Genomic DNA, 57,671 nt, shown 5'->3' with positions numbered 1-57,671 from the left:
CCGTTTCTTTATGATACCAAGCTGGAATTTGATGTCCCCACCAAAGTTGACGAGAAATGACCCAATCATGGACATTCTCCATCCAGGTTTTAAAGGTTTGGTTAAAGCGTGGTGGATAAAATTCAACCGCTTGCTCAGTCTCTTGATTGGCTAACGCTTGCTCAGCTAGCGGCTTCATCTTAACGAACCATTGAGTAGACAGGTAAGGCTCTACCACCGCTCCAGACCGCTCAGAATGCCCCACAGAGTGGGTATGGTCTTCAACCTTAACTAAATAGCCTTCTGTTTTTAAGTCTTCAACGATTTGTTTACGCGCATCAAAGCGATCCATACCTGCATATTTGCCGCCTAATTCATTTATGGTACCATCTTTTTCCATCACATTAATACGGGGTAGATTATGACGGTTTCCGACTTCAAAGTCGTTAGGGTCATGAGCCGGAGTGATTTTAACGACCCCTGTCCCAAATTCGCGATCGACATATGCGTCCGATACGACAGGAATTTCACGGTTCATTAAAGGTAAAAGAACCTTTTTACCAATGAGGTGCTGATAACGTTCATCATCTGGGTGAACTGCAATGGCTGTATCTCCCAACAACGTTTCAGGTCGGGTGGTAGCTATTTGAACTACCTCTTCACTGCCAACTATTGGATAATTCACGTGGTAGAAAGCACCTTGAACATCTTTGTGAATCACTTCTATATCAGATAAGGCTGTTCGAGCTTTCGGATCCCAGTTAATAATATATTCACCGCGATAGATTAAGCCCTTTTCATAAAGTTTAACAAAGACTTTATTCACCGCTTTGTTTAAGCCCTCATCCAATGTAAAGCGCTCACGTGAATAATCTACGGATACGCCCATTTTACCCCATTGTTGGCGAATAATAGCCGCGTATTCTTCTTTCCAAGACCAGGTTTTTTCTAGGAATTTTTCACGCCCTAAGTCATAGCGAGTCAACTTTTCATCCTCAGCTAAACGTGCTTCAACTTTAGCTTGGGTTGCAATACCAGCATGATCCATCCCTGGTAACCACAAGGTATCAAAACCTTGCATGCGTTTAGACCGGATAATCATATCTTGCAAAGTGACATCCCACGCGTGACCTAAATGTAATTTACCAGTTACATTAGGAGGTGGAATAACAATCGAGTAAGGTTTTGCTGATGGGTCCTGAGAGGGTTTGAAAACCCCTTGTTCTACCCATTTTTCATATTTTCCTGCTTCAACCGTCTGAGGTTGATATTTACTTGGCATTTGCTTTTTATCTTCTACCATACTTACACCTTCCTTAAATAGTATTCATAAAAAAAGTCCTATGCCATGCATAGGACGTCAAAAACGTGGTACCACCTAAATTTAACCAAGTTAACGTATTCTTACTTGATTTCTCAATCTTGTTAACGAAGTTTACTCCGTAAGACACTATTATTTATTTCTCATGTCTTATGACTCCAAGCTACCTTCATTCATCAAGAAACTTTCAGCGCAAGGTTTCCTCTCTGGAACGTGATGAATTACTCTTCTCTTCATAGTCAAATTAAAATTTAAGTTGCAAACATTTTACCATTCTTCGTTGATTTGAACAAGGGCCAAACCATTTAGTGAGGATTTTACAAAAGATCTTTAACCGACTGAAAGACTTGTTCAATCTTTTCTTGAAAGACTAAAGCATTGGGATGATTACTTATAATAGGGGTTTGGTTAATCACTACTTGATCGTTTCCCTTAAAATAATGGATGAATGAAGCGGCGGGATAAACATTTAAGGAAGTACCAGCAATAATCAAAAGATCCGCATGACTAATGGCTTGAATAGACTGCCTAATAGTTTCTTCATCCAACATTTCTCCATAGAGTACAACATCCGGCTTGATAATCGCTTGATCTTTAGGACAACGCGGAATGCCTTGAGCATCTCTTTCTAAATCCTTCAGACTATAATAAGTGCCACATTGGCTACAATAATTATCCAAAACAGATCCATGCAATTCTAAGACTTGGCTAGAACCCGCCTTTTGATGGAGACCATCAATATTTTGCGTAACAATCGTCACATTTTTACCCTTATCTTCTAAATCTTTTAAGAAGGTATGGGATAAATTAGGTTCAATTTCAGGGTATACGAGTTTATCGAAATAGAAATCAAAAAATATTTTTGGATGACTCTGGTAAAAGGGATGGGAAATAATTTCTTCTGCTGAAAATTCATAATTGCTATCCTGCATAAAGATTCCCTGCGCCGAACGGAAATCGGGAATACCAGAGCCAGTTGAAACACCCGCTCCACCAAAAAATACAATGTTTTGACTTTCTTGAATCATCTGAGCAAAATGTCTAATCTGATCTTCTGCCATTACTTTCAATCTCCTTTAAATATAGTCACTAATAATATGCGAAAGAGCTGCCAACGACTTCTTTCTTCAGTCGTCAAGCAGCTCAATTTAAAAACTTGATTATAAGCTAGCAATTACTTCTATTTCAACCAAAACATTCTTAGGTAAAGTCTTAACAGCAACTGCTGAACGAGCTGGTTTAGATGTGAAATATTCGGCGTAAACTTCGTTAAAAGCAGCAAAATCTCCCATATCTGCTAGGAAACATGTCGTCTTAATCACTTGATCAACTGAATAACCTGCTGCGTGTAACAAAGCATCAATATTCGCAATTACCTGCTTAGTCTGTCCGGTTACGTCACTCGCTTCCACTTCGCCAGAAGCTGGATTGATTGGAATTTGACCTGAACAGAATAATAATTCCCCTACCTGCTTGGCTTGAGAATAAGGTCCGATGGCTGCAGGCGCTTTTTCAGTGTTGATTGTTTTAATATCTGTCATAATATCTCCTCTTTCTTAATTGACATTTGCAAAACCTACTTACAATAACTCATTGAAAGCTGTAGTTGCTTCACTTTGGTAACTAGCAGAAATTTGGCTTGTCTTAACAGAGACCAATGCTTCTTTTACTAGTTCGTCAATGGGTAAGAGGGCTTCATACTCTTTAACAGTATGAAGTCGAGGCTTAGTCCACGGTGACTTTGGTGCAAAGACCGTACAGCAATCTTCGTAAGGCTCATTGGAAATATGATAAGTTCCAATCGTTTCAGCCATGGCTATTATATCATTTTTATCTACCGCAATTAAAGGTCTTAATATTAATGATTGGGTTACTTCGTTAATTACGGACATCGATTGAAGCGTTTGTGAAGCTACCTGACCTAAAGATTCTCCATTGACAATGGCACGTGCTTTGCGTTCTTTTAATAGTGCATCCATTACCCTTAACATGATACGACGCATGATAGTCATTGATAGATTATCAGGAACATGTTCACGGATCGCCAATTGAATGTTAGCAAAAGGAACCTCATGGAAAGTAATTTCTGTTGCATAGCGAGCTAAGACAGCCGTCAGTCGTTTTGCTTTTTCAAGTGCTTGCAACGAAGTATAGGGTGGACTAGCAAAATGAACCATCTCTAACTTCATTCCCCGCTTAATCATTTGGTACCCAGCAATTGGTGAATCAAAACCGCCTGAAAGCATTAATAATCCTTTTCCACTTGATCCATAAGGTAAACCACCCATGCCCGGGTAATTCTTTAAACTGAGATAGGCTTTATCTTGATGAATGGATACTACCAATTTATGCTTTGCCTGTCTTAAGTCAACGTTTAGATCTGGATACGCTTGGAGGATGACACCCCCTACTTCTCTTTGAATGGCGATACTATCATATTCAAAAGTTTTGTCAGATCGCTTAGCAATGACTTTGAAAGTTTCTCCTGGTTGAATTTCTACCTTAGTAAATAACTCGAGTGCTTTCTCTTTAATTGCTTGAAGATCCTTTTCGACCGGAAAAACGGGTTCAAAACGCTGGATTCCAGGAATATTTTTTATAATTTCAATTAAGTCATCATAGGTCATTTCTTGCCAATAAAGATGCATAAAATCATGGTGAGCGTGAATTTTTATTTTTTCCAGCTGTTTTGTTTGATATCGAATATGTTCGGCAATTTTATTTTGGAACATTTTACGGTTACGACCTTTGGTGGATAGCTCACCGTAGTGAATTAACATTTCTTTCAAAAATTAAACCCCTTTCAAATCTTGCATAAATTTCGCTGAGATCTCTTTTATTTTTGTAGTTAATAAATCAATTTCTATTTGATTTGTTTTTTGTGAAAAGGAAAAACGAACAGAAGATTGCGCTACGCGATCTTCAACTCCCATTGCTTTAAGGGTATGATGGTCATTTTTCTTTCGACTCGAACAAGCCGATGTCGTAGAGATCATGATTTCAGCGTTAGAAAAAGCTTGCAGTAAAACTTCCCCAGGCACTCCTGGAAAGGCTGCACATATGATGTGAGGACTGATCTGATCTTGTTTTCCGCCGAAAACGCGCCAATTATTTTCACTCAGGACCCGCGTGACTTGATCACGGTAGTGAGTTAAACGTTGCAAACTTTCTTCTTGCACTTCCCAAGCAAGCCTCAAGGCTTTAGCAGTTGCAACGATTGCTGGTAAATTTTCAGTAGAGGACCGCTGACCAAATTCCTGTCCTCCTCCGAATAGAAGAGGCGCCTTATTCACACGTTGACGGATAGCCATAAGGCCAACCCCTCTTACGGCATGGAACTTATGGCTGGAAAGGGTCAATAAATCAATCCTTGCTTGATGGATCCACTTCATTCGACAAGTTATCGCTTGAACTGCATCAATATGCCAAAGAATTTGTGGGTAGTCGCTTAAGCTTTCTGCCATTTGCTCAATGGGCAAAAGTGCTCCCATCTCATTATTAACTAGCATGGTAGAAACAAGCAAAACTTTATCATTCAACAATTCCTTAAAAGCTATCAGATCAATTTGTCCGTTTTGATCCACTGGAGCAAGTATGACTTCAAAGCCGCTTGTTTGTAGGTGGTCAATTTGAGAACGAATGGAAGGATGTTCAATAGCTGATAAAATGACCTGCTTCTTATCTGGATGTAAATCAGCATGAAGGCTTAAAAGGCTCTGTAAGACCCAATTATTTGACTCGGTTCCAGAAGAAGTAAAATAGATTTCATTCCTTTCAAAGTGGAGCAAATTGGCTATTTGTTGTCTAGCATTATTTAGTAAATGATGCGCTTCTTGACCAAGAAGATGCGCACTGGATGGATTGGCAAAGTATTGTTGAGCTACTTGTATATAGGTATCTAAAACTGCTGAGCTTGGTGGTGTGGTTGCGGCGTGGTCAAAATATAACATAATTTTCCCTTTCAATTTATCTGTAATTTATCATAGTTTATAACTCAAGAAAAAACCGAACAGATTCCAACAGGATGGAATCTATTCGGACTTTATTTTTAATAAAATCGGATTTGTTTTTCTTGATGGTACATTCTCCGTACCTGGGTCGGAGCGTCTGGGTCCACCCGACGTAAGGCCTTTTCAATGGTAGCAAGTGCTTCGCGATAACGAAACTCTTGATGGAAGTAATATTGCGCTTCCTTAATCGCTTGGTCCACATCCGGATAATCATATCGGAAACGATTAGAATGTTGAATCATGTATTCAGTAAGCATTGCGGAATCGATCGTCTCTTCCGTCATGGACTCTAATTCATCGAGCCCTTGTTCCAAATTACCTTCCATTTCATCAATTTGGCTCATATCTACGCGAACACGATTAAGCTGTTGCGATAGGTTTTCAATTTGATCAGTCACTTTATAGAATAATTGATAATAGCTGTCATGTAAGCCAGGTAAATGATTTTTTTCTAACTTGCGTTTCATATTTCTCAAGTCTAACTCATACAAATCTAAGTTTGATTTCGCTTCTTTTTCTCTACTGGTCAAACCTGATAGTGACTTCACTAATTGATTCTGTTTATCAGCTATCTCTTCAATTGAACGCTCAATTTTCCGCATCTTTGTTTCAATCTGTGTAAACACCGCATGACTTTGTTCGATGTCGGACTCAAGGTCTTTAAATTTTTGGTATTCCAAACGAATTTGTTCGGTTAAATCGTTCACTTGATCTAATTCGTTATTATGCAAGATATAAGATTGAGAAATCCGATCGACTTCAATACCTGCATAGCGATTATTTTCAGTAACAGTTTCAATTTGTGCTTTCAATTGATGAATATGACCATTTACATATTCCTTGGCAACAATTTCCGATTCTAACTGGTCATACAAAGAGTTGATCTCACGCTCTGCTTTGTCCATTAAAGTTTTTGCATCAGCCAAATCCGCATTTTTAATTTCGTTTTTAGCTTGATTTAACTGTTCTTGTATCTTATCAATTTCTTCTAAGACATTAATATTTTCAAAATTAAAGCGACTCGCTACCATTTTTTCATAGCCATCTCTAAGATCTTCAAGCGAATCTTCATATTCGCTTTGAATCTTATCGTACATGCTTGGAATCTTTTGTAAGATTTCTTCAAATGATAAGAGATCGGCATCCAAAGTGTCGAGCATATCTTGCGCATCTAAATGGTCCCCATTAGCGGTTAACTCATTATACTTGGTGAAGTTCAATTCTAAGTATTGAAGATTCTTCTCAAGCGTTTCAATAGCAGGTCCATAATCAAAGGAGTGGTTCATTACACTTTTTCTAGCTGTTTGATAGCGTTCAAGTAAGGATTCATAGCGGTCTTGGTTTTCCTCTTCAGTAGCCAATAATTCCGTTAATTCTTGGTGTAATTGATGAACTTGATCTTCCGTTTCATCTAAAATCTCGCGTGCTTGATTTAAAGCATTTTTGGCTCGAACCAAATTCATTTGCTCAACAAATTGTTCAGACCCGACTAATGCAGCTTCAATTTCAGTAAATTGAAAGTTAGTAATTGTTTGCCAAGTAGCCACTAGACTTTCGTATTTTCTTTTAGTTTGACCAGATAAATTCATGTTTTTCAAAGTAAAGAGCTGGTCAGCAATAGAAATGGACATCATTTCGTCTTTTCGCTGCTCTAAGTCCTTAATTTCTTTCTTTCTCTGTGTACGGAAATAATAAACTAATCCATATGCCAAGAGTATTGCTACGACGATCAAGAACAGGATGTCCGTGAATTTAATACTCATTCATTTTCGCTCCCCTACTTTTTTCTCTTATCTCATGCCTGATTGGCTTTTTGCATAAATAATCACCATACATTATAACATTATGGCCTCTTCTTTTAAAGTAAATGTCCAATAAAAATGCTGAAAGTCCACTATTCAGGAATGGAAAAAAATAAGATTGGGAAAGGTCCCAATCTTATCAAACAAAATATTTAAGATTTAGCCTAATTTATTGTAGTATTCTACGACTAGGGCTTCATCAATCTCAGCATTTAATTCACTACGTAATGGTAATCGAACTAAACTGCCTTCTAATTTATCAGCATCAAAATCTACAAACTCTAAACGAGTCACTGTTGATTCTAAAGCTTCTTTAATGATCGCTAGGTTACGTGAACGTTCACGTACGCTAATTACTTGACCAGGCTCTACAATGTAAGACGGGATGTCTACACGTTTACCATCAACTGTAATATGACCATGGTTCACTAATTGACGTGCTTGACGACGAGTAGTTGCTAGTCCTAAACGGTAAACCATGTTATCTAAACGACGCTCTAACATAATCATGAAGTTTTCACCATGTTTACCTTCAGAGATTTTACCTGCACGATTAAATAAAGTGCGGAATTGGCGTTCATTCATACCATACATAAAGCGTAATTTTTGCTTTTCATTTTTTTGCAATGCATATTCTGATAATTTTTTACGTTGGTTTCCGTGTTGTCCTGGTGGGAATGGACGTTTTGATAATTCCTTACCAGTTTCTGTTAATGAAATTCCTAAACGACGTGACTGTTTCCATGATGGTCCTGTATAACGTGACATTAAAATTCCTCCATAAAATATATTGGAGTAAAATAACTGGTTAGAAAATCGAATGCGTGCAGTTAGTTTTTCACCTTATGCAGCCGTGGTTACTCATTAACGATTCCGTTACTAACTGTTGACGCGCTTTCTTTTTCTATGCTGCATTATTTTACACTCTTTCTATTATACCGATCTTGAGCAGATAATCAAGCCTTTTTTAATCAAAATGAGCTAGTATATCCAGCACCAATTCTGCTGATTGACGTCCAGCTAAGAGGATAAATTCATCGAAACTCATACTCGCAGACTCATCAGCCTTGTCAGAAATCGAACGAATAATAATAAAGGGTGTGCTTAGCACATAAGCCGCTTGAGCAATCGCAGCCGATTCCATTTCGACCGCTTTAACTTCAGGAAATGCTTGAATAATTTTTTTAATCTGCTGGCTATCACTAATGAATTGATCGCCTGAAGCAATCAGACCAATCGTTACGGGTTGTCCTTTCTGATTTGCTAACTGATAGGCCAATTGACTTTTAGTTTCATCTGGTTGATAAATAGTCGGCATTCCGGCCATTTGACCCTTCTCATATCCAAAAGCTAATAAGTTCACGTCATGATGAATTAACCCATCAGCAATAACCAAATCGCCAACTTTTAATTCAGGTGCTAACCCACCAGCACTGCCCGTATTAATAATTAAGTCTACACTAAAGTGTTCAACTAGCAAGACGACGGAAACACTAGCATTCACTTTTCCAATCCCTGATTGAACGAGAACAACTTCTTGCTCGTTTAAAACCCCTTGGTAAAAAACGAATCCATGATATTCTATAGGTTCTGCATTAACCATCTCCGCCTTTAAAAGACGGATTTCTTCTTCCATGGCACCAATAATACCAATTTTTTTCATCCTATTATCCTCTCTATGCTAAAAATGCGATTAACAACACTAAAATCAAAAGAACCCCTACTATCAAAATCCCATTATTCAAAAAACGGTCAATTTTAGCCGAATACTTTGCCCTCTTTTTTATTTTAGAACTATCTTCATCGGTCAAGTTCTCTACTCCCAGATCAATTTGAGGCATATGATTCTGGTCCATTTCTTGATTAGAAAGCGAATGATCATAACCATCTACTTCTTGTACCTTGGAGACATTTGGATCGAAATACTGACCGTTGAATAGTTGTGTTTGATTTTCTTCAGTCAAAGAAGAGAAATCTTGCGCATCTGTTTCATTTCCTGTTCTAGCCATAAATTCGTGGTATAAATCATTATCTTCTTCAAACGGTAAGCGATTTATAGAGTCATCAAAATTTGCGGTCGAAAAATCTTCTTCAAGCTTTCCACCTTCTTCTTGCTCATAATTTAAATATTCCTGATAGTCTGCTTGTTTTTTCTTTTTACGCTTGAATAATCCCATATTCTAACCCTCCAAACTATTTAACCAAATCGTTAATGCGTATAAAGTTTTTAAGTCCATGATTTCGCCATTATCGATTAAAGCCTTTATTTGTTGGGCCGTAAATAATTGATGTGAAACTTCTTCATTATCATCTTGATCCAACTTCTCCTTAGCTTCTTCAATTGCTTTAGCAAAAAAAAGATAAATAGCCTCATCAATATAACCCGGTGAAATATAGACTTTAGAATTAAATTCCCAATCTGATGATGCATACCCTGTTTCTTCATTCAATTCACGTTGAGCAGCTAAGAGTGGATCTTCTAATTCATTACCTACTTGATCGATAATGCCAGCTGGGATTTCATAAATTGCACGCGCTATTGCCGGACGATACTGTTTAACTAAGACTATTTGCTTGTTTTTAGTTTCGGCTAATATACCGACTGCTGGCAAATGGTGAATCAACTCACGGTTAGCTTTTTGACCATTCGGTAAACGGATTTCATTTTGATAAAGTTGTAATATAGAGCCATCATATACTTGATTTATCGTTAAGGTTTCATTGTCTTTTATAAATGGAATGGAATGTGGATGATCTTTCATGATTTTCTCCTCATAGTATTTAATATCTGTAGTAACCGGTAATTCTTAATCAGTGTAGCGACAAGAAGTGTTTCTTTCAAGTCTTTTCCCCTTCTTAATTAAAGAATAGGCCTCAAGTCTGATAAGACTTTTTATTGCCTATGGTATTCTAAAATTAAGAAAAGGGAGGTTTCAATCATGTTTGAACTTTTAACAATTATATATATGTTGTTTTTAGCAGGTCCTCTGTTTGCCAACATGCAAACACTTAATCGATTTGCGAAAAAAGGAAGTCGCCTATCAGATATCTGGACGGCTGACTTGAAAAATAATACGATTAAATTAATTATTTTGATTCTTATTGGACAATTTTTTGGATTTTCCTATTACTTTACAACCATGATATTTACTACCTTATCCGTTTTATTTGCTTGGGCGATATTAGCTGTTATCTTCTATTATATACGCCACATTAATTCTTCGAAATGGATTTGGATATTTTATCATATTGGACAAGTTCTTTCAGTTTTATTCAGTTTAGTTCTCGCAGATTACATGGCAAATTATCAAGATCATGTTTCATATAATTGGTTCGACTATCTATCTCTATCAGGAGTGACCTTGTTTTATCTAACCATTGCTGTTCTATTTTGTTCTGCTGGTGTCGGTTTGCTCGCTTATCTATTAAGACCTAAATACATAAAGAAACAAAAAAAATCATTTTTCAAACATCTTAATAAAAAACCTAGTCGTAATATGTTAGAGCATTACCAAGCAGCAGGTTTAACTAAACAAGAAATTGAAGCCTTTAGAAGCCAAATGGCTGACTCGCGCAAACAAATTCTTAATATAGAAGCGAACTTTCAAGCAACTGCCAAAATGCGTGCCATCGAAATTCGTCACAATATTGTGAAAGTAGCAAAAAATTATTTTAAAGATATCGTTGAAGAACCGAATCGTCGCTTAGATGCTTCAGATTTTTTGATTAATTATTTACCACAACTTGAAGACTTGTTAGAAAAATATAATGAGATCAATTCACATGTAGCCAAAAATAAACAGACCTATTTAATCTTAGAAAAAAGTGCACAAACGATTGATCAATTAAGTCAAGAAATCGTTGAAGATTATTTGAGTTTTCACTCAGATACATATCAAGAATTGGAAGATGGCTTGAAATTAGCTGACCGAATGCTTCATAATGAAACTAAAGATCGTTCAGATCTCTTTGATAAACAATCAAAAGATAAAAATTTGAATGATTTTGATATGGATGATCCCTTTGGTGACTTTGACTAAAAACTAAGACAAAAAGGAGTATGCTACTATGACTGATACAGAAACTAATAACGAAGAATTCGCTCCAACTAACTCTTTTGATGAGATTGATGATCTTTTAACTGATCCCTTTGACCAAGAAGAAGATAAATTTGAACCGACTCAATCCCTGCAAAGTGAATTGTCCAAGGCGTCAATCCTCTCACGAAAAAAGATAACGAATGAAAAAACGATCGATCGCCTCAGTGAAAATCGTCAAGAACAAGCACGGAAACTCGCTCAGCAGATTGATGAAAAGAATCTTTCAGCCGTTATCACATATGGAGCAAAAGCTCAAAAAAGATTATCAGAATTCTCTCACTCCATGTTACATAATGTTCAACTCAAAGATACGGGCGAGGTGGGTGATGTTCTCACAGACCTGATGACAACCTTACAACAGTCCAATCCTAAAGAACTAACAAGCAAACCGAATTTATTTCAAAAACTTTTTGGCCAGATTCGTGCTTCTATTTCTGACACCCAAATGAAATACCAAAAAATTGGTAATCAATTGGATAAGGTTGTGATTCGTTTAGAAAGAGAAAAAAATGAATTACTAAATGATAATATGATGCTAGAAACTCTTTACCAAAAAAACAAAGATTATTTTGAAGCCTTGAATGTTTATATAGCAGCTGGTGAGGTGAAAATTGAAGAATTACAAACCAAAACCATTCCGCAAGCTATCCAAAAAGCACAAGAAAGCAATAGTCAAATGGATGTGCAAGAAGTCCACGATTTAAATCAATTCCTTGACCGTTTAGATAAACGAACTCATGACTTGCGTTTGACTCGACAAATGACTATTCAACAAGCCCCTCAAATTCGGATGATTCAAAATACCAACCAAGCCTTAGCTGAAAAAATTCAAGCCTCTGTCCATACTTCCATTCCTCTATGGGAAAACCAAATTACAATTGCCCTTGCCTTATTAAGACAACAAGATGCTGCCACCTCTCAACGAATGGTTTCGGAAACCACCAATGATTTACTTCGCCGCAATTCTGATATGCTAAAGCAATCTGCTATTGAAACAGCTAGAGAAACAGAACGAGGTATCATTGACATTGAAACTTTACAAAAGACTCAATCCGACTTAATCGAAACGATTGAAACCACTCTTCAAATCCAAGCAGAGGGCCGTCAGCAACGACAAGCTGCGCAATTGGAATTAGAATCAATGGAAAACCAGTTACAAGAACGTCTCCTAGCTATTTCTAATGAACAAAAACAACAAGCTATGAACCCTAAAGCTACTAAAGAAGACTATTTTGAAGACTTTTAAAAGACTCACCCATAAGCAGGAAATATACTTGCTTATGGGTTTTTTTGTCTTTTAATCCATATAAAAAGTGTCTGAACATTAGATGATCAGACACTTTTATTAAGCAACGACGTAACGATTTAGTCTTTATTTTCAAAATATTCTGGATACTCAGTTCTAACAATTTCATAGCAGCGATGACAAAGTTCTTCTGCCCCTTCAATTGTTCCTACTTCAGGACGAACAGCACGACAGCGATCACAAATTTGACCTTCAGCAAAGTCGACTTTTACTGCATAATCTTCAAATCTAAGAGCATCTGCAGGTGCTTGAGTATATGGCAAGACTGATAGTTGAGAAACGGTGAATAACTGTGCGGGTTGTTCGCTCAACAAATCAAACGCTTTTTTATCATTTTCGCTGATGTACAACGAAACTGCTGCTTCAAAGGATTTTTTAATTGGTGTTTCAGGATGATTTTTTGCTTCTTCTAAAGCCTTGTTGACTCCTGTTTGTAACTTAAAGAATACTTCCCATTTCGACGCAATCGCTTTAGATACTTCAAGCTTTTCTGCTTTTGGCATTTCGGCTAATTGAATAAAACCATCGACACCAGGTAAATCTTTCCAAGCTTCTTCTGTAGTATGCACAATTAAAGGTGTCATTAATAGTAATAAATCATGAACCATTCGATAAATAACTGTTTGCATAGAACGTCGAGCATAACTTTCTTTAGCTTCAATGTAAACAATGTCTTTCGCAATATTTAGGTAAAAAGCAGATAAATCGGATGAAACAAAATTCATAATCCGTTTATATAGTTCCGGAAATTGATAATGATCGTATGCATCGAGTACATCTGCTTTGAATAGATTGAAATTGGCAGCCATATACTGATCGAGACTGGTCAATTGGTCATTTGCCACCGCGTTTTCTTCTGGATTATAATCATTGACTAAACCTAACATAAAGCGAATTGTATTCCGTATCTTACGGTAGGATTCAGAGACTTGTTTTAAAATTTCATCTGAGACACGAACATCCGATTCATAGTCAACCGAAGCTACCCAAAGACGAATAATATCTGCTCCAAGATTATTCATAATATCAGCAGGATCTATCACATTCCCTAAAGATTTAGACATTTTTTGTCCCTTGCCATCATTGACAAATCCTTGGGATAAAACCGCTTTGTATGGCGGGAAGCCATTAACAGCCACTGAAGTCGTAAAAGAGGAGTTAAACCAACCACGATACTGGTCTGATCCTTCCAGATACAAGTCTGCTGGGAAAGTCAAATCTTCTCTAGCCTGCAAGACGCCAGCATAAGAAGTACCCGAATCAAACCAAACATCCATAATATCCATTTCTTTAGTGAATTTGCCATTTGGCGAAGCAGAATGTTGATACCCTTCTGGTAAGAGATCTTCAGCTTCCCATTCGAACCAGATGTTAGTTCCGTGTTTTTCTACTAGGTCTGCTACATGATTGACAAGATCTAATTCTAAAATTGCCTCACCATTCTCGGCATAGAATATTGGTAAAGGAACGCCCCAAACACGTTGTCGCGAAATCACCCAATCTCCACGGTCTCGGATCATATTATAAATACGACGTTTACCTGATGGATGGTGCCAAGTCACTGCGTTTTCAACATTTTCTAAAAGTTCAGACCGGAATTTTTCAATCGATGCAAACCATTGAGGGGTTGCACGATAGATAACAGGTTTTTTTGTACGCCAATCATGCGGATAGGAGTGAACGAACTCTGAATAATGTAATAGACTCTGGTTTTCTTTAAGTTTTTCCACAATTTGCTTTTGCCCTTTAAGATAGAAGACCCCTTCTAAACCAGGCGCTTCATCGGTAAAGTGCCCCTTTCCATCAACAGGAGATAAAATATCTAAGCCATACTCTAACCCAATCCAATAGTCATCTTCACCATGTCCTGGAGCGGTATGAACCAGTCCAGTACCCGTTTCTAAAGTTACGTGGTCACCAACCATTAGTAAGGACTCGCGGTCATAGAATGGATGTTGAGCTGTGAGACGATCAAAGTCTTGCCCTTTATAATGCGCTTCAACTTGGTAATCATTCCATTCTAAGGTAGAAGCTACCGATTCTAATAAATCTTCAGCGACAATAAAATGACGGTCTGCAACAGCTACTTGTACATAGCTCGCTTCACCCAAAACAGAAATACCTAAGTTGGCTGGTAATGTCCAAGGAGTAGTTGTCCAAATAACGAACTCAGCCTCTTGAGGCACTATATTTCCACCATTTTTCACCTTAAAGGCCACGTAAATGGATGGCGAAGTCACATCCTGATATTCAACTTCCGCTTCAGCAAGCGATGACTCTGAAGACCAAGACCAATACACTGGTTTAGCTCCCTTATAGATATAACCTTTATCAGCCATTTGGCCAAAAATTCTAAGTTGTTGTGCTTCATATTCAGGATTGAGCGTTAAATATGGGTTTTCCCAATCCCCATTGACACCTAATCGCATAAAGGTTTCTTTTTGACCTTCAACTTGCTTCAAAGCATAAGCTTCACATAATTTACGAAATTCAGCTGTTGAATGTTCTTTACGATTGACTCCTTCATTTTTTTGTAAAGCAGATTCAATCGGTAAACCATGAGTATCCCATCCTGGTACATAGGGTGAATAGTAGCCACTCATTGATTTATAACGAGTAATAAAATCTTTTGATATTTTGTTAAATGCATGTCCCATATGTACTCGACCATTGGCATAAGGAGGTCCATCATGTAGAATCCAGGGCTCACATTTAGCGTTCTTTTTTTGGATTTTATGGTATAGATCTGCCTCCTGCCACTCTTTTTGTAAACTTACCTCTTTACTCGGTAAATTAGCTCGCATATCAAAGGAAGTCTTTCCTAAATGTAATGTGTCCTTTAATTTCATTAATTATTCCCCTTTCTATAAAAAAAAGTCCCTTCCTTAGAAGGGACGTCAAACACGCGGTACCACCCAAATTAATAGTTAAACTATTCGCTCTTCATGATAACGCTCTTTAAGCGGATCCAGCTAATCGTTCAATTGATTCACCAGTCAGTCAATAGAGTGATAAAGAAAAGATACAGGGACTCTTGAGCTTGCACCATCCCCAAGTCGCTAATGTTTGATATCTCTCTTCGTGTTTCTATTTTATCTTTTTCTAATAATTTTCTTTATTATATTAGTCTTCCGTTGGAAGGTCAATACGAATTGTCTCTCCATGCAAATCTGTATGATCCGCTTCTATTTCATCAAAGCTCTCCACATTTCCAGAATGATTTTGTTCAAAGGCTTCAAGTTCTTCGCGGCTCAACGGCATTGAAGGAGACGGAAAATCTTCTTCCTCTTTAACTTCTGCTTTACTAATTTCTCTTAAGTCATTCAAATCAAATACTTGAGTTACAGACAAGTCTTCTTCGGCTTCGTGTTCTGATTGTTCTACCAGATGATCTAGACGGTTGCTCATAACGGGACGTTGTTCACGTGTTTGAGCAGGTGTTAATGCAGTGCCATCAAATAAATTTTCAAAAGAAGTATTATTGACAATTGCTAGTTGGCCTTCGATTAAGTTACGTAACTCTTGACGGTACTCTTTAGTAACTGTACGTAATCTTTCCGCTTCTTCGAATATTTCATTCGATTGGGCATTGGCTTGATCAATCACGCGACTGGCTTCACTTTCAGCTTCATATAGAATGAGTTCAGCTTCTTTTCGAGCGTTTTGCTTCAAACGCTCCGCTGCTTCTTGAGCAATAATTATGGAAGAATTCAATGATTCCTGTAATTGAGAAAAATAAGCTATTTTATCGTTTGCTTCTGTCAAATCACGCGATAGATTATGATTTTCTTCTAGTGTTTTTTCTAATTGTACGCGAACTATATCCAAAAAATCATTTACCTGTTCAGGATCATAACCACGAAATTTATTATTAAATTCTTTTTCTAAAATATCATTTGGTGTAATTGTCATAATATTCCTTCCTTTTCAATAGAATTTGCTCTCTTAAACCTGCAATAAATCAATTGTTAATCTGAAATTATCTTTTTTTGTTTTACCATCTACCGTTTGAATACGAAATCGACCAAACCGGCGTAAAGAAACAATATCAGAAATTCCTACCAACGTATCACTTCGATCAACCTCAGTAAAATTTATTTTTACTTGACCTGCCTGCACGGCATCTTTTGCTCGCTGACGAGAAATATTATATATCTTGGCTATTAAACTGTCCAATCTTAAAGAGGAAACAATTACGGTTGTTTCTTCCCACTCATCAATCGTTTGCAAAAGATCTTCTCGCGTGATCGGGGTTAGATGAACACCCACATTTGCTATCTTCTTAACTTCATCTATTAAATATTTTTGCATCTTCAAATCAACGATTATATGCCACGCTTGACCATCTGTAATAATATCGCCAATTCTGCCTCTTTCAATGCCTGTTCCCAAGATCGTTCCAAGTATTTTGCCATGAGTCAAGTCAGCAAATTTAGCGGGAAAATTTATTTCTAAGTAGCCTAATTCCAAATCTGCTCGTTGCAAAACATAGTATGAAGGATAGATTAAAGCTCTCTTTCGTTCGCTCTCTTCATACCCACCATCTAAATAATAAGCCATTTCATCTCGACTATTTAGAATATGTTTTAAAATTGTGGCTTGTCTTGGGGTTAAAAAAGAGGTTAAGACTGGCGTGTAAAGACGATCAACTTGATCAATCCAATCATAAACTTGGTCTACATAAGGAATTTCTTCCTTACGATAATGTTGATAAATATCTTCTTTCATGGCTTATCCGAACACCATCACTATTAACGAGATAACACCACGCTCGATTAAAGATAGCGTAAATAGAGCAATAATAACATTTATCGAGATTGGACCAATTGGTGGAATAAAGCGATCAAAAATATCGAGAAAAGGACTTGCTAATCGCGTGATCAAATGACCAATCGAACTTTCTCTAGCCCCAGGTAACCAAGAAAGTAACGCATAAAGAATTAAAACCCACTGGTAAACACGAAATAGAGTAGTGACAACTGAAATAATTCCAAGTAAATTCATAATACCTCCGACTTCATTCCTGAAAATTGGTGAAAAGAGGAAACACTGCTGCTTCCTCTAAACAATTAGTGACGATTTCTTTTACGGAAGAAAGGAGGTGTTTCGAGTTCATCCTGATCATCTGCTTCAGCTTGACGCACCTTACTTTCAGATTCCGGTCTTTCAAAAGTTCTTTCAATTTTTTTCTCTTTTGGTTCTACATCTGCCACATCACGAGTAATTTGTTCGCGTTTAATATCCCAATCACTGAATAGATCTTTTTCAGCTTCTTTAGGGTTAGTTTGACCTAAATTAATTGATCGTTCAGAACTGGTTGCCATTGGCTGATTGATAGAACTTGCTTTATTGTCTGTGGCAAAAGAATTGTTATGAGAAAAGTTAGGTCTAGATTGGCGCATATTTTGTTGTTTATTAATGGTATTCTTTTCTGCATCAATTCCTGTAGCTATAACAGTTACTACGACTTCATCTCCTAGACTTTCATTAATAGACGTTCCAAAAATAATGTTTACATCTTCACTAGAAGCAGAAGCAATAATATCACTTGCATCTTGCGCTTCAAATAAACTCAAGTCAGGACCCCCTGTTACATTCAATAGGATTTGTTGGGCTCCATCAATCGACACTTCCAATAATGGGGAAGAAATTGCTTTTTTGGTTGCTTCAGCAGTACGATTTTCACCAGCAGCCGTTCCAATTCCCATTAAAGCAGTACCCTGATCTTTCATGACTGTCTTCACATCTGCAAAGTCTAAGTTAATAAAACCAGGAGCAACAATTAAATCAGAAATTCCTTGAACCCCTTGACGTAATACGTTATCAGCTTCAGAGAAAGCTTCCATCATTGGTGTCTTACGATCCACTACTTCTAAGAGGCGGTTATTAGAAATGACAACTAAGGTATCGACAGCTTCTTTAAGGTTTTGTAACCCTTCGGCTGCAAAGCGGCCACGTTTAGGTCCTTCAAAAGTAAAAGGACGTGTTACTACTCCCACAGTCAGAGCACCTAATTCTTTAGCGATTCGGGCAACGACAGGAGCAGCTCCCGTTCCTGTTCCCCCACCCATACCAGCAGTAACAAAAACAAGATCTGATCCTTCTAAAACTTGACGTAATTGTTCCTCAGATTCTTCAGCGGCTCTTAATCCCACTTCTGGTAATGAACCAGCTCCTAGACCTTTTGTCACTTTTGGTCCTAATTGAATTTTAGTTTCTGCTTGAGAACTTTTTAAAGCTTGAGTGTCAGTGTTGGCCACAATAAATTCAACACCTTGTACATCTTCTGAGATCATACGATTAACCGCATTACCTCCCGCTCCACCAACACCAATAACTTTTATAACTGCTCCTTCAGGATTAACAGTTGGATCAAATGATAATTCCATTAAAAATTTCCTCCTCTTATGCTGTCTTAATTAGTCAAAGAATGTCTGAAAATATGCTCTTAATTTATTTACAAAACCACCTTCATTAGTTGTAGGATCTGTAACGGTTGCATTATGCCACTCTTCTTCAGAATATTGGTCATCCGATGGATAATCATTATACCTCGGATCTTGCGGTTCATTATAAGTATAATAACCCGTGTGGTTTGAATTATCTTGAAAAGCTTGTGCATTAGGATGGGGTTGTGATAGGGAAGGACTCTTCGGTCTTTGTCTTGCTTGTTCTGGTCCAGCAAAGCCACCTTGGGGACCGAATTGTTGCCCACCTCCGTCACGAGGCTGATAGTAGGTATTTTCGAAATCATCATAAGACTGACTTCTTCCACTATCATATTGACTAGATAATGTTGGATTGCCTTCTCTAGCTGCCGCATGTTGTGCTCTTTGAGCACGAAAAGTAGATTGAGCAATTTGATGAACTTCATCAAGTTTTGAAACATATTCAACCATTCCCACACTCGTAGTGTAGACTGGATTACGCATTCCCATTTGTTCTGGGATATAGATACGTACCTGTGAGCCAAAATATTTCTTAGCTAATTCTAAAACGCCAGGTAATGAAGAAGCCCCTCCTGTTAGAACAAAACCTCCAGGTAAATCTAACGCATCTACTGCTTCTAAGTCCTCTCTAATTGTTTCAAAAATTTGAACTAATCTTGCTTCAATAATTTCGGATAAGTAGCGTTCATCTACTCTTACTGGCTCCTTACGCCCCACCGTCTCAACTGGAAAATATTCTTCCGGTGAAGTTTGACTAGAAATTGCATAGCCATATTCGCGTTTAATACGTTCGGCAGAATCCAGTGAAGTATTAAGAATAACAGAGATATCCTTTGTTACATAATCTCCACCTTCTTGATCAACAAACGAATACTTCAGTTGATTATCATAGATAATAGAAGCCGACGTCTGTCCTCCACCCATATCAATAATTACTGTACCAAATTCACGTTCATCTTGATTTAAAGCAGTGGTTGCGATTGCTTGCGGTTGGATAACAAACTCGGAAATAGATAATCCTGCTTTTTCTACACAGCGTCTAATATTATGAATAATCGTCCGAGGTCCAGTCATCAAGCGAGCATACAATTCAAGTCGCACACCAATCATACCTCTCGGATCACGAATACCGTTAAAACCATCCACGATGAATTCTTCAGGTAAGATGGCAATGACTTCTCTTTCAGGTGGAACGGATCTTACTTTTGCTGCCGAAATGACATTATCCACATCTCTTGCGGTAATTTCACGGTTTTCGCTAGCAACAGCAATCATACCGTGGCAATCATCAATCGCTAATTTATTACTTGGTACACCGACTACTACTTCGTTAATTTTCACGTTTGCTTTACGCTCTGCTTGCTCGATCGCTTTTTGAATAGAGAGAACTGTCTCATCTATATCCACAATCACTCCTCGACTCAAACCGCGTGATTTTTCATTACCAACACCAATTATATTCACTTGTCCATTCATATATTCGGCAACAACAACCTTAATCGAAGTTGTTCCGATATCTAAACTAACAATTATTTCTTGATTTCTCATCCAGGTGATGAACCCCCTTCATTTACCCAAAACATGAGTATTTATCACGTTATATTACTTTTATATTAACATATCAATAATGTCAATGAAATTAAAAGAAGCCCTTGTTATCAATTCGTAATCATACTTATCTTAATTATTGTTAAGCTTGACCGAATTAGTTTCACTATTATCAGGCGTGAAGTAGGCTCCTACCTCAAGATCAATTATACCCTTTCGATCATTTAATTGATCTAATATTTTCGGATAATAATTCATTTTCTCTGCTACCGTTGTGCTGACTGCTTTAACTAGATTACCATCTTTCATTTTAATTTCAATATATCCCTCTTTACCTGGCTTTGAGGAGGGGTTGATTCTTGCTATTTTTTCAAGGACTAGTGGATCCATTTGTCTTAAAGCTGACGCTAGTTGTTTAAGCGCTAGTTCAGAGTAGTTTCCCTCAACCAAAGGTAGTCGATCAACTTGTGCTTCAATGAGTTGACTTTGGCTTAACACCTCATCAGAAGTCAATCCATTACTGAGTAGAGCATAAGTCTTATTATTTAATTGATAGATTCCTACAATCTGATGTTCCTTAACAATAATGTCTAATGCCCGCCAGTTTTCACGTGTAATGCGCACATCTTCTAGCAAAGGATTATTAGCCAAAATATGCTTTTCAATGTCCTTACGCCACTTTAAAATTTTATCCACTTTATCCATTGAATGAATAGACACACCTTTTAAGATAGCCTCAACTTGGACCATTTCATTTCCCGAGATACGCAAAGTATTCACGTTATCAAAGGGTAAAATTTGCCATCCAGACCAGATCATAATGGTGTAAATAAATATAAAGAGAATGAAAATTTTACTCTTCCCTTTTGGAAAATTACTCGTTAATGAAGTAGGAGTGGTATTTTTCCACCCGTTTAAAGTTTTTTTAATTTTTTGATTCCATCTTTGTCCAGATTGGTTAAACGTTTGATCAGAAGGGTGATTATACCTATTATCTGTCCGATAATTCATCGAAAGTGAGCTGTTGAAGGGTTGGTCTCTATTAGCTCTTGGTCGGACAACTTGCGTTTGGTCATTATTGCGATAATCATTTAATGAATAAATTTTTGATGAACGATTATTTTCTGGTTCTGATAATTGCTGGTTAAAAGCGGTAGGGAGAATAGGTTTGCCTTCAGAGTCTAAACGATAGTTTCCCATAGGAGCGGTAATCGGCTGATTTTGTCTATCTGAAATTGTTTTTCGATTTTGCTGATTAAGACGTTTATCTGGTAACCGATAATTAGCCATCCTATTCCTCCTTTCACTAAAAAGCTTTTAAATTATCTCATTCATCACTTGAATAATACGCTCACTTGCATCACCAATCCCTATTTTTGCAGCTGCTTTCCCCATTGCTTCTAGAGATTTAGGCTCTAGCATCTTGTTATTCACAGCTTCAAACAATGTCTGTCCATTGAGATCTTGTTCCTTTATCATCACGGCTGCATTTTGATTAACTAACGACAATGCATTGTGTTCTTGATGGTTATTGGTCACATACGGACTCGGTATTAAGATACTAGGTAATCCTAAAGCAGTTAACTCTGTCAAAGTCGTAGCTCCAGCACGACAAACAACAAGGTCAATGGCTTGAAAAACGCTTGGCATGTTATCGATATAAGGCACAATTCGTACATTAGTACTGTTATTAATTCGACCAAGTGCTTCGTGTTCTAGTTGTTGGAAATGGCTTTGGCCTGTAGCAATTATAACTTGATAATTGGCTGCTAACCAATTCTCTAAGGCTTTAATCCCTGCTTGGTTAATGGCTGGTGCTCCTCGTGAACCGCCAAATACTAATACGGTAGGTTGATCATCCCTCAATCCAAACTGTTCAGATAACCCATTTGGTATGCGAGGTGTAGCAATTACTTCCTGCCCTCTTGGGTTCCCAGTAAGCACTACTTTATTTTGATATTTACCAAATTGACTCTCCGCCTCTTCAAAACAAACAGCTATTCGATTAACGAAACGAGCCAAAAACTTATTCGTGATGCCAGCTACTGAATTTTGTTCATGAATCATCGTTGGAATTTTAAGTCTACTAGCAGCTAACAAAACGGGTCCGCATACATAGCCGCCCGTTCCCAATACGATATCAGGCTGAAAATCACGGATCAATTTCTTTGCCTTGCGTGTTGAGTTAAATAACTTATAGATCAGTTTCAGATTATCGATACTTAACGAACGTTTCAAACCGGTAATTTCAACGGCTTCAAATGGAATACCTTCTTGAGGAACTAACTTTGATTCTAATCCTTTATTCGTTCCGATATAAAGAACCTCAATATCTCCTTTGGTTTTTAAAGCACGATACAAGGCTAAAGCCGGATAGATATGTCCGCCCGTTCCCCCTCCAGAGAGAACAATTCGTTTCACTTTATTCATTAAATTCTCCTTCTTCTACTCGCCTTCGAAAAGATTCGACTTGGTCTATAAATCGATCACCTCTGATTTCGAAATTATCAAATTGATCCCACGAAGCACAAGCGGGTGAAAATAAGACAACCTGCCCTTCTCGTGCATAGTTAATTGCTTCTTGACTGGCTTGGTCTAAATTTTTTAATAAGAATATATTTTCTACTCCAGCCGTTGTAAAATCTATTTGCATTTTTTCTTTAGATTCCCCATATAAAAAAGCAGCTTTAATATTTTTTAAATAGGGAATCAAATCTGCAAAATCATTCCCGCGATCAAGGCCTCCACCGATATAGACTATTTCTTGAGCAAAACTTTTAAGCGCGGTAATTGTTGCGACCGTATTAGTCGCTTTAGAATCATTATAAAAGGCAATTCCGTTGATTGTTCCTAATGGTTGGATACGATGTCGAATGCCTTTAAAACTTGATAACCGCTCTCGAATCGTCTCATTCGAAACGCCTTTAATTTTAGCTACTGCAAGAGCCGCAAGAGCATTCTCAAGATTATGTTCTCCCGGTAATTTAAAGGTCTGGATGGGCGCCACTTCTTGATCTTGGTAATAAAAAGATTGTCCTTTGATATACGCGCCTGATGTCACAATCTTCTGACGTGAAAAAGGCACTTTAATTGCAGAGCAATCTTCTAACCAAGTTTCAAGTTCAACTTGATCTGCATTATATACTAAATAATCTTCTTTAGTCATTTGTTTTACTAAATTTAATTTAGCTGCGATATATTCTTCGCGCGTCCCGTGATAGTCTAAATGTGCTGAATAAATATTGGTGAAAACCGCTATCTGCGGGTGAAAAGTTTCAATCCCCATTAATTGAAAAGATGAAAGTTCCATCACAATCAGATCATCTTCACTAACTTTCTGAGCCACTTCAATTGCAGCCACGCCGACATTTCCCGCTAATTCAACCTTCCCTTTCCAAGCATCTTGTAAAAGATGGTGAGTTAAACAAGTAGTGGTTGTTTTCCCATTAGAACCAGTAATTCCAATAATTGGTGCTAAACTCTCCCGATATGCTAATTCAACATCCGTATATATCGGTATGTTCCTTCGAATGGCTTCTTGAATAATTTCGAGGTTATAAGGAATGCCTGGATTTTTTACAATCCAATCAATTTCTTCTAATAATTGAAGAGGATGTCCTCCGTCAACCACTCGAATTCCCGACTTTAATAGCAAATTAACCGACGGGTCCTTGGAAAGGTCCCCTCGGTCATTGAGCGTAATTTTAGCATTTTGTTTTCGTAAGTAATTTACAACACTTTTCCCAGTTAAGGCATACCCCATCACTAAGACCTGTTGTCCGGCATATTTATTTGTCATATACATTCACACTCTCTCACTTATTAAACCTATTATAAAATGAAATAGAGCAAGCTAGCAAGTAAACCCACTATCCAAAAAACAATCACTACTAGCTCTTCAGACCAACCGACCATTTCAAAATGGTGGTGAATCGGCGACATTTTGAAAATTCTTTTCCCTCTTGTTTTAAATGAGGCAACTTGTAAAATAACGGACAGTGTCTCAATAACAAAAACAAAACCAATGATTAATAGTGACCATGGATTGTTTAAGAGAATAGAAACGATTGCCAGACCCGCTCCTAGTGCTAAAGAGCCGACATCCCCCATAAATATCTGAGCAGGTTTACGGTTGAAAATTAAAAAGGATAAGAGACTTGCTACAATAACCAAACAAGCTAAGGCGATAGATCTTTGTTCTTCTTGTACAGCTAACATAAAATAAGCTCCATAGGCAATAATGTTTAACCCAGTTGCCAACCCATCTAACCCATCCGTTAAGTTTACAGCATTCGAAAAACCTGTGATCCAAAAGAAAGCAAAAGCAATTACGACAATTAAATGGCTTATTTTCAATGAAAATAGCGGAAGGACAAATGCTTTACCTAAAAGGAACCCAGCAATAATCACTATTCCTGAAAAAAGTAATTGGAGTAAAAACTTTTGTTTAGCTGTCAATCCCTCATTTTTGCCGGTAAAAATTGAAATAAAATCATCCGCAAAACCAATCCCACCAAAAAATAACCACGTTAAACCAATCATCCAAAGATTAGGATCTAAAAGATTAAATAACCAACCGAATAAAAAAGTTATTACAATCGACACAGAAATAAAAACGGTACCACCCATAGTAGGGGTGCCTGTTTTCACTTGATGCCAAGAAGGTCCTTCTTCACGAATGGCTTGACCCATTTTCTTATTAATAAATAAGCGAATAAATAAAGGAACTAAAGCTAAAGTTAAAAGACTCGAACCTACAAAAGCCATCAATAATTGCATCATATTTTCCATTTGTTTTCTAACTCCTCTTCTACAATTGCGATTTCATTGTAAGGTAAGTACTCATCTCCAATCACTTGGTAAGCCTCTCCACCTTTGCCAGCAAAAAGAAGTGTGTCTCCTTCTTCGGCTTGATTTATCATATATCGAATTGCTTCTTTGCGATCCTCTATTAAAATGTAGGGGATCTCTTCATGGTCTCTCACCATTTCAGAAACAATCTTTCTAACCGGTTCATGTCTTGGATTATCTGCAGTAAAAACTAACTCATCCGACCAGTTAAATAGTATATCTCCCAAATCAGGCCTTGCAGCAGAATCTCGATTACCACCTGAATGGCCAAATAATACACGTAATTTCCCCTGTGAATCTTCTTTTAATTCACTTAAAACATTTTCTAAAGCATCAGGAGTGTGTGCGAAATCAATGACTACACGGTAATTTTGTCCTTTATCAATAACTTGCATTCTACCTGGTATACCCTGAAGTTTATGGGTTAAATTAACAATTTGATCTGCTGAGTAACCATAATACATGGTTAAACATAGAAAAGCTGCCATAAAGTTCATCACATTATAAGCACCAATCATAGACAACGAGACTTGAAATGTTTTATTTTTAAAATGTAAATTAAACCTTTGGATAGCTCCTTCTAAATGAACGTGATCAGCATATACGGTCGCATTTTTATCTTTCATACTATAGGTAACCAGCTCTGCGCTTGTTGCTTTTGCCATTACATTCGCATAGGGATCATCCTGGTTAACTATCGCGAGACGTGGTTTACCTTGATGAAAATTTTGCCCCAATTGAGCGAACAGCAAACTTTTTGCATAAGCGTATTGATCCATCGTTTTATGGAAGTCCAAATGTTCGCGCGTGAGGTTCGTAAATATTGCACAATCAACATCCGTATACCACAATCGTCCTAAGGCCAGTGCGTGAGAGGAAGCCTCAATGATTATATCACTACATTTCTCATCAACCATCTCTTTATAATACCTTTGTAAGCTAACTGCTTCTGGAGTAGTATTGATAGAGGGTATTTCTCGTTTGCCTATTTTATAATGTAAAGTTCCAATCACACCTGTTTGATGTCCTAGTAATTCTAATAATTGAGAGATCAAATGCGTGGTTGTTGTTTTTCCATTCGTTCCAGTAACAGCTACAAGCGGAAGTTGGCTAGATGGTCGACCAAAAAACTGATGAGACAAGATTGCTTGCGCTCGATAGGTAGAAGGAACTTTAACGAGCGTTACCTTTAGTTTTTCTGCTAATTGAAGTTGCTCAGAAGAAAAAAACTCAGCCACAATAAGTGATAATTTCTGCTTGATAAGTTGGCTAATAATCGAATGTCCATCAAAACGCTCTCCCTTAATTGCAATAAAAGCTCCTTGTTCAACAACCTTCCGACTATCATTAGTTATATCCACCACCGCTTTATCTAAATTAAGATCGCCTGCTGTTTGGTAATTAATTAAGACGGATATTAACTCTTTGACTTGCATCTTGTACCCTTCTTTCTATTGGTTGATTAGTATTGATTCTAACATTGGATGGAATACCTCCGATAGCATTTGCGTCCCATATATACCATGATCATTTTGTGGTCGCTTAATAAATAAATAGAGCATGTATTTCGGTTTTTCAGCTGGGAAAAAGCTGATCACAGAGTAAAAATAATTATTTCGACCCGTTAGATAGCCCAAACCTTCTGCACTTCCAATTTCAGCAGTACCTGTTTTAGCCGCTACTTTAACTAGATCCGATTTAAAGGGCCTTGAAGTTCCCTCTGGATCTTCAACTGCTCTTACCATCAAATCAAGTATATAAGGGGTGACTTGGGGATCAACTACCTGGCCCAAACTTTGCTTTTGATAGCCATTTTGAGAACCAGCAATGTGATCAATGTATTGAATTTTCATCATTTCTCCATGATTAGCAATTGAACTATAAGCTTGCATAAGTTGAATAGGAGTTGCTGAAAATGCTTGACCAAATCCCGACATAATACGTGAAATGGGATAGGTGAAATCTAAACTACCAGGGTTCTCGTTAGCTAATCTACTATTTGTACTTACACCAAAACCGAATTTTTTTAATTCCTCAACCCAGACCTGATCTCCCATTCGATTAACTAAGTCAACCATCGCCACGTTGGAAGAACGAATAAAACCATCTTCAAAAGATATTTGTCCCCAACCATATTGATTATGATCACGCACTTCACGATCATATACATTTACCTTCCCGGATAGGAACGTTTCACCGGGTTGAAAGACGCCTTTTTCTTTAGCTTTAGCCATGGTTAAAATTTTAATTGTTGATCCAGGTTCATTGGCTGTTTCAACCAATAAATTTTGCCAGAGATCATCAATACCCTCTCTAGTGTTTAAATTAAATGAAGGGCGTTGAGCAGAAGTTAATAGTTTTCCAGACTCAAGATCGACCAGATAAGCCCCCATCGACTCTGGTGAATACTTCTTAAAAGTCTTATCTAAAACCGTTTCTGTTTGATTTTGAATACGACTATCAAGAGTTAAATAAATATCGCTACCTAAAAGATCTTTTCCTGTTTTTGCTGATCCTTCTTTTTCTCTTTCGCCGGATAAAACATCATTGTATGCCGCTTCTACTCCCATCGCGCCCTCAAGTATAGAATTTGAAGCATCTGAACTATTGATATTTTCAGCGTAGCCTACCAAATGTGAAGCAAAATAATCATTAAAATAATAGCGACTAACTTGACCCGTAAAGAAAATACCAGGCAAGTTTTCAGCTTCTATTGCTAATTTAGTTTGGGCTGACAAATTTTTAGAAGCTGAACCGAACTCAATTTGGTTGACATCCTTTTTATTTAACAAAGTCCAAATCGTTTCACGCGGTAGATCAATATATTTTGAAAGAATGCTTGCTGTATAATCAATATCTTTTACTGTTTCACCATCTGCCCAGTCCGCATTTAAAACAGCATACATAGAATAAGAAGTAGTATCCATCGCAATCGGCTGACCAAATTGGTCATAAATTGTGCCTCTTTTTGCTTTGGCAATACTACTTCCATTATCTGTTTGAATTTTTTGATCCATCAAATTGACACCATTAACCTGTTTGAAAAGCCCAATTTGTGTCATTCGTCCAATCAATATTAACCCTGTGCATATAACAACAATAGATAAAAAGAATAAATTATAACCCTGATTTGATTCTACTTGATTATTATTTTTCATTGTTGATCGATATCCTTTACACGATCCCGCTCAGCTTTCATACCATTTGCTTCCGCAACTGCCTTAATATTTTCAAACTTCAAATTTTCTGCTTTCTCAATCATTAACATTTCCGTTTCTTTAATTAAATCTGCTTCTACGCTTTGGATTTTTTGAATTTCTTGGTTGGCCTGATTTACCTGCCAACGAAGATATAAATTCGCAAAAGAACAACCGATTATAATAAAAAGAGAAAAAACAATTAATATACGGTTCAATGATAATACTTGCTTAGAGGTACTTATCTGATTAGGTTCGTCATTTTGATTGTTTTTAGGTAAAGGAGCCCATTCTTCTATTTTCCGAACGGCGGAGCCCTCATATATATTTAGTGAATTAATTGTTAGCGATTGAGCTTCAATAGGTTCTTGATAATAATTCTTTTTTTGATAATTTTTAACCACATTCGCTAACCCCCTTACCCAAGTTTACATGCTTACTCGTTCAATAATTCTTAATTTTGCTGATCTAGACCGGTTATTTTCTGCTAATTCTTCTGGTGAAGGAAGAATTGGTTTTCGATTGACTAATTGAAATTCTGGCTGTTGATTAGTAAATACCGGTAAATTGCGAGGCGTTTCTGGTAAAGCTGAAACTTGTTTAAACATTTGTTTCACTAAACGATCTTCTAAAGAATGGAAAGTGATGACCGCCATCCTACCACCTATTTTTAATAATTTTAGTCCTTGCTCAATCGAAGTTTCAACCGCCCCTAATTCATCATTTACAGCAATACGAATCGCTTGAAATGTACGCTTAGCTGGATGTCCACCCGTACGTCGTGTCGCGGCAGGGATAGCTTCTTTAATTATTTCAGCCAAACCTGTTGTCGTTTCAATAGGTGCTTTTTCTCGTTCCTGTTCGATTTTTCTTGCAATTCGTTTAGCAAATTTTTCTTCACCATAACGGAAAATAATCCGGACCAAGTCATTATAATCCCAATGATTAACTATTTCATAAGCATCTAAAGACTGTCTTTGATCCATCCGCATATCTAATCTAGCAGTTTGATGATATGAAAACCCTCTTTCAGCAATATCTAATTGTGGCGAGGACACACCTAGGTCATAGTAAATCCCATCCACTAAAAGAATTGATTTTTCTGCTAGCGCTGACTCTAATTCACGAAAATTTCTTTCAAAAAATGTGACTTTACCTTGTAAAACCTCTTCTTCCAAAGTTTTCTTAGCATTTTTAATAGCTAATTGGTCTTGATCGAACGCTAATAAATGACCGCGTTCAGAAAGAAGACTCAAAAGATAGTGAGCATGACCTGCTCCTCCTAGTGTACAGTCAACATAGGTACCATTCGGATTGACATCTAATCCATCAATTGTTTCTTTCAACAAAACTGTTTCGTGTTTAAACGTCATTCAGTCACCCCATTTACACTTTAAAATCCAAAATCAATCATTTCTTCTGCAATCGTTTCAAAATTTTCCTCAGCATCGATTGCAAAATCTTCCCAAAGTTCACTGCTCCAAATTTCGATACGGTCTGATACGCCAATCACACGACATTCCTTATCAATCTTAGCAAACTCCAGTAGATTTTTAGGTAAGTTAATTCGTCCTTGTTTATCAATTTCTACTTCAGTGGCAGCTGAATAGAAAAAACGAGCAAACTTACGTGCATCTTTTTTTGCAAGAGGTAATTGCTTTAATTTTTCTTCAATAGAATCCCAAGAACTTCTGGGATAACCAAATAAACATCCATCCAGTCCTCTCGTAACAATAAAACTCGTTCCGAGATCCGGACGAAACTTAGCAGGCATGATCAAGCGGCCTTTGGTATCGATATTATGTTGATATTCTCCAATTAGCACGACTTTTTCACACTCCTCTCCTAAGTTAATTTTATTCTACCACATACTCCCACTTTTCACCACATTATTCCAAAAAATACACAAAAAAAGACTTTACTAAAAAGTAAAGTCAAGTAAACCTTATTAAAAAGGGATTCTTAGCAATGGGGCAATGTGGTGATTAATTTAGAAAAAGATTGTCCGCCATCGTAATAAAACCATACCCACCAAATGAAAGACTAGTATATAAAAAAGAAGTTCACTTGCCGGCATATAAAAAGCTTTAAAGTAAAAATGATCCACTGATCGCATATAGTCATGCAAGTAGACACCTATTGCAAATGATGCAAACAAGAAAATAAAAGGTAATGTATTAAATCCGAAAATTAACCACCCAAAATCATAGATTAAAACAAATAAAGTTGGTAATAAGCAAATAGCTAGATTTAAGGGCCAGTCTGCAAAATAGGTAAAGTAAGGTTTGCCATATTTTTTCATTAATATAATCATCATAATAGGGATGATATATAGCACGAACTCAAATACAGAAAAATGACTCGTGTGCAAAGTATCCCTTCTTTCCTCTAAACAGATGATTTAGTTTTATGGTGAGTTTACTCAATAAATGTCAGCAAGTGCAACCAAGTATCCTGATTAAAAACTTCCCAATAATTCCCATCTCCTAAAACTGCATAGCCAATAATTAAACCTACAATAAAAATAATAACTAGGAGGATGATAAAAAGAAGGAGTTTAAAAATCCCTTTCATAATTTGTTTCAAAAGCGGATATCTCAAATAATTTAACTTCTCAGCCATGGTTTCACCCCTTAACTATTTCCAGATTGATCGCCAAATTTTTATAAACAGATTATTCTGTCTAGTTTTTTTGTTGTTCTTGTTTGGATCAACTAAACCCGAATCAATCCAATCCATCATCATACCAGTCCCTAATGCAACAGCATTCATTGGTTGGTCAGATGGAATTGCCGACACCTTAATTTGCTCAGTTATTAATAAATCAAGATCTTGAATCATGGCGCCTCCTCCTGTAATAACAAGACCCCGATCGTGGATATCTGCTATTATTTCTGGAGAAGCTTGTTCAATTACTCTTCTAATCGCTCTTACTATTTGTTCTAAAAGATCTTTTAAAGCGCGATATAAGTCATTTGAATCCACATTAATAGCTTTTGGTAAGCCAGTAACAAGATCACGGCCCTTTAATTCTTGATTATGGACATCTCTACCTTCGACCATTTGTGCACAAGCTAACTGGATTTTAATTCTTTCAGCCGATTGTATTCCGATTAAAAGTTGATATTGATCTTTAAAATATTGAATAATCGCTTCATCAAAATCATCCCCTGCTATTTTTATCGATTCTGCATGAAGAATTTCTCCCGAAGCAATAATAGCAATATCAGTTGTTCCACCACCTATATCTACAATCATACAACCTTTGGCAGAAAGAACATCTAACCCTGAACCAACCGCTGCAACCATTGGTTCAGCTTCTATTCTTACCCGTCCTGAAGTAACCTTTTGAACAGCTTCATATAAAGAAAGCTGTTCAATCTCACTTACATTCGTAGGAGTAGAAATTAAAACATTTGCTTTTCGAATTCCTCTACGAATATGGGCACGTCTGAAAAAGTGTAAAAGCATAGCTTCAGTTAAATCATAATCAGAAACAACCCCACCTTTTAAAGGCTGAATAACTTCTAAGGTTTCCGGTACTCTGCCACGCATTTCGTAAGCCTCACGGCCTACAGCTATAACTTCTTGACTTGATCGATCCACAGCAATTACGGCTGGTTCATTTAAAATAATGCCGCGGCCTTGTAAGTGAATTAAAACATTTGTTGTTCCTAAGTCAATACCTATATCTCTCGCCATTTTGATCATCCTTTCTGGATGAAATTTTAAGCAAACACAGCTGTGATAGCTGGTTTATTTTGAATAGATGGAATAGGTTGAATATTGACACGTTCAATGTTTGCTCCCAAGCGCGCGAGCTTTTCATGAAAAAGATAATAGCCGCGGTCAAGATACTTTAATTCTGAGACTCTTGTTAAACCTTTTGCTGTAAGACCTGCAATAATTAAAGCCGCCGCTGCGCGAAGGTCAGTTGCTTTAACTTGAGCGCCTGATAATTCAGAGGGTCCATACATGACTACTGTTTGTCGCTCAATTTTGAATTTTGCACTCATACGACGCAATTCTTCAAAATGCATAAAACGATTTTCAAAAACAGTTTCAGAAAGCGCAGAATCACCATTTGCTAGTAATTGTGCGATTGACATCTGAGCTTGCATATCTGTTGGAAACCCTGGATAAGGCAGCGTTTTAACATCTGTTGGCTTTAAAATTTTAGGGCCTATAACACGTACAGAAGATTCAAAAATATCAAATTTAACGCCCATTTCTTGTAATTTGCTAATGAGTGGCTTATTATGTTGAGCCACTGCCCCTTCAATTAAAACGTTACCATTTGTCACAGCCGCTGCAATCATAAAGGTGCCTGCTTCTATTCGGTCAGGCATAATTTCATAGTCTGTCCCAAAAAGCTTATCAACACCTTGAATACGAATCGTTTCACTACCCGCACCAAAAACTTTAGCACCCATTTTATTTAAAAAATTTGCTAAATCCACAATTTCTGGTTCTCTAGCGACATTTTCAATCACCGTTTCGCCTTTAGCCAATACAGCTGCCATCATAATGTTTTCAGTTGCTCCTACACTCGGGAAATCTAAGTAAATATTTGTCCCTACTAACTGATCCGCTCTCGCTTCAACATAACCAGCAGCGTTATTGATGCTAGCGCCTAAAGCCTCAAAGCCTTTTAAATGAAGATCAATTGGTCGTGTTCCAATCGCACAACCTCCCGGCATAGCTACACGAGCATGTCCAAACCGGGCTAACATGGGCCCCATCACCACAATCGAAGCACGCATTTTACTTACAAAATCATAATCAGCCATTGTCTTAACTTGACCCGTTGCATCTAAAGTCATTAGGTTTCTTGCCTGGTTAAACTTAGTTTTAAGATCAATATTCTTTAATAACTCATTCATGGTTATAACATCTGATAAGACAGGTACATTGCTCAGTCGAGTATTTCCTTCCGACGCCAAAATAGAAGCTGCTAGAATTGGTAAAACAGCATTCTTAGCACCTTCAACCTTGACTGTACCCTCCAAACGGTTGCCACCTTGTACAATTATTTCTTCCATTTTAAATAAATCCCCTTTTAAAGTCTATCGCTTTGGAGTAGGCGACAAACTCTACCACATGATTAGAGAAATATTGACAACAGGGTTTGTTGCAATATTTCAATGATTGTTATGAAGAATGAACTTGTCAGGTATCCCAAGCCGATACTACACATGATGCACAGATATCGATCCATTGCTTGATATTGGGGTTGTAAAAATTTCCGCCAATTTACCTTTGACAGGGCCATATAGGCCAGGATGACAAAAAGAATGTGAAAAAACAGTACTGCCATACCATTTACTATTGCGTACATTCAAACCAACCTTTCATGTTCGACATTATGATAGCATAAATACTCATTAAGTAAAATGTAAAAAAGACAAAAAATACTGTCAAAAAGATTTTATTACAGCATTTAACAATGAAAATGCCACTCCAATCCTATTTGACAGCATTGATTAATTATATTAATTTTTCAAGTCAAAATTATAACTAATTATTTTGTTGATAATACCGTCGGTGATGATCAATTTTTGCTAAATAGAATTCTCCTTCATGAACACTTGGCTCAAAATCAAATATACCATCATTTGATTCTAGGGTTTCCATATAGAGTGACTCATATTGATCGACACTTAACTTACGACGGCTCTCAAACATTTTTTCCAATTCTTTAGTCAAAATCACTTTACGAAAGCCTGCTTGCAATTCACCAAAGAAACATTCAGCTACCGCGCCTGAGCCATAAGAAAATAGAGATATTTTATCTCCTTCATGTAATGTTTGATCATAAATTAACGATGATAGTAAGCCTAAATATAGTGAGCCTGTATAGATATTACCTACATTTCTAGATAGTTGAATGGCATCATCATAATGAGCTTCCCAACGATCTAAAGCCTTTAATTTGATATTCACATTATCAATAAGTTGGGTATTCTCATTTAAAAATTGACGATATTGTTTGATAGCTTTTCGTCCCATCTTAGTAAAGGGTAGGTGAAACAATTGCACTTGATAATCTGTCCAAAATCTTGGTTTTCTTTTACCGACCTCTTCCATCACATTAACGAATGTTTGCGTATATAAGTCGGTCGAGAACTTACCGTCAACACGTGGGTAATTATCATATTGAGGGCGCCAAAAATCAAATTGATTGTCCGTGTATGCAATACTTTCTTCTTCGATTGCTAAAATTGCGGGATTAGCACTGATAAGCATAGCTATTGCTCCTGCTCCTTGAGTTGCTTCTCCAGATGAAGCTAGGCCATAACGAGCAATATCGGTTGTTACTACTAGAACCTTTCTTGAAGGCCTTAGACGAACATAGTCCACTGCCGCTTGTAAACCTGCTGTACCTGCGTAACAGGCCTCTTTTATTTCATAAGATCTTGCAAATCGATTAATTTTTAAGGCTTCATGCAAATAAATAGAAGCTGCTTTTGAATAGTCGAAAGCCGATTCAGTGGCCACAATTACTTGGTCAATTCGTTCACGATCCTCATTAGAAACAATCGGCAAAGCTGCATTAATTGCTAATGTAACTATGTCTTGCTTGTGATTTGTAACTGCCATCTGACTTTGACCGATGCCAATTGTAAATTTTGCTGGATCAACATTCCTTGCTAGGGCTAATTCCTCCATATCTACATATTGGGGTGGTATATACAAATGAATACGGTCGATTCCAACTTTGGTTTTCATCAATTTCCTCCTCAGTTTTTTCACTCATAGTAGATATTATCTTATGAATTTCTGATTTTGTCTAGCAAGTTCTTTGCAGTCTGAGAATTGAAATGATCGAGCCCTCTTAAATCATTTACTAACTTTTCAATCTCTTCACCTTCTGCTCCCACTTGAATAGCTAGACTACGAGCTTGTAAGCCCATATGACCTTTTTGAATTCCTTCAGAAACTAAGGCTTTTAAAGCCGCGAAATTCTGTGCTAATCCTACGGAAGCAATTATTTTTGCAAGTTCATTAGCTGTTGGTCGACCCAATAAGTCTAGCGACCATTGAGCCATTGGATGTATAGAAAGCGTCCCTCCCACGGTAGCAACAGGAAGCGGAAGATCCAAATATCCTTTTAAGCTTTGCTTCTTTTGATCATATATCCACCGACTCAATCCTTGATACATCCCCAGTCTACTCGCAAATGCGTGAATGCTAGCTTCAGCAGCTCGCCAGTCGTTTCCAGTAGCGAGCAAGACTGCGTCTACTCCATTCATAATCCCTTTATTATGAGTTGTTGCCCGATAAGGATCTAACTGGGCGTATTCACTAGCCATAGCGATTTTATGGGCAAGATGATGTGCTTTTTCGCAATTTTGGTGGAGGCTATTTATTGGAATTACTGCTTCAACTGTAACAAAACTTTGCGGGTTATAATTGGAAAGAATAGCCATGAGTAATTCTGCACCCGTATCTTTTATAATTTCTGCAGAAAGCTCCTCTAAAACAGTATTTAACGCATTAGCTCCCATTGCCTCGCATGGGTCAAACAAGAGGTAATAAGAATGGTATTGAATATTGTCGCCAAAAAAATTAGCATAATCAATTGAAAGGGGTCCCCCACCTCTTTCCACCATTCGATAAGCCACATTTTTGGCAAAGGCTAACCACTTATTTGAGTTTTTTGCTAAAGATAACTTAAGCGCTTCTTCAGATAGACCTGTTAATATAATTTGTCCTCTGATCGTTTTACGATTAGTTTTCGCTTGTATATTGCCTAAGTATTTGGCTCCATTAGAAGCAGCCGCTATCACTGAAGGTTCTTCGGTAACCATAGGTACCACATATTTTTTCCCATTCACTTGGATATTGGGCAAAATTCCCATCGGAAGATTAAAATTATAGAGATAATTTTCAATCATTTGATCGGCTCTAGCTTCCTCTAGAATAGGAAATTCAGCACAACTGCCTAAAAATCGATTGATATTTAAACGCCGTTGATGAATGGATTGGCGGTAAAACTTATTAAATGTCATCACTGTCTCCTTATAAAAAAACACAGGTAGAAAAATCTACCTGTGCAAGTTATTAAAACCTATTTAGTCCCGAAGATACGGTCACCAGCATCACCAAGTCCTGGTAGAATATATGAATTCTCATTTAAACATTCGTCCAAGGCAGCGGTGAAAATGTTGACAGTTGGAAAAGCTTCTTGAAGAGCCTTTACTCCTTCTGGAGCCGCCACCAAACACACAAAAGTGATGTTTTCTTTATCGACACCATACTTCTCGGTTAACTGTTTAAGAGCCGAAATAGCTGATCCTCCCGTAGCAAGCATAGGATCCACTACGAATACTTGGCGATCTTTAATATCAAGAGGAAGTTTAGCAAAATATTCCACAATTTCTAAAGTATCATGCTCACGATACAATCCAATATGTCCTACACGCGCTGCAGGAACCAAGGATAAAATACCATCTACCATACCTAAACCTGCACGAAGAATTGGAACGATTGCCATTTTTTTACCAGCAATTTGTTTTTGCTTAGTAACTGCTAATGGTGTTTCAATCTCAACTTCTTCTAGCGGCAAGTCACGAGTGACTTCATATGCCATTAACATCGCAATTTCATTGGTTACTTCACGAAAAACTTTTGTTGAAGCGTTTTTATCGCGAATAATCGTTAATTTATGCTGAATTAAAGGATGGTCGACTACCGTAAATTTTGCCATTCATTTTCCTCCTCAATCAATTGAATCTTAGTGATATGCGTTTAAAGGTTTATCAGCAACGATTGCTTCTGATTGCTTACGTAATTCAGCCAACTCAGATTCGTCTGCTTTAAGAGCTTTAACAATGATCTCCGCAATTTCACGTGCTTGATCTTCTTTAACACCTCTTGAAGTAATTGCAGGTGTTCCAACACGAATACCAGATGTTTCAACGAATGAACGTTGGTCATTTGGAATAGAGTTTTTATTAACTGTAATTGCAACTTCTTCAAGACGATTTTGTGCCCATTTACCTGAAATATCGAAGCCTGTTAAGTCTAACAACATTAAGTGGTTATCAGTTCCACCTGAGATTACACGTAGCCCTTTTTCATTAAACACTTCTGCCATCGCAGCAGCATTTTTAATAACTTGTTGAGCATACTCTTTAAACTCTGGTTGTAATGCTTCACCAAACGCCACAGCTTTAGCTGCGATAACGTGCTCTAATGGTCCACCTTGGATGCCTGGGAAAATAGCAGAATTTAGTTTCTTAGCATATTCTTCTTTGGCGGTTAAGATCATACCACCACGAGGTCCTCTTAGTGTTTTATGAGTAGTTGTAGTAACAACGTCAGCATATGGCAGTGGATTTGGATGCAGACCAGCTGCTACTAATCCAGCAATATGAGCCATATCTACCATTAAAATAGCGCCTACTTCTTTAGCAATATTGGCAAATCTTTCGAAATCAATAATACGTGAATAAGCAGAAGCACCTGCAATAATCATTTTTGGTTTTTCTTCACGAGCAATCTTTTCTAAAGTTTCATAGTCTAATTGCTCATTTTCATCAAGTCCGTAAGCTAGCATATGGTATGACTGGCCTGAGAAGTTTACAGGTGATCCGTGAGTCAAGTGACCTCCTTGAGATAAGTCCATACCTAATACTTTGTCTCCTGGTTGTAAGAAAGCACGGTAAACAGCTAAGTTGGCTGAAGAACCAGAGTGAGGTTGTACGTTAACATAAGTTGCTCCAAATAATTCTTTAGCCCGATCAATTGCTAATTGCTCTAATACGTCTACATATTCACAACCACCATAATAACGGCGTCCTGGATAACCTTCCGCATATTTATTTGTGAGAACTGATCCTTGAACCTTCATAACATCTTCAGAAACAAAGTTTTCTGAAGCGATTAATTCAATACCATGTGTTTGACGTTGGCGTTCTTTTTCAATCACTTCAAAAATTTCCGCATTAATACTTGACATATATAAAACCTCCATAAAAATAGTATACAACATATAGTTGTGGGTTAATTATAACACATATGATGACGCTTTCGTAACCCTATTCATAAAAGCAAGTGTTTTCTCATCATATTCTAACCCTTGGATATAAATTCTGTCACAGTTCGCTTTTTCCAAGGTTCGTAACCCTGAGAATAAGCGCTGAGTAGCACAGCTCCAATCATTAACTGGACCTAAAGAATAAACTTCTTTGACTTGTGGTAAATCTCTGAGTGCGAATATAATTTGGTCATCCGCCAATAATCCTACTGAAGCATCCGTTTCATTTATTAAGGTATACCACTCTTCGACACTTCTAGGGTATTTAACGAGATAGACGGGTTGCTTCGGACTATAGTGTCGATATTTGACACCCGGAGAAGCAACGGCCAAGTTACTTAGCTGCTTTTCTTCTGAAAGGATATTTACTTCACAAAAAAGTTCTTCTCGAAGCTGACTAGGTGTAATGTATCCCGGCCGTAAAACATCTACTTTGCCGTCATGAGGATAAACTACCGTTGATTCAACACCTACATCTGTGAGGTCTTGGCCATTATCAACGATACCAGCAATCACTCCATCAAAATCATTTAAAACATGTTCTACGCTTGTTGGACTAGGTTTTCCAGATAAGTTAGCGGAAGGCCCTACTAATGGAAGACCGACTAAACGAATTAGTTCGAGTGTCATTGCTTGATCTGGCATTCTGATCGCTACACTGTCTTTACCTCCGGTAACATTCGAAGCAACACGCCCTTGAGTTAACGGAAAAACAATAGTTAACGGCCCAGGCCAAAACGTATCCATTAACTTTTGTGCAAGTGGTGAAATTTCCTCTGTAAGATCCTGAACTTGGTTTTGGCTTGCCACATGGACAATGAGGGGGTTATCACTCGGTCTCCCTTTTGCTTGAAAGACCTTGGCCACTGCTTCTTCATTATTTGAAATCGCTCCTAAACCATAAACCGTTTCAGTTGGAAACGCCACTAACTCTCCTGCTTTTAAAAGATCAGCTGCTTTATGTAAATGATTGTGGTCAAATATGACTGTCTTCATTCTATTTACCCCTCTTTCATCATCGAGATATAACGTTCTTTATCTGCAAAATCACGACCGATTTGAATGTCACTTGCAGGAAAAGCAGCTTGAAAAATATTTTTAACGGCTTGACCTTGGGAAAAACCGATTTCAAAAAAAGCTGCACCCTTCTTCATTAAGCGTTGCGGCAAATGATTTGCAATTTGCTTATAAATAGCTAATCCTTCTTCTTTAGCATACAGGGCCAATTGAGGCTCATATTTTTTGACTGAAGCATCCATTAGTTCGACTTCATTTTTACCAATATATGGTGGATTCGATACCAACACATCAAAACACAGATCTTGATCAAGAGCTGAAAAAAGATCGGATTGGATAAAATTTATTTTTACTTGGTGATCAGCCGCATTTCTTGAAGCGATCTTTAAAGCTGCGCTAGAAAGATCGCTAGCATAAACTTCCCAATCCGGTAAAGCCTTCTTTAGTTCAATCGCTATGATCCCTGAGCCAGTTCCAAGATCTAAGACTTTTCCAGGAGGTAATGGAGCCATATATTTTACAGCCTTGTCGACTAAGCCAGCTGTTTCTTCACGCGGAATTAAGCAAGCTGGACTGACATGATATATATGGTCCATAAAATAAGCATATCCGCGAATATATTGAATCGGTTCATCCTCTACAATACGAGATAGGGCTTTCTCAAATTTAAGCACTTGTGCATTGGAGATTGGTTGATTTAGGGATTGAATGATTCGTGTTAAATCCCAGTCAAACAGTTCCATCCAATAATGTCTTGCTAAACTGGGGTCAAACCCCTGTTGGTTCAAAAAAAATGAAGCCTTTTGGAGGGCTTCATTTAATGTTATCCGCTTATGATCCTTGACCATTAAGTTCCTCCAACTTCTGGGTTTGGTCGTAAACAACCAGGGCATCAATAATTTCATCGATATTTCCTTGCATAATCGAATCTAATTGCTGAATCGTTAGACCGATTCGATGATCTGTTACACGATTTTGCGGATAGTTGTAGGTTCGAATGCGCTCTGAACGATCGCCGGTTCCTACTGCTAATTTTCTTTCCGAATCAAAAGCTTCTTGTTTTTCAGATTGAAGCATATCATAAACACGTGTTCTTAAAACTTTCATGGCTTTTTCTCTATTTTTTAATTGCGAGCGCTCATCCTGCATAGCAACCACTACCCCAGTTGGTATATGTGTCATGCGAACAGCTGAAGCTGTTTTGTTGACGTGCTGCCCGCCAGCACCTGAAGCATGATAAATGTCTACTCGAATATCATTTTCATCGATATTAAAATCGATTTCTTCTTGTTCAGGCATAACCACTACCGTAGCAGTCGAAGTATGGACGCGGCCTTGCGATTCAGTTTCCGGTACTCGCTGTACTCTGTGAGCACCATTTTCAAATTTTAGTTTGGAGTAAACTTTTTCGCCAGTGATCATTAAAGTTACTTCTTTATAACCACCAATACCGGTGATATTGGCTGACATTAACTCCACTTTCCACCCTTGGGCTTCTGCAAATTTAGTGTACATGGTTAAAAGATCGCCTGCAAATAGCTGGGCTTCATCTCCACCAGCAGCCCCTCTGATTTCCATGATAATATTTTTACCATCATTTGGATCGGCTGGAAGCATCATTAATTTTATTTCTTCTTCTAATTGGTCTTTTTCTTCTTTTAAGTCAGAAAGTTCAAGTTTGGCTAGTTCTACCATTTCTGCTTCTAAATTCCCAGCTAACATTTCTTCTGTATCTGTAATTTCATCTACAACCTGTTTATAACGCCTAATTTTAGCCACCTTTGGTCGCAAATCGGACTCTTCAATTGATAAATCTCTTAAACGATCTGAATCAGAAATAATCTCAGGATCACTCATCATTTCTATGACTTCCTCAAAGCGGAAGATTAATTGATCTAATTGTTCAAACATGACATTCTCCTCAATCTCATTATCTATTTATATTATAGCATCGTTTATAAAAATTTAAATTTTACCCGGGTTTTTATAGCATTTGCGGCAGACAGGTAAATAGGCTTCATTGCCACCAATTTGAATTTGGTCACCTTCATAAACAGGCTTCCCATCGAAAAAACGCAAATTCATAATCGCTTTCTTGTGACAGAACCAACAGATTGTCTTAATTTCTTCAATTTTATCTGCATATAAGAGCAAATATTTTGACCCTTCAAACAACTCATTGGTAAAATCATTTTTTAAACCAAAAGCCATCACTGGAATATCTAATTCATCAACTACCCTTGACAGCTCAATAATATGGTGTTTTTTCAAAAACTGCGCTTCGTCCACCAAAATACAATAAAGGCGTTCTTTTTCATGAGAGGCTTTGATCATTTCAAAAAAATCATCTTCATCAGAAACAGGGATTGCCTCACGATTGAAACCGGTTCGAGAAGATACTATCCCAACACCGTCACGATTATCAAGTGCTGATGTATAGATTTGGACAGCTTTATTTTGTTCCTCATAATTATGAGCAACTTTTATGATTTCGATCGATTTGCCCGAATTCATTGCTCCGTATTTGAAATAAAACTTAGCCATAGCCATACCCCTCTTATTTGTATTTTTATTCAACCTATTAATAATAGGTCATCTTGCATTTGAAAGTCAATCCTTTGCATATGATTCTATTTTATCATATCCAAGCTCCAGTCAAAAGAGATTCTTTCTTTCCAAATGACTTAAGGACTGATAGAATTAAACTACTTGTAATTAATTAAAAATGAGGTGGAACTATGCCATTACGTAATCAGATTGCCCGTATAATTGGCAAAACAAGCCGTTATTTGCTCACTAAATATACCCATGGTGGATCTTCGCTACCCGGTAAATTAGCTTTATCCATTGATCCCAACATTCTCGAAAATTTAAGTAAAAATTACCAGGTAATTGTAGTCACCGGTACGAACGGCAAGACCTTAACCACTTCGTTAATAGTCGAAATTCTAAAAGAAGCATTTCCTTTCGTGTTAACAAATCCGACAGGCTCAAATATGCAACAAGGAATTATAACTACTTTTCTAGATGCACCCCTTTTAAAAGAAGATCAAAAAGGGATGGCTGTTTTAGAAGTGGATGAAGGGTCTCTTAGTCATGTCGTCAAAGCATTGAAACCCGATTACTTTGTTTTTACTAACATTTTTAGAGACCAGTTAGATCGCTTTGGCGAGTTACATACGATTTTCCAGTTATTAAAAAATGCTGCTGAAAGTGCGCCATCTGCTAAAATTATTGCTAATGGCGACTTGCCAATGTTTAACTCATCAGAAATTAAAAATCAAAAAATCTTCTTTGGTTTTAATCATCAAAAGGATGAACCCGTCACTCCAAATCATAATACTGATGGCTTGCTTTGTCCTGAATGTGATCATATTCTTTCCTATAATATGTTAACCTACGCCAATCTAGGTAATTATTATTGTCAGAATTGTGGTTTTCGTCGGCCAGAGTTAAGCTATCAAGTTGATCAAATCAATGAACTAACACTTAGTCACTCACAATTTACTATCAATTCCGAACGCTTTGATCTTCCTGTAGCAGGAAAATATAATATTTATAATGCTTTAGCTGCTTATTCGGTGGCTAAAGAATTAGGTCTCGATACTGGTACTATTCGCCAAGGTTTCGAAAATGCTAAAAAAGTTTTTGGCCGTCAAGAAAGTATTCAAATAAAAAATAAAAAGGTTTTACTAAATTTAGTCAAAAACCCAGTTGGCCTAGACCAAGTGCTCGAGTTAATCGCTTATGATCAACATCCCTTTACTTTAGTCAATATTTTGAATAACCAATACGCTGACGGTACTGATGTTTCTTGGATTTGGGATGGTAATTATGAATGTTTAAACACGATGCCAGTTAAAGAGGTTATCACAGCTGGTGATAAAATTGATGATATGACCAAACGCCTAATCGTAGCTGGTCTTGATCAAACTTTAATCAAAAAAGCTGATTCCACTGAACAACTAATACACTTAATCGAAAATGCTAAGACAGAGAATATTCATATCTTGGCAACTTATACAGCCATGCTGAAATTAAGAGAAGAACTGAAAAAGTTAGGTTATATTGGTCAATGAGAGGAGGATAATAATGAAATCATTTAAAATCTGTCATTTATATGGTAATTTACTCAATACCTATGGAGACAATGGTAATCTGCTAATGTTACAATACTTGGCTAAGCAAAAAGACTTAGATGTTTCTACTGAAGTTGTTTCGATTGGAGATCAATTTGATCCTAAAGTGTATGACATTGTATTCTTTGGTGGTGGACAGGATTATGAGCAAAAGGTCATCGCAAAGCAGATCCAGTCCATTCGACCAAGTCTCAAAGAATATATTGAAAATGATGGAGTTGTCTTAGCAATCTGCGGAGGCTATCAATTATTGGGTCACTATTACGTCAATGCAAAAGGTGAAAAATTACCTGGACTGGGTATACTGGACCACTATACAGAAAGACAAATTAATAGCCGCTTTACTGGTGATACTAAGATTTATTCCGAATTATTCCAGCGTGATTTAATTGGCTTTGAGAATCATAACGGTGTCACATATTTAGGTGAAGGTGTTCATGCTTTTGGAAAAGTAAAAGAAGGATATGGTAATAATGGTCAAGACCAAACGGAAGGTGCCCATTATAAAAACACCTTCTGCACCTATTTCCATGGACCACTCCTCGTCAAAAATACTTGGCTGGGTGAAGAACTGATTGATCTGGCTTTAAAAAATAAAGATAGCTAATTCTAAAACTTGTTATGCCTTTTTTACTAAGGGACATAACAAGTTTTTTAATTGCAAACGGTTTGAAATTTACCTTTTACATGATACACTAATCTATAATGATTCTAAAAAGGAGAATAGCATGTCAACCATACTTGAAGTTAAAAATTTGACGATTCAAAGCCCGAAAAAGAAAATTATTTCTGACTTATCGTTCCAAATAAAAGCCGGTGATTTTGTATCCGTTAAGGGGCCATCGGGCTCTGGAAAATCTACTTTATTAAAGGAACTCGTCTATCTTAATGCGCCTAATCTTAGCCGATCAGGAAAAATTTATTTTAATGACAAAGAAATTTCTGACTATCCGCCGATTGAATTACGCCAAAACATTGCCTATTGCTTTCAAACAGCTCAACTCTTTGGTAGAACGGTTGAGGATAATCTCTCCTTTCCTTATGAAATTCGTGATTTGTCTGTTGATAAAGAAAAAATAAATTACCTGTTGGATGAAGTTCGATTATCAAACGACTACTATAAAACTGAAATCCAAAACCTTTCGGGTGGAGAAAAACAACGCATCGCTCTCATTCGCAATTTAATATTTCCGCCTAAAATTTTACTCTTGGATGAAGTCACTTCAGCCTTAGATCAGGAAACACGTGAAATTCTATGGTCTTGGTTACTTAAATATATTGAGAAAGAAGATATAACCACCTTAATGATCAGTCACTTAAGTAAGGATCATCAATATGCTAATAAAGAAATTATGATTTCAAATAATCATCAAGAAAGCGAGGAAGACTAATGACTCAAAATCTTCAAGTTAGCCCTCTTTCGTTAGCTCTAACATTTTCTCTTGTATTAATCACTTTTTTTATTTCCTATAGAGAAAAATTAGACCTTTGGAAAGATCTTTTAATTGCCATTGTGCGAGTAATTGTTCAACTTTTATTGGTAGGCTATGTCTTGGAACAAATCTTTGCGATCAATAACACTTGGATAACTTTAGCCATGGTGGCCGTTATTATTTTTAATGCCTCATGGAATGCCTCAAAACATGGTAGTAGCATAAAAAATGCTTTTGCGATCTCTCTTATTGCCATAGGCGCGGGGTCAATTGTTAGTTTAGGTATTCTAGTTTTTTCTGGCTCTTTAAAATTTACCCCTTCACAAATTGTGCCAATTACAGGAATGATAAGTGGGACAGCAATGGCCGCCCTGGGACTGACTTTTCGTAACCTTAAACAATTATTCGAAGACCACCGCCAAGCTTTCCTGGAAATGTTAGCCTTAGGCGCTACCCCACAACAGGCTACTACCCACGTTAAAAAGTTGGCCGTTAAATCAGGTATCCAGCCGACTATTGATAATATTAAAACCACCGGTGTAGTTACCTTGCCAGGGATGATGTCGGGATTAATTTTTGCAGGTGTTGATCCTACCAAAGCAATCATGTATCAGATTATGATTTCCTTTACCATACTAGGAACGACTGCACTTGTAGCTGCAACTGCTGCTCACCTATCGATCCGCACTTTCTTTAATGACCAGTATCAATTAATTTTTATGTCAGATAATAATTAATATAAGCATACAAAAACTCCCATGAAAGAAACCTCTATGAAAAGAAGTTTCATCCTCGGGAGCCTTTTTAATATCTAGGCTTGATACCTTAATTGACCGTCTAAGAATGTTGCCTTTAGTCCACCCTCTTCATCTATTACAATAAAATCTGCTGCTAAGTCTGATCGAATCGAACCACATTCTGCTTGGATACCTATTGATCGGGCGGGATTGAGACTAGCCATCCGTATAGCTTGGTCAATAGTCACTAAATCCCATTTTATAAGATTTTGTACGGCTTGTATCAACTCGAGAATTGACCCTGCTAAATTTCCTCCATTAACTAATCGGGCCGCACCTTCACTGACTTTCACTTCAAATTCACCTAAGCGTGAGATGCCCTCTTCCATTCCACCAGCCCGCATACAATCCGTGATTAAAACCATCTCCTCAAGTCCTCTAGCTTTTAAAGCAACTTTGATAGCTGCAGGATGCACATGATGTCCATCTGCAATTAATTCAGCAAAGACATTTTTTAGACTGAGGGCTGCACCAACCATTCCAGGATTGCGATGATGTAAGCCTGACATGCCATTATATAAATGAATAAAGATATTTGCTCCAGCCTCCACTGCAGCTTTCGCTTGCTCAAAGCTCGCATCGGAATGGGCTAAGGCCGTATGTACCCCATGATTTTTCGCATACTCGATAAAAGGGATCACTCCTTCTCTTTCAGGTGCGATAGCAATTTTATTCACCAAGCCACCTGATAAATTGATCCACTCATTTAATACGTCAATTGATGGATCGCTCATGTATTTCGGATTTTGTGCGCCTTTATATTTCTCGGTAAAGAAAGGACCTTCCAAAAAAATCCCTCGAACCTTCGCACCTTGACAAGATTGATAGTGCTCTTTGATCATCGAGCATACTGCATTCAGTTTTTCAACTGAATCCGTTAAAGTAGTAGGTAACCACGAAGTTACTCCACATGTCAATAATTTTTCAGAAATATAGCGTAAACCATCCGGGTCATTGTCCATGATATCATATCCTTTAAAACCATGAATATGAGTATCCACTAAACCGGGTGCAATAATTAAATGTTGATAATCTGTGATTGCTTCGGATCCACTGGGTAAAGTATCGACAATTTTACCAAAGCTACCATTATCTCTCACTTCAAGATAAGCTGCTTCTGCAACAGAACCCTCTAGTATAATCTGCTTAGCTTTATAATATTTACTCATAAAACCACTCCTTTTCTCTATTATTATACTGGTTTTAATCATTTTTTAGAATGATTTCCTCTGAAGTCTATACTATGTTTTTATCACTATTAAAATTTGAAGGAGCTAAAAATTGATTAAAACAATAGGATTTGACTTAGGAGATACGTTATATGATCGTAATGCTATTTACTGTGAAGTTTCTAAAAAATGCAGACTGAAAATCCTTACGAAGCCTCATTTAAGACTTTTAATGTAGTCTATCAAGATTATTCAAAAAATAGGATCAAGCATTTATTGCTGGTGAGTGTAGTAACAGTCATTATCAATTACAAAGAACAATTGATACCTTCAAACATTTCCAAATAATTCACCATAAAGCAAGCCCAAAAAATTTTAACCCTTTATAATACATTAAAAAAACAATTAACACTTCGACCGGAACTTCACAACTGTTTAACTTTTCTTAAGCCAAGTTCGATTGAACATTTTTTGTTTACTTATGGCACTCAATGTGGTCAATCCAAAAAAATGAATCACTCGCTCTCGCTCAACACTTTGACGATAATCGTATGTTTATTTCAGAATATTCAGTATTTTCTAAACCTGATGATGAAATTTTCTCTCAAATAACCTGTACTCTTGGTTATAAAAAAACGAAATTATTTATGTCAGTGATGACTGGAATAGCGATATCGAAGGCTCACTTAGAAGTGGTTGGTATGCATTTTATTTTATTGTTCCTAATCAACCTAGTTCTTTTTAACATTCGCGTTTAAATGAAATTTAAGTATAAAAAGATCTGTGCTAGCTATTATACAATTTATAAAAAGACGTCCATGCTGTTAGCACGGACGTCTTTTCATTTACCTATACCTAGATTAACTACTTTGACTTATTTTTCAGTAGAAGTTGTTAATTCGCCTGGTTCTTTAGCAGAGTCTTCTTTTGTTGTTTCTTCTGCTTTTTCTTTTGTTGTTTCCTCTGCTTTTTCTTCTGTAGTTTCTTTTTCTTCGCCTTCTTTAGTGGTTTCTTTACTTTCCTCAGAAGTTGATTCTTCAGATTTTTCTTCTGTAGAAGTTTCTTGGTTTTCACCATTTCCTTCTTTTGGAGCAGCTACTTCATTTCCTTCGCTATCAGTAGCTTCTTCATCTTCGCTACCTTCCACTTTTAAAACTTCTAAAGTTGTAGCGTCTAATGTAATAGTTTTCATTTTCCCTTCAGTTGGTTCCTCAGTATTTTCATAAACAAAGACCGCAACTTCGGTAACATTTGTTTCTTCATTGACTGAGTACACGAATTCTAACGCTTCTCCCATGCCTGCTTCTTCTTCAGCTGCAGCTTTAATCTCATCAAAGCTTGCCAATTGATCAAATTCAATAGTGGCCATTGGTTCTTGAGACATTGCGTCTTCAGTAGTTGTTTCTCCATCACTTTCTTCAGACATCATGTCATCCATACCTTCTTCGACTTCAGAGCTCATGTCATCCATGCCCTCTTCAGCTTCAGACATCATGTCATCCATGCCTTCTTCAGCTTCAGACATCATGTCATCTTCTTCAGGAATTTCTTCCCCTGTACGCGCATCATAAGAAACAGTTACTTCTTCAGAAGCTTTTTCATCTGTACCTTCAATGGTGATTTCAAAAGGATCAACTTCGACCATTTCTTCATCAGACATTGCTTCATTAGTCATTTCTTCATCAGATGTTTCATCAGTTTCTTCTGACATATCCATTTCAGATTCTAATGTAACAGATAAATCTTCGGATTCTTCCTTATCTTCATCTTCTTCCAATGGTTGAATAGTAATGCGATTAATTCCTACTTCAGGATATTCTTCTTCGTATTTTTTGACGATATCTTCTAGAGCTTTTTGCAATGGACTTGCATCTGCTTCCTCTTCTTCAATTGTAGTTTCTTCAGACATAGTATCATCCGCCATGGTTTCTACTGTTGTTTCACTCTCTTCTTGAGCAAAAATAGAAATTGATGGAGCCACAGCTCCTAGTGTGATAGCACTCATTGATACTAAAGCTAATTTCTTTAAAGATTTTTTCATTATAAATCTCTCCTTTATTAAGTATGTGTCCATCTTACAATCAAAAGAAAATTTAATCCAGTAATTTGCTCAGAAATTAAATTGAATTTTTTTCGAATATTGAAAAGAAGATGCTTTAAAATACTACTAAAATAAGATTTTTATTTTATAAAATTTAACTTAAAGAGTATTTATCTTCTAATTTTGTTCACAATTTATTCATATTTTGAGGCCTTTGAATTCATATCTTACTCTCTTGTAACGAGGCCTCGATAGAATTAAAAGACAAAAATAGTGTTAGCGATAAGCGCTAACACTATTTACTTACAATTATTTTTTGGCTTCTAATTTTTCTAACATATCAACAGTCATCTTGTCTAAATCATATTCTGCTTTGAAGTTCCATTCTTCTTTAGCTGCCGAAATATCCATTTCATCTGGCCAAGATTTTGCAATACGTTCCAATGTAGGATTAACATCGTAAGTCATTTCAAATTCTGGCATTACCTTACGGATGGATGCAGCAATTTCTTCAGGTTCAAATGACATTCCTGAAATGTTGAAAGCATTTCGATGAACAAGCTTACTAGCATCTGCTTCCATTAAATCAATAATAGCTTGAATGGCATCAGGCATATACATCATATCCATCTTAACACCTTGAGGGATATTACAAACATACTTACCATACTTGATTGCATCATAATAAATTTGAACAGCATAGTCAGTTGTTCCACCACCTGGAGGTGTAACATATGATATTAAACCTGGGAAGCGAACACCTCGTGTATCTACTCCAAAACGGGTATGATAGTAATCACATAACAATTCTCCGGCAACTTTTGTGATTCCATACATAGTTGTTGGACGTTGGATAGTATCTTGCGGAGTTCCCACTTTTGGAGTGTCTGGACCAAATGCTCCAATAGAGGAAGGTGTAAAGAATTGTAACTCTAATGCACGTGCAACTTCCAACCCATTAATTAAACCTTGCATGTTAATATCCCATGCAACTAAAGGCTTCTCTTCAGCAACAGCTGATAATAAGGCAGCCATATGAATTAATGTGTCTACTTCATGCTTTTTAGCAACTGCCATAAAAGCATCCATATCTAAAACATCTAAAATAGCAAAATTTGGATGATTACAAACTTCATTACCTTCTACGACACGGATATCTGTAGGCACAACATTTTCTTTACCATAAATCTCATTTAACTTTACAACTAATTCTGAACCAATTTGGCCTAAAGCTCCGGTAATTAAGATTTTTTTCATTTTATCCTCCTAGATAACGCCTAATTCTTTTCCAACTTTTTCATAGATAGCAATTGCTTTGTCTAACATTTCTTTTGTATGAGCTGCTGTTGGCATATTTCTTACACGCCCAGTTCCTAAAGGTACAGTTGGAAAGACGATTGATTTAGCATAAACGCCTTCTTCTCTCAAACGTTTAGAGAACTCTTGTGCTAATTTCTCTTCACCTAAAATTACTGGTGTAATTGGTGTTTCAGAGTTACCAATATTAAAACCTAGAGCTTTTAATTCAGCTTTTAGATAGTTACCATTTTCCCAGAGACGGTCATGAAGCTCTGTTGATTCCATTAAGATATTAATCGCTTCCGTAGCTGCTGCTGCATCTCCCGGAGTTAATGAAGTTGAGAATAAGAATGGACGTCCGGCTACTTTTAACCAATCAATTAATTCTTGAGAACCAGCAACATATCCTCCAACTACTCCTAAAGCTTTAGAAAGAGTACCAATCTGCAAGTCAATCTTATCAGAAAGACCGAAGTGCTTAACCGTACCCGCACCTTTGCCCATTACTCCAGATCCATGAGCATCGTCAATATAAGTAATTAAATTAAATTCCTCAGCAATTTCAACGATTTCAGGGATTTTTGCAACGTCACCATCCATTGAGAAAACACCATCAGAAATATACATTACTTTTTTATATAAACCTGATTCAGTAGCTTCTTTAGCTTTTTCGCGTAAATCATCCATATCTTGGTGCTTAACTGGAATAATTTTAGCGCGTGATAAACGACAGCCATCAATAATCGATGCATGGTTTAGAGCATCTGAGAGAATTGCATCTTCTTTATTCATGATGGCAGAAACAGCAGCCATATTACAATTGAAACCAGATTGGAAAGCAATCGCAGCTTCAGTATGCTTGAACTCAGCAATTTTCTTCTCAAGATCATTATGAACATCCATTGTTCCATTAATTGTACGCACAGCACCGGCACCGACACCATACTTATCAATGGTCTTCTTAGCAACTTCTTTCAACCGTTCTTCCTTTGCTAACCCTAAATAGTTATTAGAAGATAAATTAATCAACTCTTGACCATTTATCTCAATCATCGGTCCATTCGCAGATGATAAAGCTTCAATCTCATTATAAAGATTTTTAGCCTTCTTCTCTGCAATTGCTTCAGATAAGAATTCTTGTAATTTTTGTACCAAAATATTTTCCCCCTTAAATCCTTTTCTTTATTATAAAACGCTTCCAGATTTAAAGCAAATACAATTTCGATTATTATTAAATACTCACGGGATTCTCATTTTAATCTTATTTATTAGTGAGTATTATCTAATTTACTGCTCAACCTACTTGCTTTGATCGCCAAAAAATTGTACAGATTGAACTGCCCGTTCCCACCCCTTATACAAGTGTTCCCGTTTCGAAGCGGACATCTGAGGCTTAAAAATTTTTGCTGGTTTAACAAGCATTTGAATCTCTTCAATAGAATCCCAATAACCTACTGCTAATCCCGCCAAAAAAGCCGCACCTAATGCGGTGGTCTCTAGATTTGATAATCGAGTAACCGGCGTATTAAGAATATCTGCTTGAAATTGCATTAAATAGTTGTTCTTAGCTGCTCCGCCATCTACTTTTAACTCAGGAATCGCAACTCCAGTTTCCAACTTCATCACATCAATGATATCTCTGACCTGATAAGCCAATGATTGCAATGTAGCTTTTACAAAGTCAGCTTTATTAGTTCCACGGGTCAGGCCAAAAACAGCGCCTCTGGCTTGAGGGTCCCAATAGGGAGCTCCTAATCCCGTAAAAGCAGGAACAACGAATACTTCATCCTCATTTTCTGATTTTTCAGCCAGTTTTTCTGAATCAGCAGATTCCTTAATCATCTCCAACCCATCGCGCAACCATTGAACAGCAGATCCTGCAACAAAAATGGAGCCCTCAATACAATATACCGGAGGTTGATCAGGAAATTTGTATGCAATTGACGTAGCTAACGCATGTTGTGAATGTTTCACTTGATGACCAATATTCATCAAAATAAAAGCTCCTGTCCCATAGGTTGATTTAACTTGTCCTTTTTTAAAGGCTAATTGACCAATAAGTGCTGCTTGTTGATCTCCAGCCATTCCAGCCAAAGGGATCTCATATCCATAGAAGTGATAAGTAGCCGTTTTGCCATATATTTCTGAATTAGATACCACTTTAGGTAACATTTTCAAAGGAATATCAAAAATAGCTAAAAGTTCTTGGTCCCATTCTAATGTTTCTATGTTAAATAAAAGGGTGCGTGAAGCATTGGAATAATCAGTTATGTGGTGACGTCCTCCGGATATTTTCCACATTAACCATGAGTCAATCGTTCCAAAAGCTAATTCTCCTGCTTGAGCTTGTGAATGAGCCCCTGGAACAAAATCTAAAATCCAACGAATTTTACTGGCTGAAAAATAAGGGTCGATTGGCAGACCCGTCTTTTTCTTAATAAAATTTTCTAATCCTTTCTTTTTAACTCGCTCGCAAATATCACTAGACTGCCTGGATTGCCAAACAATCGCACGATAGATCGGTTCTCCACTTTTTCGATCCCAAACTACCGTTGTCTCTCTTTGATTGGTAACTCCAATCGCTTTTATCTGTTGGGGTTGAATATTTCCATTAATTAAGGCTTCGGAAATAACAGATTGTACGGACTGCCATATTTCATTTGCGTCTTGTTCTACCCATCCAGATTGGGGGAAAAACTGCTGAAATTCCTTTTGGGCACTTGAAACAAATTCTCCTTGTCGATTTACTATCACAGCTCTTGTGGAAGTCGTTCCTTGGTCAATAGACATTACATATTGTTCATCTAGCACTACTAACACCTCTCTTTTTCTAGTCAATAGGTGTCTGTATTATAATTCTTGATAAAAAACTTCTCAAGTTTATCTAAATAAAGACTTGAATTTTCAAAGATTAAAGTTATAATTAAGACAAGAATCTTAAATATGGACAATTGTTGTAAAAAGGAGGTATTACAATCGGTCTCAATTCTAATGAAAAACGAGTCTTAGATTTAATTAAACAAGACCCGTTTTTAACTCAGGCAAAATTAGCAGAAGTTTTAAGTATTAATCGATCCACCTTGGCTAATATTGTATCTTCACTTACTCAAAAGCGCTACTTGCAAGGAAGAGCATATATTGTTAATGAATTAACTGATATTTTTTGTATCGGTGCTATGAATATTGATCGTATCTTTCAATTAAAAGCCCCCCTGCTTAATTATACTTCTAATCCGGTCAACTCAACGATTACTGTGGGTGGTGTCGCGCGAAATGTAGCGGAGAATCTTGGCAGAATGGAATTATCAGTCAGTCTACTTTCTTTAGCCGGTTCTGATGCTGATTTTGAAGAAATCAAAACAGTCACCCAACCTTTTGTTAATTTAGATCATGTAAAAACCTTGGAAAATCATAATACATCTTCCTACACTGCGATTCTAGGCGAGAATGGCCAAATGGAAGTTGCTTTCGCAGATATGGAGATTTGTGATCAAATGAACGGTGAATGGGTTTCAAGTTATCAATTACCCATTCAAAATTGCCAACTGATTGCAATGGATCTAAACTTAAATAAATCAGGGGTTCAACAAGTTATTCACTTGGCAAAAAAGCAAAAAATACCTTTAGTCGTTATTCCTGTTTCCGGTCCCAAAATGAATCATCTACCTGAAGACTTATCAGGAATTACCTGGTTAGTTGTTAACCAAGATGAATCAGAAGAATTTTTCAAACGCAAAGTTGAAAATGAAAATGACTTTCTTCATCTTGCTCATCTTTGGATTGAAAAAGGGGTCGAGAATGTCATCATTACACGAGGGACAAATCAATTACTTTATGTTAATAAAGCAAAAAAAAATACTTACTTTCAACCGCCCCGTAATCCGAATGTCATTGATGTAACAGGAGCCGGAGACTCTTTCGTTGCAGGACTTATTTATGGCCTAAAAAAAGCCTACCCTCCTAACGAAGCCATTCATTATGGGATTACCAACTCTTATTACACCGTTCAGTCAGCTTCTACTGTCAGACAAAATCTACAAGCACATCTTTTTGAACAAGAACGTCAAACTATTGGCAATTGCGAAATACATTAAAAGAAAGAGGAAAAAAATATGAACCATCCATATAGTAAAGAAACAAGTAATCACATGAATCACCCGCTCCTTTCCATTTCTAAAGAAGTGCAAGCGGCTATAATCCAACAGAAACCAATTGTAGCATTGGAATCGACCATTATCTCACATGGAATGCCCTACCCACAGAACGTTGAAATGGCTCAGGCAACCGAGCAAATTATACGTGATCACGGAGCTGTTCCAGCCACCATTGCCATTATGAATGGTCAATTCAAGATCGGTCTTGAAGAGGAGGATTTGGAAATTTTAGCTACGGCTAAAAATGTTGTAAAGGTTTCACGACGAGACTTAGCCGAAGTCATTGCGAACAAAAAATTAGGCGCTACAACAGTGGCGACAACAATGATTGGTGCCCATCTCGCTGGAATTAAAGTTTTTGTCACCGGAGGTATTGGTGGTGTTCACCGTGGTTATAATGATCACTTAGATGTATCAGCCGACCTTGAAGAATTGGCACAAACACCTGTCACTGTAGTCTGTGCTGGTGCCAAAGCGATTCTTGACTTGCCGAGAACGCTGGAATATCTAGAAACAAAAGGCGTACCTGTTACTGGTTATCAAACAGACTTTCTCCCTGCTTTCTACTCTTCAACTTCACCTTATCGACTAACCAGTCGCGCTGATTCAGCAGAAGAAATTGCTCAACGAATGATTGCTGCTGACCAATTAGATTTACAAGGAGGATTATTAGTAGCCAATCCTATCCCTAAAGAATATGAAATACCAAATGAGGAAATCAACGCCATTATTGATCAAGCTCTAGCAGAAGAGAAAAAAGCTGGTGTTCACGGTAAGGAATCGACACCTTTCTTACTAGCCAAAATTGTTGAATTGACACAAGGTCGCTCATTAGAAACTAATATTCAATTAGTCTATAATAACGCTAAATTAGGCGCTGAAATAGCCGTCCACTACCAGGCCAATAACTAATTTTCATTTCACTAATTAGAAGTCTTCAATTAGGTAAACAATCTAATTGGAGGCTTTTTTTATACTAGAAAAATTAAGAATTCTAAAAAGTAAACGCTTGCTTTATCAACTTTATAAAGGTATATTATAGTTAAAACAAATGGAGGTATTCTATGAAAAAATTATTAACATTATCTGCAGCAGCTTTAGCTATTGGTGCAGCAACTTTACCTGCAACATCCGTAGTTGCTCAAGAAACCATCTCACCTGTTATCATTACTGACGTTGGTGGTATTGACGACAAATCATTCAACCAATCCGCTTGGGAAGGTTTACAAGCTTATGGATCTGAAAATGGTTTAGAAGAAGGTCCTGGTGGATACTTCTATCTTGAATCAAAATCTGATTCTGATTATGTTACAAACATTAACACAGCCATTCAAGGTGGCTCTAACCTTATCTTCGGTATTGGCTATAAATTACAACCAGCAATCGATGAAGCAGCAGGTCAAAATCCTGATGGTCACTTTGTCATTGTAGACTCTGTAGTTGAAAAAGAGAACGTTGCTTCGATTACATTTAAAGACAATGAAGCTGCCTTCTTAGCAGGTGTCGCTGCAGCGATGACAACTAAGACAGACCATATCGGTTTTATTGGTGGTGTTGAATCTGAAGTTATCGACCGTTTTGAAGCTGGTTTTGTAGCTGGTGCTAAAACTGTTAATCCTGATATCGAAATTTCAATTGAATACGCTGGTCACTTTGCTGATGCTCCTAAAGGTAAACAATTAGCAGCATCTATCTATTCTAGTGGAGCGGATATTATCTACCATGCTGCTGGTGGAACTGGACAAGGTGTCTTCTCAGAAGCTAAAGACCGTGTATCGAATGATCCTTCCCAAGAATTATATGTAATTGGTGTTGACTTAGACCAAGACGCTGAAGGATTGATTGAAGTCGATGGCGAAGAGCGTCACTTGACACTCGCTTCTACATTAAAACAAGTCGGCGAATCAGTGAAATCATTTGCTGAAAAAACGCAAGCCAACGGCTTCGAAGGTGGTGTGCAAACACTTGGTTTAGCTGATGGTGGTGTTGACCTTACAACTGAATACTTGACTGATGAAGTTAAAAAGGCCATTGAAGATTATAAACAACAAATTATTGACGGAGACATTGTTGTTCCTGAAAAACCAGGTGAAGAAGTAAAAACATCAAAAGAAGATTCAGATTCTGAAGAAGCTAAAGATGAATCAACAGATGGAGAAAGTGAAGAAGCAGAAGAAACTGAAACAACTGAAGCTGAATAATTTAAATGAATCACATTTCAAAAAACAAGCTTGAATCATTCAAGCTTGTTTTTTATTAATCTTTTTTAGTACAGCCTCTAATTTAAGGGTTTGTTTTTCTCCAAACATTATTCATTTAAACTCAGTTATCATCCCCCTTATAAGTAAGATGTACTAACATCCATCCTAATTTAGTTTTATCTTATTTTTTTCTGTGTAAAAAATTGGCGAAATAAAAGTTAAATTGATAAATATTGAATTCCCTAATACGTTTAAAGATAGAATTGGTTTGTTAAATAGTGAGAACAGTAAACAGCCTGAAAAAAATTTATAAACCCTTTAATAAAAAATTCTGTTATCAAGCTTAATTTAAATTGTAATTTAAAGGTAAGTATATAATAGTATTGACTTAGCGAATAAAATTGGATAGAATACTTTTATATCTTTGTTTTGGGGGCGTAGCTCAGTTGGGAGAGCGCTACAATGGCATTGTAGAGGTCGTCGGTTCGAGACCGATCGTCTCCATTTAAGTAAAATAGACATTTATAAAAACTCTTATAAACCTTAATATTTAAGGGTTTTAATGAAAATGATTTTTTATAATAACTAAATATTGGATGATATTTCGTACAACTTTTCGTGCAACATTTTAGGTCCCTAGGCAAATGGAAAGGACTAGTATTCTTTGATGTGCACCCCAAAACACGGACAAAAAGGGCTCTATGTCAAATAGGGTTGATGCCCTTATGGAGACTAAGCAACGAATAGTTGCTTGGTCTCTTTTTCTTTTCTTCCTGACACATACAATCTTGATATTAAAAGTATTCTATTTTTAAA

The 57,671-nt window shown here is 37.0% G+C and carries 52 protein-coding genes, 1 tRNA gene and 1 other annotated feature (1 of these 54 running past the window's edge); of the genes, 10 read left to right on the top strand and 43 right to left on the bottom strand.

The window, feature by feature from the left end; all coding sequences use genetic code 11:
- The 10 genes from HF969_RS07815 to HF969_RS07770 form a co-directional block, all read right to left on the bottom strand.
- Positions 1–1,282: the 5' end (the start) of a valine--tRNA ligase gene (locus HF969_RS07815; protein ID WP_090290141.1), read on the bottom strand. Its footprint begins 1,364 nt before the window's first position; only the first 1,282 of its 2,646 coding nucleotides appear in the window; it begins with the start codon at positions 1,280–1,282; the stop codon falls past the left edge of the window.
- A 47-nt stretch (positions 1,283–1,329) separates the two neighbouring features.
- Positions 1,330–1,546 (bottom strand) — a binding site (T-box leader).
- Between the two features lie 71 nt (positions 1,547–1,617).
- Entirely contained in the window at positions 1,618–2,361 is a 744-nt protein-coding gene (locus tag HF969_RS07810) for an NAD-dependent protein deacylase (RefSeq protein ID WP_090290140.1), read from the bottom strand.
- A gap of 99 nt (positions 2,362–2,460) precedes the next feature.
- On the bottom strand, positions 2,461–2,841 hold the full coding sequence (locus HF969_RS07805) for a RidA family protein (RefSeq protein ID WP_090290139.1): 381 nt from the start codon (positions 2,839–2,841) through the stop codon (positions 2,461–2,463).
- Positions 2,842–2,880: 39 nt separating this feature from the next.
- The gene (gene thiI / locus HF969_RS07800; protein WP_281241377.1) at positions 2,881–4,080 is read right to left on the bottom strand and encodes a tRNA uracil 4-sulfurtransferase ThiI; all 1,200 of its coding nucleotides are present in this window, start codon (positions 4,078–4,080) and stop codon (positions 2,881–2,883) included.
- Positions 4,081–4,092: 12 nt separating this feature from the next.
- Complete coding sequence (locus tag HF969_RS07795) at positions 4,093–5,250, bottom strand: cysteine desulfurase family protein (RefSeq protein WP_090290137.1); 1,158 nt, start codon at positions 5,248–5,250, stop codon at positions 4,093–4,095.
- A 98-nt stretch (positions 5,251–5,348) separates the two neighbouring features.
- The gene (locus HF969_RS07790) at positions 5,349–7,073 is read right to left on the bottom strand and encodes a septation ring formation regulator EzrA (protein WP_090290136.1); all 1,725 of its coding nucleotides are present in this window, start codon (positions 7,071–7,073) and stop codon (positions 5,349–5,351) included.
- A 198-nt stretch (positions 7,074–7,271) separates the two neighbouring features.
- Positions 7,272–7,880, bottom strand: coding sequence for a 30S ribosomal protein S4 (gene rpsD, locus HF969_RS07785; RefSeq protein ID WP_090290135.1), 609 nt, complete (start codon positions 7,878–7,880; stop codon positions 7,272–7,274).
- A gap of 199 nt (positions 7,881–8,079) precedes the next feature.
- Positions 8,080–8,775 carry a 5'-methylthioadenosine/adenosylhomocysteine nucleosidase gene (locus HF969_RS07780; RefSeq protein WP_090290134.1) on the bottom strand — a complete coding sequence of 232 codons (696 nt, stop codon included), beginning with the start codon at positions 8,773–8,775 and terminating at the stop codon, positions 8,080–8,082.
- A gap of 13 nt (positions 8,776–8,788) precedes the next feature.
- Positions 8,789–9,289: a hypothetical protein gene (locus HF969_RS07775; RefSeq protein ID WP_090290133.1), complete on the bottom strand. Its 501-nt coding sequence runs from the start codon at positions 9,287–9,289 to the stop codon at positions 8,789–8,791.
- A gap of 3 nt (positions 9,290–9,292) precedes the next feature.
- Positions 9,293–9,874, bottom strand: coding sequence for an NUDIX hydrolase (locus tag HF969_RS07770; protein WP_090290132.1), 582 nt, complete (start codon positions 9,872–9,874; stop codon positions 9,293–9,295).
- A gap of 177 nt (positions 9,875–10,051) precedes the next feature.
- Here HF969_RS07770 and HF969_RS07765 point away from each other — a divergent pair, with 177 nt between their 5' ends.
- Both HF969_RS07765 and HF969_RS07760 read left to right on the top strand, forming a co-directional pair.
- Positions 10,052–11,152 (top strand): 5-bromo-4-chloroindolyl phosphate hydrolysis family protein, encoded by a 1,101-nt coding sequence (locus tag HF969_RS07765; RefSeq protein WP_090290131.1) that lies wholly within the window; start codon positions 10,052–10,054, stop codon positions 11,150–11,152.
- 28 nt (positions 11,153–11,180) lie between these two features.
- The gene (locus tag HF969_RS07760; RefSeq protein ID WP_090290130.1) at positions 11,181–12,458 is read left to right on the top strand and encodes a toxic anion resistance protein; all 1,278 of its coding nucleotides are present in this window, start codon (positions 11,181–11,183) and stop codon (positions 12,456–12,458) included.
- A 119-nt stretch (positions 12,459–12,577) separates the two neighbouring features.
- Here the strand turns inward: HF969_RS07760 and ileS are convergent, their stop codons facing one another.
- The 28 genes from ileS to HF969_RS07620 form a co-directional block, all read right to left on the bottom strand.
- Complete coding sequence (ileS, locus tag HF969_RS07755) at positions 12,578–15,367, bottom strand: isoleucine--tRNA ligase (RefSeq protein WP_090290129.1); 2,790 nt, start codon at positions 15,365–15,367, stop codon at positions 12,578–12,580.
- Positions 15,368–15,641: 274 nt separating this feature from the next.
- Entirely contained in the window at positions 15,642–16,430 is a 789-nt protein-coding gene (locus HF969_RS07750) for a DivIVA domain-containing protein (protein WP_090290128.1), read from the bottom strand.
- Positions 16,431–16,463: 33 nt separating this feature from the next.
- Positions 16,464–17,246: a YlmH family RNA-binding protein gene (locus tag HF969_RS07745; protein ID WP_090290127.1), complete on the bottom strand. Its 783-nt coding sequence runs from the start codon at positions 17,244–17,246 to the stop codon at positions 16,464–16,466.
- Between the two features lie 3 nt (positions 17,247–17,249).
- Positions 17,250–17,522 (bottom strand): YggT family protein, encoded by a 273-nt coding sequence (locus tag HF969_RS07740; RefSeq protein WP_090290126.1) that lies wholly within the window; start codon positions 17,520–17,522, stop codon positions 17,250–17,252.
- A 65-nt stretch (positions 17,523–17,587) separates the two neighbouring features.
- On the bottom strand, positions 17,588–18,907 hold the full coding sequence (gene ftsZ, locus HF969_RS07735) for a cell division protein FtsZ (RefSeq protein ID WP_090290125.1): 1,320 nt from the start codon (positions 18,905–18,907) through the stop codon (positions 17,588–17,590).
- Between the two features lie 30 nt (positions 18,908–18,937).
- Complete coding sequence (gene ftsA / locus HF969_RS07730; RefSeq protein ID WP_090290124.1) at positions 18,938–20,515, bottom strand: cell division protein FtsA; 1,578 nt, start codon at positions 20,513–20,515, stop codon at positions 18,938–18,940.
- 132 nt (positions 20,516–20,647) lie between these two features.
- On the bottom strand, positions 20,648–21,805 hold the full coding sequence (locus tag HF969_RS07725) for a cell division protein FtsQ/DivIB (RefSeq protein WP_090290123.1): 1,158 nt from the start codon (positions 21,803–21,805) through the stop codon (positions 20,648–20,650).
- A 27-nt stretch (positions 21,806–21,832) separates the two neighbouring features.
- On the bottom strand, positions 21,833–22,945 hold the full coding sequence (gene murG, locus HF969_RS07720; RefSeq protein ID WP_090290122.1) for an undecaprenyldiphospho-muramoylpentapeptide beta-N-acetylglucosaminyltransferase: 1,113 nt from the start codon (positions 22,943–22,945) through the stop codon (positions 21,833–21,835).
- Positions 22,938–24,320, bottom strand: a complete 1,383-nt coding sequence (murD, locus tag HF969_RS07715; protein ID WP_245694845.1) for a UDP-N-acetylmuramoyl-L-alanine--D-glutamate ligase — start codon at positions 24,318–24,320, stop codon at positions 22,938–22,940. The genes murG and murD overlap by 8 nt, the downstream gene beginning before the upstream one ends.
- A gap of 26 nt (positions 24,321–24,346) precedes the next feature.
- Entirely contained in the window at positions 24,347–25,297 is a 951-nt protein-coding gene (mraY, locus tag HF969_RS07710) for a phospho-N-acetylmuramoyl-pentapeptide-transferase (RefSeq protein ID WP_245694848.1), read from the bottom strand.
- Positions 25,294–26,802 (bottom strand): UDP-N-acetylmuramoyl-L-alanyl-D-glutamate--2,6-diaminopimelate ligase, encoded by a 1,509-nt coding sequence (locus HF969_RS07705; protein WP_090290121.1) that lies wholly within the window; start codon positions 26,800–26,802, stop codon positions 25,294–25,296. The genes mraY and HF969_RS07705 overlap by 4 nt, the downstream gene beginning before the upstream one ends.
- A gap of 15 nt (positions 26,803–26,817) precedes the next feature.
- On the bottom strand, positions 26,818–28,524 hold the full coding sequence (locus HF969_RS07700) for a peptidoglycan D,D-transpeptidase FtsI family protein (protein ID WP_090290120.1): 1,707 nt from the start codon (positions 28,522–28,524) through the stop codon (positions 26,818–26,820).
- Entirely contained in the window at positions 28,521–28,967 is a 447-nt protein-coding gene (locus tag HF969_RS07695; RefSeq protein ID WP_090290119.1) for an FtsB/FtsL family cell division protein, read from the bottom strand. Before HF969_RS07695 ends, HF969_RS07700 begins: the two co-directional genes overlap by 4 nt.
- A 24-nt stretch (positions 28,968–28,991) precedes the next feature.
- A complete protein-coding gene (gene rsmH / locus HF969_RS07690; protein WP_090290118.1) occupies positions 28,992–29,936 on the bottom strand; it encodes a 16S rRNA (cytosine(1402)-N(4))-methyltransferase RsmH in 945 nt (314 codons plus the stop codon).
- 20 nt (positions 29,937–29,956) lie between these two features.
- The gene (mraZ, locus tag HF969_RS07685) at positions 29,957–30,388 is read right to left on the bottom strand and encodes a division/cell wall cluster transcriptional repressor MraZ (RefSeq protein WP_090290117.1); all 432 of its coding nucleotides are present in this window, start codon (positions 30,386–30,388) and stop codon (positions 29,957–29,959) included.
- Between the two features lie 165 nt (positions 30,389–30,553).
- Positions 30,554–30,934 (bottom strand): hypothetical protein, encoded by a 381-nt coding sequence (locus HF969_RS07680; protein WP_245694844.1) that lies wholly within the window; start codon positions 30,932–30,934, stop codon positions 30,554–30,556.
- 47 nt (positions 30,935–30,981) lie between these two features.
- Positions 30,982–31,185 carry a DNA-directed RNA polymerase subunit beta gene (locus HF969_RS07675; RefSeq protein WP_090290116.1) on the bottom strand — a complete coding sequence of 68 codons (204 nt, stop codon included), beginning with the start codon at positions 31,183–31,185 and terminating at the stop codon, positions 30,982–30,984.
- A 15-nt stretch (positions 31,186–31,200) separates the two neighbouring features.
- Positions 31,201–32,265 carry a rod shape-determining protein gene (mreB, locus tag HF969_RS07670; protein ID WP_090290115.1) on the bottom strand — a complete coding sequence of 355 codons (1,065 nt, stop codon included), beginning with the start codon at positions 32,263–32,265 and terminating at the stop codon, positions 31,201–31,203.
- A gap of 26 nt (positions 32,266–32,291) precedes the next feature.
- Positions 32,292–33,605 (bottom strand): UDP-N-acetylglucosamine 1-carboxyvinyltransferase, encoded by a 1,314-nt coding sequence (gene murA, locus HF969_RS07665; RefSeq protein ID WP_090290114.1) that lies wholly within the window; start codon positions 33,603–33,605, stop codon positions 32,292–32,294.
- A 62-nt stretch (positions 33,606–33,667) separates the two neighbouring features.
- Positions 33,668–33,835 (bottom strand): DUF1146 family protein, encoded by a 168-nt coding sequence (locus HF969_RS07660; protein WP_245694847.1) that lies wholly within the window; start codon positions 33,833–33,835, stop codon positions 33,668–33,670.
- 245 nt (positions 33,836–34,080) lie between these two features.
- Positions 34,081–35,292, bottom strand: a complete 1,212-nt coding sequence (locus HF969_RS07655) for a hydroxymethylglutaryl-CoA synthase (protein WP_090290112.1) — start codon at positions 35,290–35,292, stop codon at positions 34,081–34,083.
- Positions 35,293–35,333: 41 nt separating this feature from the next.
- Positions 35,334–36,575 carry a hydroxymethylglutaryl-CoA reductase, degradative gene (locus HF969_RS07650; RefSeq protein WP_090290111.1) on the bottom strand — a complete coding sequence of 414 codons (1,242 nt, stop codon included), beginning with the start codon at positions 36,573–36,575 and terminating at the stop codon, positions 35,334–35,336.
- Between the two features lie 59 nt (positions 36,576–36,634).
- Positions 36,635–37,273, bottom strand: a complete 639-nt coding sequence (upp, locus tag HF969_RS07645) for a uracil phosphoribosyltransferase (protein ID WP_090290110.1) — start codon at positions 37,271–37,273, stop codon at positions 36,635–36,637.
- A 27-nt stretch (positions 37,274–37,300) separates the two neighbouring features.
- Positions 37,301–38,527 (bottom strand): serine hydroxymethyltransferase, encoded by a 1,227-nt coding sequence (glyA, locus tag HF969_RS07640; protein ID WP_090290109.1) that lies wholly within the window; start codon positions 38,525–38,527, stop codon positions 37,301–37,303.
- A gap of 48 nt (positions 38,528–38,575) precedes the next feature.
- On the bottom strand, positions 38,576–39,601 hold the full coding sequence (locus HF969_RS07635) for an L-threonylcarbamoyladenylate synthase (protein ID WP_090290108.1): 1,026 nt from the start codon (positions 39,599–39,601) through the stop codon (positions 38,576–38,578).
- A gap of 5 nt (positions 39,602–39,606) precedes the next feature.
- On the bottom strand, positions 39,607–40,470 hold the full coding sequence (gene prmC, locus HF969_RS07630) for a peptide chain release factor N(5)-glutamine methyltransferase (protein WP_168427187.1): 864 nt from the start codon (positions 40,468–40,470) through the stop codon (positions 39,607–39,609).
- A complete protein-coding gene (gene prfA, locus HF969_RS07625) occupies positions 40,454–41,533 on the bottom strand; it encodes a peptide chain release factor 1 (protein WP_090290106.1) in 1,080 nt (359 codons plus the stop codon). Before prfA ends, prmC begins: the two co-directional genes overlap by 17 nt.
- 54 nt (positions 41,534–41,587) lie before the next feature.
- Positions 41,588–42,166, bottom strand: a complete 579-nt coding sequence (locus tag HF969_RS07620) for a thymidine kinase (protein WP_090290105.1) — start codon at positions 42,164–42,166, stop codon at positions 41,588–41,590.
- A gap of 194 nt (positions 42,167–42,360) precedes the next feature.
- Here HF969_RS07620 and HF969_RS07615 point away from each other — a divergent pair, with 194 nt between their 5' ends.
- From HF969_RS07615 to HF969_RS07600, 4 genes are all read left to right on the top strand, one after another.
- The gene (locus HF969_RS07615; RefSeq protein WP_090290104.1) at positions 42,361–43,701 is read left to right on the top strand and encodes a Mur ligase family protein; all 1,341 of its coding nucleotides are present in this window, start codon (positions 42,361–42,363) and stop codon (positions 43,699–43,701) included.
- A gap of 13 nt (positions 43,702–43,714) precedes the next feature.
- Positions 43,715–44,368, top strand: coding sequence for a type 1 glutamine amidotransferase (locus HF969_RS07610; RefSeq protein ID WP_090290103.1), 654 nt, complete (start codon positions 43,715–43,717; stop codon positions 44,366–44,368).
- 121 nt (positions 44,369–44,489) lie between these two features.
- Positions 44,490–45,152: an ABC transporter ATP-binding protein gene (locus HF969_RS07605; protein ID WP_090290102.1), complete on the top strand. Its 663-nt coding sequence runs from the start codon at positions 44,490–44,492 to the stop codon at positions 45,150–45,152.
- Entirely contained in the window at positions 45,152–45,931 is a 780-nt protein-coding gene (locus tag HF969_RS07600; protein WP_090290101.1) for an ABC transporter permease, read from the top strand. The genes HF969_RS07605 and HF969_RS07600 overlap by 1 nt, the downstream gene beginning before the upstream one ends.
- A gap of 74 nt (positions 45,932–46,005) precedes the next feature.
- On the opposite strand, the gene nagA is transcribed toward HF969_RS07600, so the two are convergent.
- The 5 genes from nagA to glpK form a co-directional block, all read right to left on the bottom strand.
- The gene (nagA, locus tag HF969_RS07595; protein WP_090290100.1) at positions 46,006–47,160 is read right to left on the bottom strand and encodes an N-acetylglucosamine-6-phosphate deacetylase; all 1,155 of its coding nucleotides are present in this window, start codon (positions 47,158–47,160) and stop codon (positions 46,006–46,008) included.
- Positions 47,161–48,034: 874 nt separating this feature from the next.
- Positions 48,035–49,201, bottom strand: coding sequence for a hypothetical protein (locus HF969_RS07590; protein WP_090290099.1), 1,167 nt, complete (start codon positions 49,199–49,201; stop codon positions 48,035–48,037).
- A gap of 309 nt (positions 49,202–49,510) precedes the next feature.
- Positions 49,511–50,458, bottom strand: a complete 948-nt coding sequence (locus HF969_RS07585; RefSeq protein WP_090290098.1) for an L-threonine 3-dehydrogenase — start codon at positions 50,456–50,458, stop codon at positions 49,511–49,513.
- Between the two features lie 9 nt (positions 50,459–50,467).
- Positions 50,468–51,655, bottom strand: coding sequence for a glycine C-acetyltransferase (locus HF969_RS07580; protein WP_090290097.1), 1,188 nt, complete (start codon positions 51,653–51,655; stop codon positions 50,468–50,470).
- 144 nt (positions 51,656–51,799) lie between these two features.
- The gene (gene glpK, locus HF969_RS07575; RefSeq protein ID WP_090290096.1) at positions 51,800–53,311 is read right to left on the bottom strand and encodes a glycerol kinase GlpK; all 1,512 of its coding nucleotides are present in this window, start codon (positions 53,309–53,311) and stop codon (positions 51,800–51,802) included.
- Between the two features lie 158 nt (positions 53,312–53,469).
- Between glpK and HF969_RS07570 the strand changes: the two genes are divergently transcribed.
- The 4 genes from HF969_RS07570 to HF969_RS07555 all read left to right on the top strand — a co-directional run bounded on the left by HF969_RS07570 (position 53,470) and on the right by HF969_RS07555 (position 57,359).
- Positions 53,470–54,594 (top strand): PfkB family carbohydrate kinase, encoded by a 1,125-nt coding sequence (locus tag HF969_RS07570; RefSeq protein ID WP_342706697.1) that lies wholly within the window; start codon positions 53,470–53,472, stop codon positions 54,592–54,594.
- A gap of 54 nt (positions 54,595–54,648) precedes the next feature.
- Positions 54,649–55,566, top strand: a complete 918-nt coding sequence (locus HF969_RS07565; protein WP_090290164.1) for a pseudouridine-5'-phosphate glycosidase — start codon at positions 54,649–54,651, stop codon at positions 55,564–55,566.
- Positions 55,567–55,718: 152 nt separating this feature from the next.
- A complete protein-coding gene (locus tag HF969_RS07560; RefSeq protein ID WP_090290094.1) occupies positions 55,719–56,855 on the top strand; it encodes a BMP family lipoprotein in 1,137 nt (378 codons plus the stop codon).
- Positions 56,856–57,286: 431 nt separating this feature from the next.
- Positions 57,287–57,359, top strand: a tRNA-Ala gene (locus HF969_RS07555).
- Positions 57,360–57,671 lie beyond the last annotated feature (312 nt).

The sequence above is a fragment of the Facklamia miroungae genome (assembly GCF_012396555.1).
Taxonomy (GTDB): domain Bacteria; phylum Bacillota; class Bacilli; order Lactobacillales; family Aerococcaceae; genus Facklamia; species Facklamia miroungae.
The sequence above is the reverse complement of the archived record's forward strand: the minus strand, read 5'-3'. Positions and strand labels throughout refer to the sequence as shown.

Excerpts from the sequence above, each read along its gene's own strand:
- HF969_RS07810 (WP_090290140.1), bottom strand. The coding sequence starts at position 2,361 with ATGGCAGAAGATCAGATTAGACATTTTGCTCAGATGATTCAAGAAAGT.
- HF969_RS07805 (WP_090290139.1), bottom strand. The coding sequence starts at position 2,841 with ATGACAGATATTAAAACAATCAACACTGAAAAAGCGCCTGCAGCCATC.
- thiI (WP_281241377.1), bottom strand. The coding sequence starts at position 4,080 with ATGTTAATTCACTACGGTGAGCTATCCACCAAAGGTCGTAACCGTAAA.
- HF969_RS07795 (WP_090290137.1), bottom strand. The coding sequence starts at position 5,250 with ATGTTATATTTTGACCACGCCGCAACCACACCACCAAGCTCAGCAGTT.
- HF969_RS07790 (WP_090290136.1), bottom strand. The coding sequence starts at position 7,073 with ATGAGTATTAAATTCACGGACATCCTGTTCTTGATCGTCGTAGCAATA.
- rpsD (WP_090290135.1), bottom strand. The coding sequence starts at position 7,880 with ATGTCACGTTATACAGGACCATCATGGAAACAGTCACGTCGTTTAGGA.
- HF969_RS07780 (WP_090290134.1), bottom strand. The coding sequence starts at position 8,775 with ATGAAAAAAATTGGTATTATTGGTGCCATGGAAGAAGAAATCCGTCTT.
- HF969_RS07775 (WP_090290133.1), bottom strand. The coding sequence starts at position 9,289 with ATGGGATTATTCAAGCGTAAAAAGAAAAAACAAGCAGACTATCAGGAA.
- HF969_RS07770 (WP_090290132.1), bottom strand. The coding sequence starts at position 9,874 with ATGAAAGATCATCCACATTCCATTCCATTTATAAAAGACAATGAAACC.
- HF969_RS07765 (WP_090290131.1), top strand. The coding sequence starts at position 10,052 with ATGTTTGAACTTTTAACAATTATATATATGTTGTTTTTAGCAGGTCCT.
- HF969_RS07760 (WP_090290130.1), top strand. The coding sequence starts at position 11,181 with ATGACTGATACAGAAACTAATAACGAAGAATTCGCTCCAACTAACTCT.
- ileS (WP_090290129.1), bottom strand. The coding sequence starts at position 15,367 with ATGAAATTAAAGGACACATTACATTTAGGAAAGACTTCCTTTGATATG.
- HF969_RS07750 (WP_090290128.1), bottom strand. The coding sequence starts at position 16,430 with ATGACAATTACACCAAATGATATTTTAGAAAAAGAATTTAATAATAAA.
- HF969_RS07745 (WP_090290127.1), bottom strand. The coding sequence starts at position 17,246 with ATGAAAGAAGATATTTATCAACATTATCGTAAGGAAGAAATTCCTTAT.
- HF969_RS07740 (WP_090290126.1), bottom strand. The coding sequence starts at position 17,522 with ATGAATTTACTTGGAATTATTTCAGTTGTCACTACTCTATTTCGTGTT.
- ftsZ (WP_090290125.1), bottom strand. The coding sequence starts at position 18,907 with ATGGAATTATCATTTGATCCAACTGTTAATCCTGAAGGAGCAGTTATA.
- ftsA (WP_090290124.1), bottom strand. The coding sequence starts at position 20,515 with ATGAGAAATCAAGAAATAATTGTTAGTTTAGATATCGGAACAACTTCG.
- HF969_RS07725 (WP_090290123.1), bottom strand. The coding sequence starts at position 21,805 with ATGGCTAATTATCGGTTACCAGATAAACGTCTTAATCAGCAAAATCGA.
- murG (WP_090290122.1), bottom strand. The coding sequence starts at position 22,945 with ATGAATAAAGTGAAACGAATTGTTCTCTCTGGAGGGGGAACGGGCGGA.
- murD (WP_245694845.1), bottom strand. The coding sequence starts at position 24,320 with ATGTATATGACAAATAAATATGCCGGACAACAGGTCTTAGTGATGGGG.
- mraY (WP_245694848.1), bottom strand. The coding sequence starts at position 25,297 with ATGATGCAATTATTGATGGCTTTTGTAGGTTCGAGTCTTTTAACTTTA.
- HF969_RS07705 (WP_090290121.1), bottom strand. The coding sequence starts at position 26,802 with ATGCAAGTCAAAGAGTTAATATCCGTCTTAATTAATTACCAAACAGCA.
- HF969_RS07700 (WP_090290120.1), bottom strand. The coding sequence starts at position 28,524 with ATGAAAAATAATAATCAAGTAGAATCAAATCAGGGTTATAATTTATTC.
- rsmH (WP_090290118.1), bottom strand. The coding sequence starts at position 29,936 with ATGACGTTTAAACACGAAACAGTTTTGTTGAAAGAAACAATTGATGGA.
- HF969_RS07675 (WP_090290116.1), bottom strand. The coding sequence starts at position 31,185 with ATGGCTGAGAAGTTAAATTATTTGAGATATCCGCTTTTGAAACAAATT.
- mreB (WP_090290115.1), bottom strand. The coding sequence starts at position 32,265 with ATGGCGAGAGATATAGGTATTGACTTAGGAACAACAAATGTTTTAATT.
- murA (WP_090290114.1), bottom strand. The coding sequence starts at position 33,605 with ATGGAAGAAATAATTGTACAAGGTGGCAACCGTTTGGAGGGTACAGTC.
- HF969_RS07660 (WP_245694847.1), bottom strand. The coding sequence starts at position 33,835 with ATGGCCCTGTCAAAGGTAAATTGGCGGAAATTTTTACAACCCCAATAT.
- HF969_RS07655 (WP_090290112.1), bottom strand. The coding sequence starts at position 35,292 with ATGAAAACCAAAGTTGGAATCGACCGTATTCATTTGTATATACCACCC.
- HF969_RS07650 (WP_090290111.1), bottom strand. The coding sequence starts at position 36,575 with ATGACATTTAATAAGTTTTACCGCCAATCCATTCATCAACGGCGTTTA.
- upp (WP_090290110.1), bottom strand. The coding sequence starts at position 37,273 with ATGGCAAAATTTACGGTAGTCGACCATCCTTTAATTCAGCATAAATTA.
- glyA (WP_090290109.1), bottom strand. The coding sequence starts at position 38,527 with ATGTCAAGTATTAATGCGGAAATTTTTGAAGTGATTGAAAAAGAACGC.
- HF969_RS07635 (WP_090290108.1), bottom strand. The coding sequence starts at position 39,601 with ATGAAGACAGTCATATTTGACCACAATCATTTACATAAAGCAGCTGAT.
- prmC (WP_168427187.1), bottom strand. The coding sequence starts at position 40,470 with ATGGTCAAGGATCATAAGCGGATAACATTAAATGAAGCCCTCCAAAAG.
- prfA (WP_090290106.1), bottom strand. The coding sequence starts at position 41,533 with ATGTTTGAACAATTAGATCAATTAATCTTCCGCTTTGAGGAAGTCATA.
- HF969_RS07620 (WP_090290105.1), bottom strand. The coding sequence starts at position 42,166 with ATGGCTAAGTTTTATTTCAAATACGGAGCAATGAATTCGGGCAAATCG.
- HF969_RS07615 (WP_090290104.1), top strand. The coding sequence starts at position 42,361 with ATGCCATTACGTAATCAGATTGCCCGTATAATTGGCAAAACAAGCCGT.
- HF969_RS07610 (WP_090290103.1), top strand. The coding sequence starts at position 43,715 with ATGAAATCATTTAAAATCTGTCATTTATATGGTAATTTACTCAATACC.
- HF969_RS07605 (WP_090290102.1), top strand. The coding sequence starts at position 44,490 with ATGTCAACCATACTTGAAGTTAAAAATTTGACGATTCAAAGCCCGAAA.
- HF969_RS07600 (WP_090290101.1), top strand. The coding sequence starts at position 45,152 with ATGACTCAAAATCTTCAAGTTAGCCCTCTTTCGTTAGCTCTAACATTT.
- nagA (WP_090290100.1), bottom strand. The coding sequence starts at position 47,160 with ATGAGTAAATATTATAAAGCTAAGCAGATTATACTAGAGGGTTCTGTT.
- HF969_RS07590 (WP_090290099.1), bottom strand. The coding sequence starts at position 49,201 with ATGAAAAAATCTTTAAAGAAATTAGCTTTAGTATCAATGAGTGCTATC.
- HF969_RS07585 (WP_090290098.1), bottom strand. The coding sequence starts at position 50,458 with ATGAAAAAAATCTTAATTACCGGAGCTTTAGGCCAAATTGGTTCAGAA.
- HF969_RS07565 (WP_090290164.1), top strand. The coding sequence starts at position 54,649 with ATGAATCACCCGCTCCTTTCCATTTCTAAAGAAGTGCAAGCGGCTATA.
- HF969_RS07560 (WP_090290094.1), top strand. The coding sequence starts at position 55,719 with ATGAAAAAATTATTAACATTATCTGCAGCAGCTTTAGCTATTGGTGCA.